Source organism: Collinsella sp. TF09-1AT, assembly GCF_003436895.1.
Taxonomy (GTDB): Bacteria; Actinomycetota; Coriobacteriia; order Coriobacteriales; family Coriobacteriaceae; genus Collinsella.
Window position 1 is genome coordinate 1 of record NZ_QSRC01000010.1, and the last position, 55,279, is coordinate 55,279.

A 55,279-nucleotide genomic window follows, 5' to 3' on the forward strand; every position below is an offset into this window, starting at 1 on the left:
AAGCTGGTCAAGACGGGCGACCCGTTCAGCCCGATGATCCCCGGCGTGGTCGCCGCCACGGGCGCTCTCTGCGTCATCGCGGCGTTGGTGCTCCGAAAAAAGCGTCGTTAAGACGGGATACGCGGGGCCGAACGCGGCGCCACATGAACGGTGTTGCGCATGCCATCGTGTCCGCAGATTGTGATAGATAACGGCCCGGGCCTCCCTCGTACCTGCAGGGAGGCCCGGGTTCTGCTATAGTTCTGAGCATTGTATATCTTAGGAGAACGAACCAAGCACATGCCCGATTCGAGTGACAGTTCCACGCCGCGACCTGGCATCGCGGCTGCCCCTGTTCCCATAGCGCGTGCCGACGCATCTTCGCGGGCGCAGCGCATCGCTCGGGCTGCCGGCTCAACGGCGCGCGAGGCCGCGAGCGCGGTCAAGCGCCATGCCCTCCCGCACTACACTCTCGGCGAGGAGATCGCCAACTCCGTCACGCACGGCATCGGCGCGGCGCTCTCAATCGCGGCGCTCGTCATCATGATCGTCAAGGCGGTCGTGGCCGGACAGCACCCCGCGTCCCTTGCATGTGCTCTGGTTTTCGGCATCACACTCATCCTCGAGTACCTCGCTTCCATGCTCTACCACGCCATCGCCCCGCAGGCCGCCAAGCGCGTCTTCCGCGTGATCGACCATTGCGGCATCTACGTGCTCATCGCGGGCAGCTACACCCCGTTTTGCCTCATCACGCTCGCAAACGACGGCGGCCCCGCGCTGTTCTTTGCCGTGTGGGCCATCGCCATCATCGGCATCGCCCTCGAGTGCTTTATGCGCGAACGTCAACCGCACTGGGTATGCGGCCTGGTCTACCTGCTGATGGGCTGGCTCGTCGTCTTTAAGTTGCCCGAGCTTGTGGCGCTGCTGAATCCCGTGGCGCTTGCCCTGCTCGCCGTCGGCGGCGTGTGCTACACCGTGGGCGTGCCGTTCTATATCGCCAAAAACGTGCGCTATCTGCACAGCGTGTTTCACCTGTGGGTGCTCGCCGGCAGCATCTTCCAGTTCATGGCGGTGATTCTCTTCGTAATCTAGCGATCGCGTCTGTGCCCGCGGACCCATCCAGGCGGCCACCGGGCGCAACTGCCCTATCCGTCACCAACGTTTTAACCTGACGTCCCGAATCTTGGAGGTTCGAGAAACTCCCGATGGACATAACCATCTCCCTTATCACCACCCTCGTTTTAACCCTCATCAACGGCTACTTCTCCATGTCGGAGATGGCGCTCACCACGGCCAAGCGCGCCGTGCTGGAGCACGAGGCCGAGGAAGGCGACAGGCGCGCCGAGCGTGCCATTAAGCTGGCTGCCGACTCCGACCAGCTGCTCGCCACCATCCAGGTCGCCATCACGCTCGTGGGATTCGCCTCGTCCGCCGTCGCCTCGACGAGTCTGTCCGACCCGCTCGCCACGTGGCTCATGAGTTTTGGCATCGCGCCGCTCTCCGCCATCGCGCGCGGCCTGGCGCCGGTCATCATCACCGTCGCGGTCGCCTTCGTGTCCATCGTGATTGGCGAGCTTGTGCCCAAGCGCATCGGCCTAGCCAATGCCGAGGGCGTGTCCAAGCAGGTCGTGGGGCCGTTGTCGTTTTTCCAAAAGATCGCCCGTCCGCTCGTGTGGCTGACTGGCGCTTGCTCCGATGGCCTAGCCCGCATCCTGCGCATCAAGAGTGCCGACGACCGTCAGAACGTCTCGGAAGAAGAGATCAAGTACATGGTCTCGGAGCAGGACGACCTGCTCGACGAGGAAAAGCGTATGATCCACGAGATCTTTGACTTGGGCGACACCGTTGCCCGCGAGGTCATGGTGCCGCGCGTGGACACCACCATGTGCGAGGATGACGAGACGGTCGCCGACGTGCTGTCCACCATGCGCCAGACCGGCTTTAGCCGCATCCCCGTCTATCACGAGGATCCCGACAACGTCGCCGGCATCGCGCATATCAAGGACCTGATTCAGCCCGCGCTCGACGGCGAGGGCGACCAGCCCATCGCCGGCTTTTTGCGCGACGCCACCTTTGTGCCCGACACTAAGGACATCCTGCCGCTGCTGTCCGAGATGCAGACCTCGCACGACCAGATCGTAGTGGTCGTGGACGAGTACGGCGGCACGGCCGGCATCATCACCATCGAGGACATCGTCGAGGAGATCGTGGGCGAGATCGAAGACGAGTTCGACCCCGACAACAAGTACCTCACGCGCCTTTCGCGCCGCGAGTGGCTTGTCGATGGGCGTTTTTCGTGCGATGACGCGATTGAGCTTGGTTGGCCGCTCGAGGAAAGCGATGATTATGAGACCATCGCCGGCTGGATTTTGGAGCTTTGCGACTCGGTGCCCGACATCGGAGAGGTGTTTGAGGTCGCGGGGTACAAGTTTAAGGTGCAGTCGATGCGTGGCCAGCGCATCTCGCTCATTCGCGTGATCGCTCCGGCCGAAACCGATAAGAAGGATTCCGAGTCTTCGGTAGACGAGCCGACGACGTCGGGTGCGGGTTCTGCGAATCCGCACGACGGCGACGAGTAGGACAAGGAAGAGTAGGGGAGAGTTATGGCAGGCCTGTTCAACATCCTTAAGGTCACCGTCAGCGAGGACAAGATCTGCGCGCATGTGCTGGTGAACCCCGGCATGCCGCTGATGACCTCGGAGGATATCGAGGCCACGGCGCGCGTGTACTACCTGGTGCCGGCGATTGCCAAGCACCTGTGCCTGGGCGATTCCGGCCGCGAGTTCCAGGATTGCATGGGTCAGACCGAGCTTTGCCACCTGCTGGAGCACGTGACGGTCGAGCTCATGAACGAGACCGGTCTTGCCGGCAGCATCTCGTGCGGTCGCACGCGCGTAAGCGAGCACGACGAGCGCGTCTTTGAGGTTGAGCTTTCGTGTCCCGACGACGCGCTGGCCATTGGCGCGCTGTCTTCGGCCACCTTTATGATGGATTGGGCCTATCTGCACGCCGACCAGCCGGCTCCCGATGTGGACGGTACGGTCGCGGGCCTGCGCAACCTGGTGCTGGGGATGCGCGCCGAGGCCGAGGGCAAGGATCCCCACGAGGCCGTCGCCGCTGCGAACGGCGAAGATGCTGCCGAGGACGAGGGCGCTGACGAGGGCGATGTGCCGGTCGACGCCGAGCCTGTTGCCGATGCGACCGCCGAGCCCGTTCCCACCGAGCCCCAGGGCGTCCCCAACTTTGACGACGAGCCCCAGGTGGCGATTGATACCGAGGGCGCGGTTGCCGAAAACCACGAGGCTTCCGCTGCCGTCTTTGGCGGTGCGGCGACGGTTCCGGCGGGACCTGCGCATGAGGGCGGCCTGCCGCTCGTGGACGGCGCCGGCGAGGACCCGGGTGCCACAGTGGCCATGCCGGCTATGCCTCAGGAGTAGGCCTACGCGTTTATTACCATCACGGACCTGCGCCTTTGCCGTACGCAGATGAGCGGAGCGGCAAGTGATGCGCTGCGGGTATAATGGACAGCATTCAAACGGTGGGCACCGACGTGCCCGCAGGAGAGGAATGATCATGGGTAAGACTTTCAGCTTTGTCTCCGGCGCACTTTTTGGTGCCGCTGCCGGCGCTATTATCGGCGTTGCTCTGGCTCCGCGCCCGGGCGCCGAGACCCGCGCCATGGCTGCCGATATCGCCAACGACGCCTGGGACAATATGCGCGACACCTACGAGCACGGCGCCGAGGAGGCCCGTGCTGCGGTCAACGATTTTGGCCCGATGGTCGACGCCAAGACCGACGACCTGCGCGCCAAGGTCGACCTGGCCCGCGAGCGCATGGACCAGCTGCGCGAGCAGCTCAACGACGCCATTTCGGGCGGCAACGTGACGCCTGCCGCCGACGTCGTGGTCGAGAACGCCGTCGAGGCTGATACCGAGGCTGCGGAGCCCTCGACCGAGGCATAATGCGCGCCGGGGATTTTGTCGGCGCCAAGATCTATCGCAAGCCTACCGAGGACAAGCGCATCAAAAAGGACGGCACGCCGCGCAGCCCTAAAAAGCTCGGAAAGATTCACTTTCCGGTTTTTACCCCGGGCGGTACGCGCGTGGTCGGCTTTATGGTCCGCCAGTCCGATATCGCGGGCATGATCGAGCGTCCCGACCGATTCGTAGCGCTCGACGCCATTGGTGTCTACGAGGGCGCCATTGCGGTCGATGACGTCAAGGACACGTACGATGCCGCCGCCGCCAAGCGCCTCGACATCAACCTGGACGATTGCATCATCTGGGTCGGTATGGACGTGCGCACGGAATCGGGCGACGTCGTGGGCTATTGCTCGGACGTTGAGTTCAAGCCACGCTCGGGTATCGTGCAGGCATTCTATGTGACCGCCGGTGCTGCTTCGAGTGTTTTGGTTGGTGACACGCAGGTGCCGCCGACGATGCTGCGGGGCTACGAGAACGGCGCGATGGTCGTCTCGGACGAGGTCAAGTCGCTCGGGTATTCGGGCGGTGCGGCTGCCAAGGCCGCTGAGGCCAGCGTCGTGGTGGGTGACAAGGTCAAGAAGGGCGCCAAGGTGCTCGATGACAAGGGATCGGTCGCCGTGGACAAGGGCAGCCGCGCACTGGGCAAGCAGCTCGGCAAGACGCGCGGTATGTTCAAGGCGTTTAAGGACGAATATCAAAAGGCGAGCGGGGGCTCGTCAAAAGCTAGCAAATAGCGACGTACCAAATGATGGGAGGCGAGCCGGAGACCTGTTGCTCCGGCTTGCTGCGTTTATGGGGGAGGGCACATGCGCCAAAACGGATCTAACTTAAACGGGCGCTCGGGTGCGCGTCCGACGGCGCGACGCGACCTGGGGCAGCTGCCCAGCGGCCAGCGCCGTCGCCGCCGTAAGCCCGGCGCGATGTACCTCAACCATAGCCGTGGATTTAGCGATCGCAGCGCGCGCATCGGCAGCGGGCGCTCACCGCGCCGACCGTCCCGCCTGCCCTATGCGCTCATCGCCGTGGGTTGCGCGCTCGTACTGTTTATCGCTGCCGTCGTGGGCTACGTAAACCGCAGCGTGGACGTGGAACTCAACGGGCAAAAGACCGCGGTGCGCGTGGGCTCTACGTTGCAGAATCTTATCGACGACCAGGAGTTGGCTGACACCTACGACGCAGGCGACCTGTTGGCCGTCGATGACAGCGTGCTCAAGCGCCATGGGGGCGAAAAGCTGTCGGTGAAGGTCGACGGCAAGCGCGTGAAGCAGGGCAAATGGGATAGCCGCGAACTTGAGGGCGGCGAGAAGGTGACGGTCAAGGATGGCCGTAACACCTACGAGAAGCATGAGGTTCAGGCTACGGTTATCGATCCCAAGCTCAAGGTCGAGGGCACGGGTGCCATCGAGTACGTCAAGACGTGGGGCATCCAGGGCCGCTCCGAGGTGTGGGTCGGCGAGCAGTCGGGCAAGACGCAGGACCGCGGCGAGGTCGTGAACGCTACCGATTGCGTGGTCGAGTGCGCGAGCGTGGCGCCCAAGGGCAACGAAAAGTACGTGGCGCTGACGTTTGACGAGGGCCCGAGCGGCGCCACCAAACAGATCTTGCAGGTGCTCAAGGAAAAGGGCGTCACCGCGACGTTCTTCCTTTCGGGCGATGCGGCCGAGGCCTCGCCTGCCACGGCCAAGGCGATTGTCGATGCCGGGTGCGAGATTGGCTCCAACAGCTACAGCGATGATTCGCTCAAGGGCGAGGATCGCGAGACAGTACGCGAACAGATCACGAAAGGTACCGATGCGATTAAGTCGGCGACCGGCGTGAAGACGATGCTGCTGCGCGCTCCCTATGCTGCCTTTGACGAGCAAAACTGGATCGACTCGATGGACCTGGTCTCCGCCGTGGTCTCGTGGAATATCGATTCGGGTGACTGGCTGCTCAAAGGTGCCGACGAGCAGGTCTCGACGGTGCTCGATTCGGTGACGCCAGGCAATATCGTGCTGCTCACCGATAGAGACGAATGCGCCGAGCAGACGCTCGAGGCGCTGCCGCAGATTATCGACGGGCTTATTGCCGACGGCTACAAGATCGTGACGCTCAGCGATCTGGTCAAGACGGACACAGCGCTGAGCAAAAAGCTCACGTCACTGACGAAGGTCACCATGCCCAAGAACGCCGTATTTCCCCAACTTGCCGAGGACGACGACGCCACGGAGTAGCTCAAACGAGTGGCACGGTGGGACAAAATTATCAGTAGTGTTTGTCCCACCACTTCGCTGCGGACGACTATGTCACGGATACGTCAGCGTTTGGTATGCCTGCAATGTGCAGCGCATAAATTCGGTGCCGCAGCGCGATGCTGATGCTATAGTTACTGCGGTTAATAAGGGTCAAGAGAAAGGTTACAGGTGAAATCCAAACCTCGACCATACAGTCGATGACCCCATGCAGGTGCTTTCTGCGCATGCACGGGGTGTAAGCGTCGAGCGGCGTGCCGCCCGCGCATGCGTATACATATCAAACAGTCCACGGATAGCGTGCCCGTCCGGCCGCGGTCCGCAGGGATAATGATGGGGAGCACCATTGAATTATCTGAGTGAGATGCTCAAATTGCCGGTCTTGGACGTCGACGGCGAAAAGCTCGGCGTTGTGAACGATTTTGGCATTGCAACCGGCGAAGTTTTTCCGCACGTGACGTCGCTCGCGTTTCGCGGCCCCGGCAAGACGCCGTTTATGATCAGCTGGCGCAAATGGGTCGACCGTATCGACGAGACGGGCGTGTATCTCAATACGTCTGCCACCAACATTCGCTTTTCGTACCTGCAGCCGACCGAGCTCCTGCTGGCGCGCGATGTGCTCAATAAGCAAATCGTCGATACGCAAGGCATGAAGGTCGTGCGTGTCAACGACATCAAGTTCTCCATGTCGGGCGAAAATCAGCTGCGTCTGCTGGGTGCCGAGGTCGGCGCCCGCGGTCTGCTGCGTGCAATCAGTCCCGCGCTCGAGCATATCGTCGAGGGCTTTATGAAGCACTTGGGCAAGCCGCTCAGCGAGGAAATTATCGCCTGGTCTTACATGGACCTGCTCGACCGCTCGACTAAGAACATCCAGCTCTCGGTGTCGCACAAGACGCTTGGCGAGCTGCATCCTGCCGACATCGCTGACATCATCGAGCAGCTCGACCCGCGCCTACGCGCGCAGGTGTTCGCGCAGCTCGATACGGCACAGGCCGCCGAGGCCATCTCGGAGTTCGATGATGACGAGCTCATGACCGAGATGCTCGAGGGCCTGTCCGATACCGACGCATCGTCGATGCTGGCCATGATGGACCCGGACGACGCTGCCGACCTGATCGACGAGCTCGATTATGAGAAGGCCGAGAAGCTCCTGCGCCTGATGGGCGTCAAGGAGGAGAAGGCGATTCGTAACCTGCTAGGGTATGAAGACAACACCGCCGGCCGCATCATGACCTCGGAGTTTGTCTCCCTGCCCGCCACGGCAACGGTCGGCGATGCCATCGAGGCAATTCGCAAACTCGACGAGGACTTCGAGAGCGTCTACTACGTCTATACCGAGGATCCGAGTGGCATGCTGACGGGCGTGCTTTCGCTGCGCACGCTGATCGTGGCCGACCGCGACGCCACGCTAGGCCAGCTTGCTTATCGCGATCTGGTCTATGTGTCGCCCGACGAGGACCAGGAAGACGTGACAGATGAGATGACCAAGTATGACCTGGTAGCTATCCCCGTCTGTGACGAGAACCGCCACATCCTGGGTATCGTGACCTTCGACGACGCCATGGACGTTATTGCCGAGGAGCACCAGGAGGACCTGCAGATCGCCGGTGTCGGTTCGGGCGATAGCGCATCGGACGACTCGACGAACGTGCTCAGCTGGTTTGTGCATCGCCAGTACTGGGTCGTCGTGTGGGGCATTGCCTCGTGCATCATGGCGACGGTGCTGGGGACGGCGCTGGGCTCCGCGTATCTGGTGGTGTTCCCCATGTGCGCCATGCCGCTCGTGCTGCTGGCTGCCTCGCGCATGGTGTCGTTCGTCAAGAACTACTTCCTGGAGTACGACGGCCATGACGATGAGCCCAAGCCGTATCTGGGGTTCTTCTTCCAGAGCACGGGTATGGGCCTGATCCTTTCGCTTGTTACTTACCTGTGTGCGCAGCTGGTGCGCACCGCCGCGTTCCCCGATGCCCCTATGTTTGAGGAGCAGCTCTTTACCGGCTGCTTTAACATTGCTGCCATCATCTGCCTGGTGGGCAACATGAGCGCCGTGATTTATCTGATGGTGCTGTTCTGGCGCGATGAGCACGACCTCAACACGTCGGGTACCGCTATGAACGTCATCGCCGTCATGATCTCGTGTGTGGCGTACTGCATCGCCGCGGTGCTGCTCACCATGTCAGTCATGGGTTAGGTGGTCTCGTGGAAAACACGAAACAAAAGGCGAGCGCCAAGCAAAAGCTGACCATCGCCGCCATCTTTGGCGCTATGGGTCCCGGCCTGCTGGCGGCGCTTTCGGGCAATGACGCCGGCGGCATTGCAACGTATTCCAGTGCGGGCGCCAGCTATGGCTATAAGATGCTCTGGATGCTTCCCGTCATGACCGTGCTGCTTATCGTGACGCAGGAGACCGCGGCGCGCTGCGGCTGCGTCACGGGCAAGGGCCTGGCATCGCTTATTCGCGAGCGCTTTGGCGTGCGCAAGAGCGTGCTGGCCATGGCGGCGCTGTTGATCGCCAACACGGCTGTGACCATTTCGGAGTTTGCGGGTATCGCGAGCGGCCTTGCCCTCTTTGGCGTGCCGGCGAGCATCTCGGTGCCGTTGGTGGCGCTGCTGGTGTGGATGCTTACCATGTCGGGTAGCTTCCAGCGCATCGAGAAGATTCTGCTGCTGGTAAGCTGCGTCTTCGTGACCTATATTGTCGCCGCGTTTATGGCCGGTCCCAACTGGGGTGAGGTCGCGGTCGACTTGGTCGTCCCCAATATTCAGAACGATCCCAGCTACGTGTCGCTCGTGGTCGCAACGATCGGTACCACCATCGCGCCGTGGATGATTTTCTTGGCGCAGAATAACGTGGTCGATAAGAATGCGGGCGAGGACGATATCGTGCTGCAGCGTATTGATACCGTGAGCGGCTCGATCGCTGCTGATATCATTGCGGGCTTCATTATCATCACGACCGGTACGGTGCTGTTCCCGGCGGGTATTCAGATTAGCGATGCCGCCGATGCCGCCCGCGCGCTGGAGCCCATCGCGGGTCAGTGGTCCACGGTGCTGTTTGCCTCGGGCCTGGTCGCAGCGAGCTTTTTGGCTGCCTGCGTGCTGCCGGGCGTTACGTCGAGTGCCATCTGCGAGGCTTTTGGTTGGGAGCGCGGCGCCGATCGCAGCTGGGACGAGGCCCCGGTATATCGCGGCATCATTACGGCCATCATCGGTATCTCTGCCGTACTGGTGCTTATGCCTGGTGTCGATCTGTTCCAGATTATGATGACCTCGCAGGTCATCAACGGCGTGCTGTTGCCCGTGGTTTTGGTGTTTCAGGTGGTTATTGCCGCCGATCGTCACATTATGGGCGCCAACCGCAACGGCCGCGTGTGGAATGTGCTTACGTGGGCGACTATCGGCGTGATCACGGTGCTGACGGTTGTCATGTTTGTCCTGCAGGCGATGGGTTACAGCGCTTAGCGCCTCTTTTGGACTCCAAACAGGCCGCCGCCATGGGTTGCGGCCTGTATTTTGCCTGTTATAGGGGGTTAGTAATATGCGGGTGGACAAAAAATGCCAAATATGAGTACTGTTGCCTGGCCGATAGCATTTACAACTAAGAAAATAATAAACATATCTAAAAATCTGTTCATTAAAAGCGGAGCTCCAAGTCCTAAGCCGGCCATTCTGGTCAACTGGAAGGGTCGCGCGCTACCGCATGGGCGCCATTTTGGGTGGTTTTGCCTGCTACTTAAATTGTAACAGTACTCATATTTGCCTCTTTTTGTCCACGACCTCTTGGAGCCGGCTCGAAAAGAGTAATTTTGGGTTGCTTGCTGCGGGTGTGGGCTTGGAAACAACGCTCGGGGTGGCGAGGCGTCCAGAATTCGGTCGCAAGGAGGGCGTTCCTCGGCTGTGTCAGGAGTGTCCCTAGGTGCCGGCACATAAGGAACGTCCCTAACTGCCGGAGGGGGGAGTTTGCGCTGCAGGTTACTTGTCGGTGCCCAGCTTGTGCGGCTTGAGAGCGAGCGCATTGACGAGCGCGTCGGCGGCGGACTTGACGGCTGCCGGCTGCGGATCGTTGACGTGGTCCTCGGGGTGCACGGGCAGGTCTTTCTTGACCGCATCGTGGATCAGGTTGAGGTACTCGGTCACGCCGGTAGTCGACAGGTGCGTGCCGTCGCCATCGAACAGGTCGTTGCGGTTGGCACTGTGCCCGTACCAGTCGATAACGCGTACATTCTTGTAGCGCGTGGCGGCGTTGGCGATGGCCTGGTTCGTGGACCCGACCCACGGCTGCGGGCTGCGAGTGTTCACAAACACCACAATACGCTTATCTCCCGCAACGGCCATGATCGCGTCGACCTGGGCGTCCGTTACCAAACCGTTAGTGCCCAGGGCAAAGACCACGATCTTGCCGGCAAGGTTCTGCTGGATATAGCCCTCAAATGTCGCGCGGCCCGCATCAAACTGGCGGCCCTTTTCGGCATCGATATGGCTGTGAGGAAACATGCTGTCAAAGGAATCAACGGCGCGCAGCGACACGGAGTCACCGATCATCAACAGGTCGTAGGAGCCATCGGGGAAGCCGTCGTTGTCCTTGTCGGTGTCGTCGGCCGCCTGCTGGTCGGTGGGCGCGGTGTTTTTGGCTTCCTTGTTGAGGACTTCGGCGCCCTCACCGCTCAGCGCGGAGGTCTCCGGCACAAAGATCAGGCCGCCCAGCGCGATAACAAGCACGATCCCGCAAGTGGCGCACACAGGAATATGCGCGCGCACCCAGTTGGCGGGTGTGGTGGTGCCGTCGCGGAACTCGGCGACGGTACGGCCGAAGGCGCCCTTCCTAAACGGCGTCTCGATAAAGCGATACGAACATTCGGCCACGGCGATCACCAACAACACCTGCAAGATGTACTGCCACCAGGGCGTGTCGTTGATGTTGGCGACCGGGTTCATGAGCAACAGCAGCGGATAGTGCCACAGGTAGATGCTGTACGAGCGCTTGCCAACCCACACGAGCGGCTCGGTGGACAGCGCGCGGGCAACCATTCCCTGGGGCTGCACGCAGGCCGCGATGACCATGAGCGTGAGGATGGAACATAACAGCGTGCCGCCGCGATACTGGAACGCGGTGTAGCCGTTGGTGAGCGCGACCATGGCGGCAAGGCCAACCAGACCCACGACGCCCAACACATCGATGGATGCGGGCGAGGACCAAAAGCGCACGAGGGCGCTCGGCTGTGCCGGGGCGGTCTCGGCTGCTTCGTCGGCCTTCTCGCCAGACTTGCCCTCGGCGTTCTTGCCGTGCTTGGCGGCGCCAGCCAGGCGATTGAGCCCCAAACGATGAGCGAGACGCACCGGCGCCAGGTCGCGATCGGGGATAAAGGCCATCCAGGCACCCAGCAGCAGCGAGAACACGCGGGTGTCGGTGCCGTAGTACACGCGGCTGGGGTCGGCGGCAGGGTTATAGAGCAGCATCATGGCGAGGGCAGATACCGCGGCAAGGCCCAGAACCACGCGGCGCGTGTTGGGCTTGCTCACATGCATGGATACCATGGCAAACAGCAGTGGCGGCCAAATCAGGTAGAACTGTTCCTCGATGGCAAGCGACCAAAAGTGCGTGAGCGGCGAGGGGTCGCCCAGAGCATTGAAGTACGAGACGTTTTGGGCAATCTGCCACCAGTTGTTGAAGAACAGCAGCGACGGCAGGATGTCGGGGCGCATCTTGGTGAGCATCACGTGGTTAAAGATGGTGCACAGCGCGCAGGTCACGAACACTACCGTTACCACGGCGGGGACCAGGCGACGGATACGGCGGATCCAGAAGCTTTTGAGGTCGATGCGGCCGGTCTTAGCGACTTCGTTGAGTAGCAGGCGTGTGATCAGATAGCCCGAAAGCACAAAGAAGATCGTGACGCCGAGCAGACCGCCCTGCGCCCACGTGAGGTTGAGGTGATAGAGCACCACCGCGACGACGGCAAGCGTGCGCAAACCGTCGAGCGCAGGGATATAGCGGGACTTGGGGCGAGCAGGCGTCTGCTCCGCGGCGGGAGTGTTGGCGCGGCCCTCGTTGTTGGCGGAAGCGCGATGGGGGCTCGCGGTGCGTCGCGGCTCGTTGGCACGGCGTTCGCCCTTCACGCGTTCGTGCGGCGCCGGCTCGTTGCCCGTGCGGCGTCGACCGCGCGAGCCCGATTGCGAGAATTGTTCCATAAAACATCATCCAATGACGAGAATAATCAGCACATATTCATTGTAGCTGCCTGCCCCTGTGAATGCTTGCTGCTGGCGCAAGCTCAAGCGCGCGTCCACATCAAAGTGGACTAAAGTTATAGGGGGTGCGAGAGTGCACAATCGTTGGTCGACGGTGGGCGCAAAGCCTGAAGGCGAGGAGGTTTCCATGGCGGATCACAGCATCGTTGCGGTGTTCGGCAGCATGAACATGGACCTTTCGGTGGCGTGCGAGCGCATGCCGCGCGCGGGCGAGACCGTTGGCGGTAGCGGTTTTATCACCAACGCCGGTGGCAAGGGCGCTAACCAGGCCGTTGCCGCTGCGCGCATGGGTGCGCGCACGTGCATGATCGGCGCTGTTGGGCGCGATACCTTTGGCGATGCGCTCGTGGCAGGGCTCCAGGATGCCGGCGTGGGCGTTGAGTTTGTGGCGCGTCGCGATGACGTGGAGACCGGTACCGCGACTATCATTCGCTGCGAGAGCGACAACCGCATCGTGCTGTCGCCGGGCGCCAACCATGCGCTTGCGGGCGAGGACGTTGCCCGCGCACTGAGGCGCTTGGTGGCCGACGAGCTCGACGGCGATGCCAGCGAGATTGCCCCGGCTGCCGGAAGCGTCTTTATTGCCCAGGGCGAATGTGACCTTGCGGCAACGGCCGCGGCACTCTCTTGCGCTCACGAGCTGGGGTTCTATACGATCTTTAACCCGGCGCCCGCCTGCGACCTGCCGGCAGGAGCGTGGCCAGCGGTCGACCTGGTCTGCCCCAACGAGACCGAGTGCCAGGTGCTGACGGGCGTTCTGCCTACGGATGATGCGAGTTGCGTCGCCGCGCTCAATGCGCTGCTCGACAAGGGCGCCGGGGCTGCGGTCATCACGTTGGGCGGCGCCGGCTCGGTTACGCTCGGCGATGGCGGTGAGCCGCTGCGCATGCCGGCGCTTTCGAGCGCGGTGGTCGATACGACGGCCGCGGGCGATACGTTTATCGGCGCGTTGGCGGCAGCTCGTCTGGAGGGCCTGCCGCTCTTTGAGTGCATGGCGGCGGGCGCTCGCGCCTCGGCGGTGACGGTGTCGCGCCTGGGCGCTCAGCAATCAATTCCCACGCGTGCGGAAGTCGAGCACAAGTTTGGTTTAGACGGTTTGGATGTAGACGGAGAAGCGGAGTAGAACAATGGCAACCAAGAAGCTGATCCTTGATCTGGATATGGGTGTGGATGATGCGATGGCGCTTGCCTATGCCATCGCGAGCCCCGAGGTGGAGCTCGTCGGCATCACCACGTGCTTTGGCAACGTGCGCGTCGAGCAGTCGGCGCACAACTGCTTGGCGGTGCTCGACCTGTTGGGCCGTCCCGAGGTGCCGGTGTACCTGGGCGCCGATCGTCCCATGAAGGCGACCGAACCCTACACGCCGCCGGCGTCCACCACGCTTATCCACGGCAAGAACGGCATTGGCGGCGCAAGCGTGCCCGCCTCGCCGTATGAGCCGGTGGGCGCGACGTCGACCGATGGCAATGCGGCGGTCGATTACCTGATTGATGCCGCGCGTACTTATGGTCCCGATCTGGTCTACGTTGCGACCGGCCCGCTCTCCAACCTGGCACTTGCCTTGGAGCGCGATGCGGCGGCGATGATGTCCATCGGCCGCGTGGTCGTGATGGGCGGCGCCCTTACCGTGCCCGGCAACGTGAGCGCGGGCGCCGAGGCCAACATGGCGGGCGACCCCGAGGCTGCCGACGCCGTGCTGCGCTCGGGCCGCAAGCTCACCATGGTGGGCCTGGATGTGACGCATCGCGTGGTGCTCACGCGCCGCGACGTTGCCGGCTGGACGGGCTCGGGCACTATGGCTGGCTGCGCGTTTGCGAGCATGGTCGAGCACTATATCGGTTCGTACGAAATGAACGCGCCCTACCTGGGCGGCTGCGCGCTGCACGATCCGCTGGCGGTTGCCGTGGCGATTGATCCCACGCTCGTGGGTGCGCTCGGCTGTAACCTGCGCGTTGACTTGCTGGGCGAGTACCGCGGCCGCACCATCTGCGATGAGCGCCGTGTGGCCGACCCCGACAAGAGCGCGCTCGTGGCGCTCACCGTGGACGCCCCACGTTTCCTCGCGGAGTTTAAGGCGCGCATGGCCCGCGTCCTGGGCTAAACGGTTTCTGTGCCCCGTTCCAGATTAGCTACCGAGTAAATGCGCCCGTTGGGGGAATAGTTGTGCCGCTTCGCTTGACAACAGGCTAAACTAGCTATTAAACATTTACTATTCTGTTTAGATTGAATTTGCGGTCGTTTAGTTGTCGAGTCACAGGGCGGTCAGGCCACGATGCTCGACCGCGACCGTTACTAGGGGGAACAATGGCCAAAGCAAGTGTCCGCGAAATCAGCCGCATCACCGGTTTTTCGCCTGCGACCGTGTCCAACGCGCTCAACCGCAAGCGCAGCGTGAGCGAGGAGACCGCCAAGGTCATCCTGGAGTGCGCGCAGTCGCTCGGCTATCAGCAGTCGACGCAGCTCGAGAGCATCCAGTTTGTGCTCGCGCGCAAGACGGGCGCCATTCTGGACGAGAGCACCTTTCATCCCGCAGTCATCGAGGGCGTGGAGCGCCAGGCGCGTCGCCACGGCATGAGCACGAGCTTTGTCTCGCTCGACTTTAGCGACCTGGACGCCGTGCGCCCGCAGGTCGAGGGCCTGATTGCCGATCCGTCTGCCGCCATCGTGCTGATGGGCACCGAGCTGGGCGAAGAAGACTACGCCCTGTTCGCTAACGCCGCTGCCCACCTGATTGTGCTCGATGGCTGGAGCGACCGCCAGTACTTTGATGCCGTGGTCATTGCCAATACCGATTCGGTGCTGCGCGCCGTGGACTACCTTATCGAGAAAGGCCACAAGCAAATCGGCTATCTGGCGGGCGACCTTCGTATCCGCAACTTTAAGGATCGCGAGCGCGGCTATCGTCAAGCGCTTGAGGATGCGGACCTCGAGGCCAACCCGGCATGGCGTGTCACGCTGGGCACCACACTCGAAGGCGCCTATCGCGACATGGGTGTGTGGCTCGACAACGCCTCGCACGAAGATCTGCCGACGGCTTTCTTTGCCGAGAACGACGTGCTCGCTGTGGGTGCCATGCGCGCGCTCAACGAGCACGGCATTCGCGTGCCCGAGGATGTCTCGATCATCGGCTTTGACGATCTGTCTTTGGGCGCCTTCTCCAACCCGCCGCTCACCACGGTGCATGTTCCCAAGCACGAGGTGGGCGAGATCGCGGTGCGTCGTCTGGTGGGCAACATCCGCAATCCCAAGAGCTATACCTGCAAGACGGCCGTATCGACGTATTTTGTCGAGCGCCAGAGCGTGCGCGAAATCTAGGCGAAGGCAGCATCGCTCGCGGCGCGTCAAAGCGCGCGAGGGCAGTAAGTGCAACACCGTTCAAAAGGGGGTCCTTCGGGACCCTTTTTTGTTCTCCTTGTATGTTCAGTTTGTTTACATACCGTTTAGGCTGATTTCTCTACCGCCTGCGGGTATTTCGCGCTAAACTTCTAAACAGAATAGTAAAACATTTAGTAAACAAAACAAAACGAAACAATCGTCTGTTTACTGAACATGTGACTAGGGGAGGACGTACATGGATAAGATCAAACTCGGCTTTGTGCCCACGCGCCGAAGCATTTTTAGCGCGCCGGACGCGATCAAGTATCGCGGCCTGACGGCTGATCGCCTGCGCGAGATCGGCGTCGACATTGTGGACATCGACGACATCAACGACGAGGGCCTGCTGTTTGACGACAGCCATATCGAGCCTATCGTCAAGAAGTTCCGCGCCGAGGGCGTTGACGGCATCATGCTGTGCCACGCCAACTTTGGCACCGAGTACGTTTGCGCCCGCCTTGCCCGTGAGCTCGGCCTGCCCGTGCTGCTGTGGGGCCCGCGCGACGAGCGCCCCGAGCCCGACGGCACCCGCCTGCGCGACAGCCAGTGTGGCCTGTTCGCGACCGGCAAGGTCCTGCGCCGCTTCCAGGTTCCCTTCACCTACATGACCAACTGCCGCCTGACCGATCCCGAGTTCGAGCGCGGCGTCTGGGACTTTTTGGCCGTGTGCAACGTGGTCAAGACCTTCAAGCACACTCGCATCCTGCAGATGGCCACCCGTCCGTTCGACTTCTGGTCCACTATGTGCAACGAGGGCGAGCTGCTCGAGAAGTTCAATATTCAGCTTTCGCCCATCCCCATGACCGAACTTGTTCAGGCCGTGCGCGACGCCCAGGCCGACGAGCAGGCCATGGCCGCCATGCTTGCCCACATTCGCGACAGCTTTGAGATCTGCATCCCCGAGGACAAGGTCCCCGCGGTTGCAGGGCTCGCTATCGCCATGAAGCGTCTGGTCGATAAGTACGGCTGCAACGCCGGCGCCATCCAGTGCTGGAACGCTCTGCAGGACGAGCTGGGCATTATGCCCTGCGCCGCCAACGCCATCCTCAATGAGATGGGTATCCCGGTCGTCTGCGAGACCGATATCCACGGCGCCATTACCGCGCTGATGGTCGAGGCCGCCGACCTGGGCCGTCACCGTGGCATGTTCGCCGACTGGACCGTGCGCCATCCCGACAACGAGAACGGCGAGCTGCTGCAACACTGCGGTCCCTGGCCCTGCAGCTGCGCGGCTGTCAAGCCCAAGCTCACCTACCCGCTGGCTTTCGATCACCCTGGTGCGCTGACGGCCGAGGCCAAGCACGGCAACCTCACCCTTGCCCGCTTTGATGGCGACAACGGCGAGTATTCGCTGCTGCTCGGCAACGCCCGCGGCATCGACGGGCCGGCCGGCATGGGCACCTACCTGTGGGTCGAGGTCGACAACCTCAAGCGCCTCGAGGCCAAGATCGTCGAGGGCCCCTACATTCACCACTGCGTCGCCATTCACGCCAACGTGGTACCGGTGCTCTACGAGGCGTGCAAGTACATTGGCATCCAGCCCGACCTATACGACCCGATTGAAGAAGACGTCAAAGCCTACCTGCGAGGAGAGTAGAAATGGCAACTATCGAAGAGCTTGAGTCCCTGCGTTGGGATCTTCGCCGCGATTGCGTCGATATCATCATGGCTGGCGCCGGCGGCCACATCGGCGGCGACATGTCGGTGATCGACGCCGTCATGACCCTCTATGCCAACCACCTCAACATTTCGCCCGAGACCGTCGACGACCCCAACCGTGACCGCTTTGTGCTCTCTAAGGGCCACGCCATGGAGGCCTACTACGCGGTGCTGTGCCACGAGGGCTATCTGGACCTCGACGACGTCAAGGCCCGCTTCTCCAAGTTCGGCAGCCCCTACATCGGCCACCCCAACAACAAGCTCAAGGGCATCGAGATGAACTCCGGCTCGTTGGGTCACGGTCTGCCCGTGGCCGTGGGCATGGCGCTTGCCGGCAAGATGGACGGCCGCGACTACCGCGTCTACACCATCATGGGCGACGGCGAGCTTGCCGAGGGCTCGGTCTGGGAAGGCGCCATGAGCGGCGGCAACTACCAGCTCGATAACCTGTGCGCGCTCGTGGACCGCAACCGCCTGCAGATCAGTGGCAGCACCGAGGACGTCATGAAGCAGGATTCGCAGGAGGAGCGCTGGGCCGCCTTCGGCTGGAACGTGCTGTCCATTCCGGGCAACGACGTCCAAGCCATCGATGCCGCGCTGACGTTGGCCACCGAGACCAAGGGCAAGCCCACGGTCATCATCCTCAACACGGTGAAGGGCTATGGCTCGCCCGTTATGGAGGACAAGGCCGCCTGGCATCATCACCTGCCCAACGATGAGGAATATGCCCAGATCATCGCCGATTTCGCTGCTCATAAGGAGGCCATCAATGGCTAACAAGATCGCCAACCGCAAGGTTATCTGCGACACGCTGCTCGAGGCCGCGAAGACCGATAAGGACATCGTCGTCCTGTGCTCCGACTCCCGCGGCTCCGCATCGCTCACGCCGTTCTTTGATCAGTATCCCCAGCAGTCCGTCGAGGTCGGCATCGCCGAGCAGGACCTGGTGAGCATCGCCGCCGGCATGGCTTCGTGCGGCAAGAAGGCCTGGGCCGCCTCGCCGGCGTCCTTTGTGACCACGCGTTCGTATGAGCAGTGCAAGGTCGATGTCTCGTACTCCAACACCAACGTTAAGCTCATCGGTATCTCGGGCGGCGTGTCCTACGGCGCCTTGGGCATGAGCCATCACTCCGCGCAGGATATCGCTGCCATGAGCGCGATTCCCAACATGCGCGTATATCTGCCGAGCGATCGTTTCCAGACTGCCGAGCTCGTGCGCGCCCTGGTTGCCGACAACAAGCCGGCCTACATCCGCGTGGGCCGCAACCCGGTCGAGGACGTGTATACCGAGGACGAGTGCCCGTTCCAGATGGATCGCGCCACCTGGGTGCGTCGTGGCACCGATGTGACGATTGTCGCCACCGGTGAGATGGTCCGCCATGCCGTGGACGCCGCCGACCTGCTGGCCGAGCAGGGTATCTCCGCTACCGTGCTCGACATGTACTGCGTCAAGCCGCTCGACGCCGAGGCCGTAATTGAGGCCGCCGGTGCCACGCGCGCCGTCGTGACCGTCGAGGAGCACAGCCCCTTTGGCGGCTTGGGCTCCATGGTCGCGCAGGTCGTGGGCGAGCATTGCCCTCGTCCGGTTAAGTGTCTGAGCCTGCCCGACGCGCCGGTCATCACCGGCACGAGTCCCGAGGTCTTTGCGCACTATGGCCTGACGGGTGCCGGAATCGCGCAGACCGTCGCCGAGTTCCTTCCCGCAGAGTAATTGGAATGTGACAAAGGGACAGTCCCTTTGTCACATTCATTTTGAAAGGGGTGGCCATGGGCCGCTACATCATCGGAATCGATCAATCCACGCAGGGCACCAAGGCGCTGCTGGTGGACGAGGGCGGCCATCTGATTCATCGTGCCGACCGCGCGCATCGCCAGATCGTCAACGAGGCCGGCTGGGTGAGCCATGATCCGGCCGAGATCGCGGCCAACGTTCTGGCCGTGGCGCGCGCCGTGGTGGAGGAGACCGGGGTCGACCCGGCCGACGTCGCCGGCATTGGCATTTCCAACCAGCGTGAGACCACCGTTGCCTGGAACCGTGCGACGGGCGAGCCGCTGTGCGACGCCGTGGTGTGGCAGTGCGCCCGCGCCCGTGAACTGTGTGACGAGCTGGCCGCCCGCGAGGGCGTGACCGAGCTGGTGCGCGACACGACAGGTCTGGTGCTCTCGCCCTACTATCCGGCGGGCAAGATGGCTTGGATCCTCGCGAACGTTCCGGCGGCTGCCGAGGCCGCGGCGGCGGGCGAGCTGTGTCTGGGCACCATCGATACTTGGGTGGTCTGGACGCTCACGGGCGGCGCGGAGTTCCGCTGCGACTGGTCCAATGCCAGCCGCACGCAGCTCTTCGACCTGCGCCGTGGCTGTTGGAGCGAGCCGGTGTGCGAGGCCTTTGGCATTGATCCGGCGTGCTTGCCGCAGGTGACCGATTCCGACGGCCTGTTCGGCACAACGGACCTGGGCGGCTTTTTGCCGGCCCCCGTGCCGGTGCACGGCGTGCTGGGCGACAGCCATGCGGCCCTGTTTGCGCAAGGCTGCCACAGCCGCGGCATGGCCAAGGCGACCTATGGCACCGGCAGCTCGGTCATGATGAACGTCGGCGACGAGTTTGTCGCGAGCTCGCAGGGGCTTTCGAGCTCGCTTGCATGGCGTATGAACGGCGTGACCGAGTATGTGCTCGAGGGCAACGTGAGCTACGCCGGCGCCGTCAAGACCTGGCTGCGCGACGATTTGGAGCTCATCAACAACCCCGAGGAGGTCACCGACCTGTGCTACGCCGCCAATCCGGCGAGCCGCGTCTACTTTGTGCCGGCGTTTACCGGCCTGGGCGCGCCGCACTGGGCAAGTGATGCCGAGGGCTGCGTCTTTGGCATGACGCGCACCACGGGTCGCGCGGAGTTCGTAAAGGCCGCCGATGAGTCGATCGCCTATCAGATCTTCGACGTCATTGATGCGATGGTCGAGGATTCGGGCGCCGCACTGGCCGAGCTTCGTGTTGACGGCGGCCCCACGCGTGACGCGTACCTGATGCAGTTTGAGAGCGACTTGGTCGGCTCGCCCATCCGCATTGCGAGCAATGACGAGATGAGCGGTCTGGGCGCAGCTTGGGCCTGCGGCATTGCGCTGGGCATGTACGCGCGCGATGTCGTTGACGTCTATGGCGCCCGCGGCATCGTGGAGCCCACCATGTCCGTCGACGAGCGCGCCAAAAAGATCGCCGGCTGGCGCCACGCGGTGAAGGCCACAATTTCCTACACTGCCTAGAATGATTTTTCTGGGACGGGGATTAAAAACTCATTGGTCCTCGTCCCAGGTAGCTAATTTGGGACGGGGCTTTTTTGACTGGTATGATTGGTGCGACCATTCGAACCAGCTAAAAGAGCCCCGTCCCAAATTGACTACCGAGAGGATCTGCCATGGAGCGCATCGCCAGCTTTTCCGTTGACCATCTGCTGCTTGAGCCCGGCGTGTATGTGAGCCGCATCGACCGCGATCCGGCGACCGGTGCTGCCGTCACCACGTTTGACCTGCGCCTGACCACGCCCAACAAAGAGCCGGTCATGAACACGGCCGAGTGCCATACCATCGAGCACCTGGGCGCGACGTTCCTTCGCAATCATGCCGAGTGGTCGAGCCGCATTGTCTACTTTGGCCCCATGGGCTGCCGCACGGGCTTTTACCTCGTCGTATTTGGCGAAGTGACGAGCGAGGAGATCCTGCCGATCGTGCGTGAGCTGTTCGAGTTTGTCGCCGACTTTGAGGGCGATGTCCCCGGTGCCGCTCCCGAGGAGTGCGGTAACTACCTGGACCAGAACCTCCCCATGGCAAACTGGCTTGCGCGCCGTTATCTCGACCGTGACCTGGCCGATATCGACGAGAAGCATCTGCACTATCAACAGGCATAAAGCTGCTCGCAAAATATCGTTTGCACCAGAAGCGCCTCCGCTGTCAGCGGTGGCGCTTTTTCATACTGAGCGCTCAAAACGCGAAGAAATTGTTCTAGAATGTTCGTACTGTCACATAAACGAACAGGAGTGAACATGCATATCTACTCTGTCAACGATCCCGAGTTCAAATCCTATGGCAACGTTTGGGATGACGTTCCGTCCGTGCTCACGTCGCCCGTGCTCGAGGCGCTCTCTGCCACGCCCATCCCCGAGGGCAGCAAGTACGTAGCAAGCGCGCCGGAGCTCGAGGGCGTCAAGGATGCCGATAAGCTGGGCTTTCTCATGTACGGCGGCCGTCCCTTCCAGCTGGGCTGGTGCAACGGCCACAACACGCAGCTCAACTGCCTGGAGTATCACCGCGCCAGCGAGTTTAACCTGGGCGCCCGCGACTTTATCCTGCTCGTGGCGCATCGCTGGGAGATTGAGGGCGGCAAGCTCGACACCGCGTGCGTCAAGGCGTTCCGCGTGCCGGCGGGTACGGTCGTCGAAGTCTTCAACACCACGCTCCACTACACGCCGTGCATGGTCGACGACGGCGGCTTCCAGGTAATGGTTGCGTTGCCCGCCGGCACCAATGGTCCGCGCCCCGAGGCCGCAGCCGACATGCCCGCGGTCGGCGACAGCTACTGCTACTGGAAGGCCGACAAGTGGGTCCTCTGCCACGCCGACAGCCCCAAGGCAGCCGAAGGCGGCTACGTGGGCCTCATCGGCAAAAACCTCGACATCAACGTGGACTAAATCCAAAAACCACCACGAAGGGGACAGGCATCTTTGTGGTGGTTTTTTCCTATATAGAACACCTGTACGACTCCTTTCCTTTCTTTCCTATTTTTTCCTTTTTTTCCTATTGAGGCGGCGGTCTGATTTCCGTTTGTCTCGTTCTGTAACATCTAGCAGGCAAAATCGTCTCTACCTATTACAGATCGAGACAAACTGCAGGGGCGGTCCGAAAATCTTGATCTGTAACAATAAGCCCGGTTTTGACGGCCTAACTGTTACAGAGCGAGACAAACCGACCAAAACCACCACAAAGGTGCCTGTCCCCTTTGTGGTGGTTGGGGCCGGCGGATATCAAAAAGTGTCAGACGTGGGCGGCTGCCGAGCGTCTGCGCGCGAAAAGAAGTGTCGGCCTGCGCCGCTGCCGTTGAGTAGCGCGCTGCTTGCGGGGATACTGAAGCCACGACAAACAGCGTGTGAAAGGATCGATGTATGGCTTTCCGTAAAGACTTCCTGTGGGGCGGCGCGACGGCTGCCAACCAGTGCGAGGGTGCCTACGACGTGGACGGGCGCGGCCTGGCCAATGTGGACGTGGCCCCGCACGGCCCCGAGCGCTATGCGGTGGTCTCCGGCCAGCGCAAAATGCTCGACTTCGAGGACGGCTATTACTACCCCGCACAGACCGGCATCGATTTCTACCACCACTACAAGGAGGACATTGCCCTCTTTGCCGAGATGGGCTTTAAGACCTTCCGCATGAGCCTGGCCTGGACCCGTATCTTCCCCAACGGTGACGAGGCCGAGCCCAACGAGGCCGGCCTGGCCTTCTACGAGGACGTGTTCCGCGAGTGCCAAGCGCACGGCATCGAGCCGCTCGTGACCATCACGCACTTCGACTGCCCGATCCACCTCATCAAGGAGTACGGCGGCTGGCGCAACCGCAAGCTCATCGACTTCTACAAGAACCTCGCGACCACGATCTTCACCCGCTACAAGGGTCTGGTGAAGTACTGGCTCACCTTCAACGAGATCAACATGATCCTGCACCTGCCGTTTATGGGTGCCGGCCTGGTTTTTGAGGAGGGCGAGAACAAGGAGGCCGTCGAGTACCTGGCCGCCCACAACGAGCTCGTCGCCAGCGCCTGGGCAACCAAGATTGCCCACGAGATCGACCCCGAGGTCAAGATCGGCTGCATGCTCGCTGCCGGCACCTACTACCCCTACAGCTGCCGTCCGGGCGATGTGCGCCAGGCGCAGCTCGACAACCAGGACAACTACTTCTTTGTCGACGTCCAGAGCCGCGGCTACTACCCGGCCTATGCCGTCAAGAAGCTCGAGCGTCTGGGCATCGACGTCGGCATGACTGACGAGGACCGCGAGATCCTGGCCGAAAACACCGTCGACTTCATCAGCTTTAGCTACTACAGCACCCGCTGCTCTGCCGGTGCCGACAACCCCGATGTCGAGAAGACCCAGGGCAACGCCTTCGCCGGCGCCAAGAACCCCTATCTGCAGGAGAGCCAGTGGGGCTGGGCTATCGATCCGCTGGGCTTCCGCATCACCCTCAACGACCTGTACGACCGCTATCAGAAGCCGCTGTTTGTGGTTGAGAACGGTCTGGGCGCCAAGGATGTTGTCGAGGAGGATGGCTCTATCAACGACGACTACCGTATCGACTACCTGCGCCAGCATATCGCCGCCATGCGCGATGCCGTGACCGAGGACGGCGTGGACCTTTTGGGCTACACCACCTGGGGCCCGATCGACCTCGTCTCTGCCGGCACCGGCGAGATGTCCAAGCGCTACGGCTTTATCTACGTCGACCGCGACGACGCGGGCAACGGCACCCTCAAGCGCTCCAAGAAGAAGAGCTTTGATTGGTATAAGAAGGTTATCGCCACCAACGGCGAAGACCTGGCCTAAGGGCACTGAGGCACTCAACCTTGGGGCTCCAACCCTCCTCGCGTACCTAAGTACGCTTCGTCGGGCTTGTCGCCCCCAATCTTGAGCACCTCAGGCCCTTAGGAGGTGGACCTGACCGCCGCATTTCGAAAGGCATGCTTTATAGCTTCCTAACCAAGGCGCCCGGCGAGCAGCTTATGCCCGCCGGGCGCTTTGTTAAAAGAAGTGAAAGAAAGCCAAAGAAGTTAAGGCTTGCAAAAGAAGTTAAAACTTGCAAAATTAGTGAAAGCAGGATAGAGCTGACGGGGGAGTGTTCCATGGATGTGCCCATTAATCCGTTTACGCCGACATTTGGCATCGTCCCGCCAATTATGGCCGGCCGCACGTATCTTATTAATGATGTTGTGCGAGCGCTCGACCGCGGCCCCGGCGATCCCAACTTGGCAACAATCTATGTTGGCGCACGAGGAACAGGTAAAACGGCCCTGCTCTCATACCTTAGCTCCGAGGCGCAAAGGCATGGTTGGATTTCGGTTGGCGTGGCTGCTGCTCCTGGAATGCTGGAAGACATTTACGAGCAAACGCGTGAAGTTGCGGCTGAGTATATCGATAGCGGCTTAAATCCTAGGCTCAGAGGTTTGAGTGTGGGCCAGCTATTTAGCGTGGAATGGGAGCCGGAGCAGGCACCTTCGGCAAACTGGCGCACGCGGATGACTCGCCTTATAAAAGCTTTGGACAAATATGACATCGGTTTGCTGTTCACGATCGATGAGGTGTCGGCTTCGTTCGATGAAATGATTAGTTTTGCCTCTACGTACCAGATGTTTGTGCGCGAAGGCCGACGTGTGGGAGTGCTGATGGCGGGGCTGCCGCATCAGGTGTCAATGCTGCTGCGCAACCAGTCCGTTTCATTTTTGCGTCGATCAGTTCAGCACCACTTGGGGAATATTAGTGACAAGGAAATTGCCGTTGCATTGAAGGAGACCATCGAGGGCGGTGGCAGGCGCGTGAGTGCTGACGGCCTTCAGAAGATGGTAGATGCCATCGGCGGTTTTCCGTTTCTTATGCAGCTCGTCGGTTTCCGCTCTTGGGATATACGGCCTCAGGCAGAAGAGATAACCGCCCAAGATGCTGCAAGGGGCATTGCGCTTGCGCGTTCTGACATGGAACAGCGCGTGTTGGCGCCGACGTATTACGAACTGTCCGAAGGCGATAAAGCGTTCTTGGAGGCAATGCTTGCAGACGGGGGCGAGAGCAAGATTGCGGACGTTGCAGAGCGAATGGGCGTAAAGAGCAATTATGCGTCGCAATACCGCGCTCGCCTGATTGAGCAAGGGATTATTGGTGAGCGCGGCCGAGGAAGGGTTGGCTTTGACCTTCCGTATTTTAAGGAATACCTAGAGGAGACCCTCGCTGTCGATTAGTCATTGGGGGACGTTCTTGTTTGACTGGTCGTTTAAGAACACCCAATGACTACTTGCCTAATTATCACCATTGTTTACCAGTACGTTTAACCAAATATACAGTTACTATTTAACCAAATATCAATTCTTTGGTTAACCATATTTACGCATTTCAATTAACGAAACAGATTAAACATGTACTGTTTGAGTTGGCACTTGGGAAATCTCTCGCTGGGCAATCCGTTGCTACGGCTGAGGCCTCTTCGTCGAACCGATACCCCCGGCGAGCAGCTTATGCCCGCCGGGCGCCTTGCCGTCTGCGGATTTTGGGACATGCGGCCCGATTTTTGGGCCCATCTGTCGGTACACTAAAAGCACTATGGGTACCCGCGAGCGACATATCGGTCACGCGGCCGCCCGATCCGCACCCGCGGCGGATCCCAGGGGCGGCAAGCTCTTTGCCATGCCGCGATTCCTTGTTGACATATCGCATCGTGTATACCGCCGCCGCGTCTTTGCTATCGCCGGCGCCATCACCGCGTTGTTCCTTATGCTTTTAGCGGTCTTGCCGGCGCTGTTCGCCTCGGACCCCAAGCTTTCCAACACCGTGCCCGTCTATGGTGAGGTGTCCAAAGAGGTCGCGGACGAGCTTGCCCATACGAGCTCCTTTCCGCTACTTGTCGCCGCAGTCACGTTTTCAATCTGGGGCGTTCTCGCTTACCTGCGCTGCCTGGACTATATGTTGCGCCGCCGCCTTGTTGCTATCGCTGCCATCTGCCCCCTGTGGATGATCGAGGTCATCTTTAAGTACAACTCATTCACGCCAACTTACGCCACGCTGCTTTGGTACCTGTACTACGTGCCCATGACGCTCATCCCGCTGCTCTTTCAGCTATGCGGCATGCGCCTCGTGGGCGTGGAGCAACATCGCGCGGGCCGCCGCTACCGCACGGCCTTGTGGATTGCGGCAGCCCTGCTTATCGCGTTTGTGCTCACCAACGATGCGCACCGGCAGATATTCCACTTTGACCGCGCAAGCGAAACCTGGAGCAACGACTACACGTATGGCTGGGGTTACTTTCTCTTTCTGGCGTGGACGGCTTTTAACGTCGTTGCCTTTTTTGTCCTGGTGGGACGGTCCTCGTCTTATAGAATCCAGCGCTTTTCAGGCACGGCAGCACTCGTGTTGCTGGGCGGCGCGTTCTTTGCCGCTTCGTATGCCCTGCGTGTGCCCTGGGCGTGGAAACTCAACTTTTCGCTGGTCTATTGCGTGCTGTGCGTGGTAACACTCGAGATTTGCCTCGATTGCGGCGTTATCCCGTCGTATCACGATATCGCCGGCATCTTCGATACCCTGCCGCTCGATCTCAAGGTTCTGACGCGCGACTTGCAGGTGGCATATGCCACGCCGATGTCGGGACCAATCACGCCAGATGTGCGCGAAGAGCTTCGTGCGCAGGAGTACGGGCGTGCCCACGCCTTTACCGTGGCGTCTGCCCCCGATGTGATGTATCGAGCTTTTCCGCTGCTGGGCGGGTCGGCTCTCCTTGCCCAGGAGGTCTCGGAACTCAACGAGCTCAATCGCGAGCTGGCGTATCGGCGTATGGAACTGCAACGTCAAAACGAACTGCTCGCGGCCGACTATGACCTTAAGGCGCATTTGGCAGACCAGGAGGCCGAGGCGCTGCTGGTTCAAGATGTGGACCGGGCGCTTGCCCGCGCGCTCGATGAGATGTACAGCCTGCTGAGCTCGCTGCCTCCGCTTACCGACGAGGCATCCTCGCATGAGCGTTACCGCATGCTGCAGTGCGCCAAAATGCTCGTTGCCTATTGCAAGCGCAAAGGGTCGCTCACGTTGGCGCAACACGAGGAGAGCGGCTTTGACCGCGACCGTATTCAGCTGATTGCCAACGAGCTCGCAAGCGATCTGCGCACCATCGATGTCGACTGCGCCTCGATTGTCGCCATACGCCGCCCACTGCACGCCAGTACGGTAAGCGCCCTGTACGACTGCGTGTATGACTTTGCGTTTTTTGCCTACACCACCGACCATCCGGCGCTTATGTATCACTTGGGCGACCATGACCGGTGCAGTGTCGAGCTGCGCGCCACGCTTTTTTCCAACGATGATGAAGATCTTTCGCAGACGCCCGCTGCACAAGAGCTCGAAAGCGCTCTGCAAGGGCGCAACGTGGCATACCGCCTTGAGGGCGAGCCCGGCCAGCTGCGCATGATCGTCTTGATGCCGCGGACGGGTGAGTGACCATGCAGATTCCGCTTATCCTTCCTCAGATTGTTGCGCTCGACGTTGTCTTTGCCCTGGCTGCGTGTCTGCAGACGATCCACGTCCCGCTCATCGCGTCGCGGCGCTCGTCCTATAACCGCAAGGTGATTTGCGCCTACGAGGCGAGCCTTGTGCTTCACCTGATGATTTCGGCGCTCATCTTATTCGCGTCGTCTGGCTCGTATCTGGTGGCGCCGCTTGACGTTTGCGCCAGGGCAATGGGCGGAGTGCTGTGGCTCAATGCCGCGATCTTTGCCTATGGCGTGGTCCTTATGGTGCACTATCGTCGCCCTGTCATGCTGGCCGAGCTGCTGCTTGTTGTCGCCGTTACACCGCCGGTGGTTTTTGCCATGGGCTCGGCGTGGGCCGTTGTCCTTATCGCAGAGGGAGCGTTCTTCCTGTTCCGCTCCATCGCAGCGCTTTTGATGGACGTCCGTAACCGCCAGGAGGACATCACCGCGTTCTCGACGATTGAAACCATCAACGTGATTCCCGTGGGCATTCTGTATCTAGACCCGAGGGGCCATCCGCTGCTCATGAACCGCTGCATGCGCAAAAACCTGGTGGAGCTTCATATGCCCACCGACCTAGGCGATATGAGCGGTACATGGAACGACCTGCGCAAACTCAGTATGCAAATGCCCGAAAGCAGCCAGAGCCGCGTGCGCATCAATTTAGACCGCTTTGGTGAGGCGCGCGTTGTGGTCGAGGTTTCTCCCGCCGAGATTCGCCTGTTTGTGTGCGATGACGTTATGGTCTCGGGCCGTTCGTTCGAGCGCATAATCGGTCTGGATGTGACAGAGTATGCGCATGCGCATGACCGCCTGGCGCAGGCCAACCACCTGCTTGAGCTTGCGGGCAAAGAGCTCCAGGCTCAGATCGAAGAAGTCAAAAAAGTTGCCGACAACGCGGCTTATCTGCGCATGCGTGCCCGCGTTCACGATGTGATCGGCCAGCGCCTGTCTATCCTCCATCGCTATCTGGAGGAGGGGCGTTTGGACGACGAGTCGCTCGAGCAGATTGACCCGTTGCTGCGCTCAATCGCCGCCGATCTGCGCCGTGGCGGTGCCGGCGAGCCTTCGGAGCAGCTGGGCGATATCGTCCACGCCTTCGGCCTGGTGAGCGTGCAGATCGATGTCGAGGGTGCACTGCCCCAGGATGCACGTGTCGCCGCAGCATTCTTGCAGATTATCCGCGAAGCCTCGACCAATGCTACCAAGCATGCGCAGGCACATCAGGTCCACGTGCGCCTGTGGCAGGAGGGGACGGATGCTGGTGCCGTCTCGCACATGACTATTTCTAACGACGGGTCCCCAGCCCCCGTATCGTATCGCGAAGGAACGGGTATCCCAAGTATGAGGCGTGTCGCGCAAGATCTGGGCGGCAGCTTGGAAGTCCGCTCCGCCCCGCCCTTTACGCTTGCGGTATCCATTCCGCTGCACTCCAACGCCACGGTCCAAAGGAGAAGCTCATGATCCGCGTGCTCATCGTCGAAGACCAGGCCATCTTGCGCGAGAGTCTCGCACGCTCCGTTGGCGACCAGTCCGATATGACCGTTGTCGCCGCGATAGCCGATGCTTCCGAAGCCCTCGATGTCGTGCTCAAGGAGCGCCCGGACATGATACTGATGGACGTGTGCACCGAGCACGATTCCAATGGCATCGTGGCGGCAGCGCGTATTAAAGAGGAACTGCCCGAGTGCCGTGTCATCATTATGACGGGTATGCCCGAGATCACCTTTGTCGATCAGGCGCGCGAGGCGGGCGTCGATAGCTTTGTGTACAAGAATGTCGGTATCGACGAGCTGTTTGGCGTGATGCGCTCCACGCTGGCGGGCTACTGCACGTTTCCCAAACCGCCCGAGAGCATTTTCTCGGGCACGGCGGCCCTCGATGATATTGAGCTGTCGATTTTGCGCCTTGCCTGCGAGGGCAAGAGCCGTCGCGAGATTGCGGGCGAGCTGTTTATGAGTGAGGGCACCGTCAAGCGCCGCATCTCGGAGATTCTGAGCAAGACCGGCTACGACAATATCATGCGCCTGGCCGTGCATGCGGTGACCGAGGGCAGCATCGTCCCCAATATGGAGCGTCCGTAATCGATGCTCTCGACCGCGCTTCGACGCTAAAAAGCAGGCCGCCCGCCGCATCGCACCTGGAAGCGGCGGGCGGCCTGTTTGCGTGGGCAGAGCGTTGCTGGCGCAAAGCGACGGGGCCGCAGGATCATTTCCTGCGGCCCCGTCTGGTACGCGCGCGGGTTTGTCCGCCAATCCGCGGCTGTCGATGTCTGTCGCTACGCGATGGTTGCGCTGTAGGAAGCGACGTCCTCGTAGGAATCGGTCAGGTAGGCGTCGATGCCGATGGTCGTGTTGACTAGGCTGTCGAAGCTGTCAAGCGTGCCGTTCGAGAAGGTGAACTCTTCGGTGGCGTTGGTGCCGGGCATCAGGTGGGCCGAGAACCAGGCTTCCTTCATGGTGCCGTTGACGTTTGTCTTGCCGGTGGGGGCGTAGAAGGTCAGGTCCTTGTCGCTCTTGTTGACGATGTTGACGACAAAGCCGATGTCGCCCCAGTCGTCCTGGAACTTCTCGGTGATGGTGATGGTGCACAGGTCGTCATCGGCGACAGTGACGGCGGGGGAGATTTCGACGCTCTGGACATCGCCGTCTTCGACGGCCTCCTCGACTTCCTCTTCCTTCTCGGCGGCATCGCGATCCTTCTTCACGGTACCGGACAGGTCCTTATCGGACTTGCTAAAGATGAGCTTGTCCTCGTCGTCCTCAAGGACAAGCTTGCCGTCCTCGAGCTTCACGTCGGTCGTCTCCTTGTCGACGGTGATACTCGCGGTGGTAGCGTCCTTGGCCTCCCACTTTAGGTCGGAAACTTCGGAGAACAAATCGAGGCTGCCTGTGCCGTCTTCGTCCAGGACCAAGATGCAGCTGATGCCCCATTCCTCGAACATATCCATATACTCATCGGTCAGCTCTTCGCCCTCCGTGGTTCCACCCGAGAGCTTCCAGCTGCCGACAAAGTTGGCCTTGGGGTCTTTGCCGCCGCTGCAGCCCGTGAGGGCAAAGGCGAGCGCCAAGACGCATGTCAGAAATGCGAGTGCGGACTTTTTGAACGTTGTCTTCATGGTGTCCTCCTTCTTGTGTGAAAACCCATAGAAGCAAATGCGGGGGTGGCGGATCCCCCGCCAATTACCAGATAAAGGGGTTAGGGCCTAGGTGTTCCGCAGTTGCTGCAGAACTTGCCGCCGTTTTCGCTGCCGCAGTTGGGGCAGAACCACTTGGCCGGTGCCGGGGCGGGTGCGGGACTGCCACACTCGGGGCAGAACTTACCGGTGTTGGTGGCGCCGCAGCTGCAGGTCCACGTGCCGGCCGCAGGTGCGGCGGGAGCCGGTGCGGGAGCGGGTGCCGGAGCCGGCTGCGGGGCGGTCTGCTGCTGCGCCTGGCCGGCGGCGAACAGCTGGCTGGCGTTCATGCCGCCCATGCCACCTGCCATGCCCATGCCCATAAAGCCTGCCATCGCGCCGTTGGGGTTGGCCGCCGCGGCACGCATCGCGTCGCTCTGGGCGCTGGCGATGTTGGCGGCCGCCATGGTGGGGTCGCGCATGACTGCTGCCTTCTGCAGATCCTTGATCATCTGCTCGTCTTCTTGCGAGGCGGCGATGGAGTTAACGCCAAAGCTCACGATCTCGACGCCGCGCAGGTCACGCCAGTCGGCAGAGAGAACCTCGTTGAGCGCGCGGGCGAGCTCGGTGGTGTGGCCGGGGATGGCGCTGTAGCGGATGCCCATCTCCGAGATCTTGGCAAAGGCGGGCTGCAAGGCGGTGAGCAGCTCGGACTTAAGCTGGCTGTCGATCTTGTCGCGCGTGTAACTATCGGTCACGTTGCCGCATACGTTGGTGTAGAACAGCAGCGGGTTGGTGATGCGGTACGAATACTCGCCGTTGCAGCGCACGGAGATGTCGACGTCCAGGCCAATGTTGTTATCGACCACGCGGAAGGGTACGGGCGAGGCGGTGCCGTACTTGTTGCCGATGATCTCCTTGGTGTTGATGAAGTAGACGCGCTGGTCCTTGCCCGCGTCGCCGCCAAAGGTAAAGCGGCTGCCGATATTGGCGAAGGTCTCCTTGATGGAATCGCCCAGGTTGCCGCTAAAGACGCTCGGCTCGCTGCCGGTATCGAAGACGAACTCACCGGGCTCCAGCGCGACTTCGATGATCTTGCCGTTTTGCACCACGAGCATGCCCTGGCCGTCGTTGACGGCGATGACCGAGCCGTTGGAGATGACGTTGTCCTCGCCGCGCGTGTTGGAGCTGCGGCCACCGGTACGTTTGCTGCCCTTGCAGGCCAAGACGTCAGCAGGCATCGATTCGCAGTAGATAAATTCCTTCCACTGATCGGCCATGACGCCGCCGGCAGCTCCCAATCCAGCTTTCAAGAGTCCCATGGTGATCTTCCTTTCTCGTCAAAGGCCGGGTGGTATTGGTTGGATTGCTTAGTCGTCCTTGTCGTCTTTCATGACAACGGTGGTCTCGGTGTGGCTGAAGGTGTCGTGCTTCTCGGTCAGGTCGAGCTCGCCGCAGTACTCGTCGGCGTGGGTGGCCTCGTTGGCCGTCTTGAGCTGGCCTACCAGTAGCACGTCTCCGATAATCACGATGATCAGCGGCGCGATGATGTTGATGAGGATGCCTTCGATGTCAAAGGTGAGGTAATTCGGATTGAAGGCGTTCTCACCCATAAAGAGAATCTGGGAGAGGATAAATCCGATCACAAAGAACAGCACCGAGGCAACAGCGAGCTTGGGCTTGGAGCAGGGAAGCTCGCCGACCATGCGGCCGGTCTGGCCGTTCATGGCAAACAGGTAGCGCTTGCCGTTCCATGAGGTGGAAAGCATCCAGACGGGGAACAGAGCGTAGTCGCTGTCTTCCCAGGTGTAATCGAGCTGCTTGCTTTCGACCGTGGCATCGTCGTATTCGTCGACGACAGTCTCACGCAGGGCCGAGACCGTGCTTTCTTCCATACGGCGCTCGGCGCGCGCCTTACAGGCCTCGCAATCCTCGTCGTAGCGGTTGGCGATGTAACCGGGCATGTAGGCGACCGAGAACGGACGCAGAGCCTCGTAATCAAACGGCTCGATGGCATCCATATGGCCGTCGGGCATCTTGGTCGATCCATCAACGGGCACGCGCTCAAACGAGATATTGCCCTTGCGGTATGCGTCGTAGTGGTCGATGGTCGTCACCGTGCGGTCGGATTCCTCGCGCACGGTCTCATTGGTCGCATCAAAGCGCACTTCGCCGTCCACGCGGGCGCCGTAGAGCCAAAACGGCACGTAGACGCCTTGAACCTCGTCGATGTGGTTGCCGGTGATAAAGCTCTTGGGTAGCAAGATCTTGCCCTTGTAATGCTCCTTGAGCGCCGCCAGCGCGTCGTCGCGCTCGAGCTTAAACGGAATCACCAGGTCGGGGGAGAAGTCTCCCGAGAGCTGGCCGGGTGCCACGGCGGAGTTGCCGCAGTAGGGACAGGTGGTAACGGCGACCGTGCCGTCCGAGACCAGCTCGGCGCCGCACGACGAGCAGATATAGCCGGCGTTTTGGGCAAGCTCCTGTACCGCGTCGTCGACAGCGGGCTTGGACGCCGTGGCCGCGGCGTCGGCTTTGGCATCCGCCTTGCCCTGGCGCTCGCGATAGAGAGCCTCGACCTCTTCGACTTCAAAGCGCGAATCGCAGTAGTCGCAGACGAGCTTTTGCTCGGCGCTGGCAAAGTGAAGGGGGCCGCCACACGCAGGGCACTGATAGTTGACGCTCTCGAAGGCCATGATCGGTCCTTTCTGCGCCGGGGACTATGCGCCGATGGCGCCGCCGCAGTATTCGCAGCGCCCACTGGCATCGGGAATCGTGGTTGCACCACAGAAGGGACAGGTGACTGCAGTCTTGGGAGCCTTGGCGGCCGCGACGCTATCGCGCGTCTCCTGGCGCAGCTGCACCAGCGCGTCGCGGACTTCGGTTGCCTGGCGCTTGGCCTCGCGGTACTCAACGGATCCGCGCTGCTCGATGGTGGAGTCGTTCACGCGCAGGCCGATCTCGGTAAAGTACGGCGTGTTGACGTGGATGGTCAGGTTAAAGTCGTAATCCAAGTCGTAGCGCGGCGGATCATAGCTCTTGCGCTCGCCGTCCTTGGTCTCGCGATAGACCTCGGTCCGATGCTCGTCGATGTCCATGTCGCAGCCGAGTACCTGCGAAAACTCGATGATGTCGGGGTTGGCGTCGCGCCAGCGGCTCTGCGAGGTAATGATCAGCTTGCCCGCGTCCTCGTCGAGCATGATGTTGGTGCGTCCGGCAGAAAGCGTGCGCGTGGGGTTGAACGACGCCAGGCGTTCGGCGTTGGCCTCGCGGTAGGCGAGCTGCTCGCGGATGTCGTCTGCGGTGCTGGAGCGCCAGCCGCTAAAGAAGGGGGAGAGCTTGCCGGCGCACTCTTTGCACAGGTAGCCTTCGTTGATCTTGGTCTTTCCCAAAAGACCCAGCTCGGTACCGCAAATCGCGCACTCTTTCTTCTCGAACATCTTGTCAAAGAAGCCCATGGCTGCCTCCCATCAACTGGTAGCGTGTGTCACTTTTGATGATGGGTGAGTGCGCAGCCTTTCACGATACCCAAGCGGCTCAAGAAGTCTCCACAACTGGGACACATGGCCCATTTTGGGCAGTCATCGGGGACGTTCTTAAACGACTAGTCGCCGGGGACACTCTTTGCCAAAGGGTGGCACTTGGGGACGTTCCTTTCTGCCGGCACCTGGGGACACTCCTTGTGGGGGGGGGGCTCTTCTCGAGAGACAGGTTGGTTATGGCCCCACCCGCTGTCGGAAATTCGATCAACGCTTTCTAAAAATGTTCAATAGAGGTCAATTCCAATTGAGATTATGTTGAAATATATAAATACTCAATTGGAATTTTGCAGTTATCCCAGTTAAAATAGGAAAAGGGAGGCAAGTTATGCTCAAGCGTAAAATAATCGAGAAAATTGAAAGCTGGAAACAGACTAAAACCGGGCAGGGACTGCTTATTACCGGTGCTCGACAAGTTGGCAAAACAAGCGCTGTCGAGCAGTTCGCCCGTGACAACTATAGAAGCTTCCTGAAAATCGACTTCGTGGAGAGACCCGACGCGGTCGAGCTCATAGGGGAGGCAAGGAGCCTCGATGACCTCATTGTGAGAATCACCGCACTGGCTTCATCGCCCATCGCTTCGGATACAAAGACGCTTCTGTTTTTTGATGAGGTGCAGCGTTGCGGAGACGCCATCACCTGGATGCGTTATCTTGCGCAAGACGATCGTTTCGATGTCATTTACTCCGGCTCCATGCTCGGGATTGAGGCGTTCCATTTTCGGTCGTTGCCGGTAGGTACTATCGATATCCTCGAGATGTTTCCCATGGATTTCGAGGAATTCTCCTGGGCTCTGGGAGTCGACGAATCATTATGGGATGTCGTTCGTGCCTGTTATCGCAAACGGGAACAAGTGCCTCCGTTTATTCATGAACGGTTGATCGAGACGTATTATCGGTATGTCCTTGTGGGTGGCATGCCTGAGGCCGTTCAGCTGTTCGTCTCAACTCATGATACACAGGCGATGCGCGCTCGTCAGCAGGGCATTCTCGAAGCATATCGCGCAGATATCGCACGGTACGCCGAAGCCCCCGCGCATGCTCAACGGATCAGGACGATCTACGATGCCATGCCCGCGCAGCTCAATAAAGAGAACAAGCGCTTTCTCGTTACCGGGATAGACAAGCGGAAACGATTTTTGGATTTGCAGCCTGATTTTGACTGGCTTGTTAATGCGGGCGTTGCGATCCCGGTTAAGAGGGTGAGCGAGCCCATGTTCCCCTTGGGTCTCTCGCGGGAAGACAGTTTTTTCAAGTTCTACCTGAGCGATGTGGGGCTGCTGTTCTCTACTTTTTCTCCCGCTGATGTCGAGGCCATTGTTGCGCAGCGGGAATCGATCAACTTTGGGCAGGCTTTTGAGAATGCGGTCGCCCAGGAGCTGCGCGCATGCGGCTACTCTTCGTTGTTCTACTTTAACGCGGCCAAGGTTGGAGAAGTCGATTTTATTATCGAGGATAAGCGGAGTCCCGTCGTTTTGCCTATCGAGGTCAAATCGGGTAGGTACAGCACAAAGCACGTTGCCCTCGATCGCCTGATGAGCGTTGAAAACTATGGATTGGCTCGGGCGGTCGTGCTTCACCGGGACAACGTGGTGGATGGAAAGGCGATATTGTATTTGCCCCTATATATGGCGGGCCTGCTAAAAGAAATGCCATAGATGAAGGGTTGAGAGCTCTAGGGTAGTCATTGGGGACGTTCTTAAACGACTAGTCGACGGGGACACTCTTTGCCGAGCAAGCAGTCCACGTCGTGCTCCTTCTGGGACAGACGGCTCAAAAACGCTGCACGCCGTGGACTACTGGGGTCAAATTCGCGGCATTTCGAGCTTGGCTTCGTTATCGGGACTGATTCTTTATTAAAATTGAAATCCAAACAGTTGAGCGGCGGGGGGGGGGATTCATGAGAGGCATGGGAGACACAGCCGCATACTTACGTCGGGGCATTCGGGAGATTATATGCCTAGCGCTGTTCTATTTTACGTATTTGGCTGGCGAGTATCTTTTTGACGTGCGCGTTGCCGAGTTTGTGCCGCCGAGCGAGGTCGTTGTCTACGAGAGCTTCATCGTCGGCGCGAGCGCAATCGGCTTTCTTGTGCGTCCCCTTCTGTACTACCGCCGTCCCCGTGCGATCGATACGACAAGCGACATCGCGGGCGTGTTGCTGGCATCGGCGTTGCTGCTGTTGATGATGGCGGCTCAATTTGAGATGCTCATTGCCGGCGGGTTGCTGACGTTCTGCACACTGGGCTACTGCGGATCGACCGCCCATGCCAACTTTGCGCGACGCTTTGCACGGACGCCGTATTTGGCGCGCGTGTTGGCACTTTCGTATGCTTTGGGCGTTTTGCTGCAGGTGCTCAACCATATGGTGATGCCTGCGGGGATTCCGCAGCAGTTTGTTCTTGTTGCCTGTGCGGTTGCGCAGGTGGTACTGCTCCACAACGTCCGTCGCGCCAAGCTACACGGTGAGCCTGAGGTTGGGCGCGAGTCCGATATCGCCGAGCTTTCGGTGGATGCGTCGGAATTTGGCGCCAAGTGGCAAGACGATTCTGAATCAACGGCGGCTTTTCGGCGCGCCGTGGTGCGTCTGACGGTCGCAACCGCCTGCCTTACCGGTGTGTTTGCCGCCCTCAATGCAGGGCTCACGACCTCGCATGCCGCCGGGGCCATCGATTTGGGCGATTGGCCGCGCCTGTTGATGGCGGCGAGCGCTCTAGCTGCCGGCGCCTTGTTTGACCTGCACGGTCGTTCGTATATGAACATCACCATGACTTGCACTGCCATGTTGTCCACGCTTTCGTTCTTTGTCTTGCTCGTCGACGGCAATGGCGGCAATGTGCTTGCGGCCATGGCGATTTTCTATCTGGGTTCGGGCTTCTTCGTGGTGTTTTTTACGACGAAATTTGCTGCCATTTCGGTTTATGCGCACTGGTCGTATCTGTGGCCGTGCATGGGTCGTGTCATCAGCAACATTTGCGCGATGCTCGTGACGGCGCCGGCGGTGGCGATTATCTCGAGCCAGAACGTGCTGCTGGCGGTGGGTGCGGTGCTCGTACTGTTTGTGGGCATTGCGATTTCGCTGCTGGGACAGTTTGGGCATCGGGCAGATGACGCTGCGGTGCCCGGCGAGCTGGCGTTTGCTGCCGATGATCTTGGCGCGGATCGCGCGTCTGCTCAGAGCGAGCCCGCTTCCGCGGAGGTGCCGGAGCTCACGCTCGACGAACGTCTCCATGCCTTTGTCGCCGCCTTTGAGCTTACAGAGCGCGAGCGCGATATTTTGGAGGCCTTGGTCGCATCGCACGAGAGCGTTCAGGATATCGCTGCAACGCTCTTCCTTTCGCGCTCTACGCTCTACCGTCATATCGCCTCAATCAACAAAAAGACCGGTGCCGCCTCGCGCGTGGCCCTCATTAACTTCTTCTGGTCCTGGACGCCTCAAGACTAGCTAATTTGGGACGGGGCTTTTTTAGCTGTTTTGGGCCGCTGCGGCCAGCAGGGGTGGGTCGCGACGGCCCAGACATTCTTGACGATGGTGCCGGCAACGCTACAGCAGCTCGCCGTGGCGGGCGATGTAGCGGCGCTTGGCCAGCTGGGTGAGCGCGATGTAGGAGCCGACGATGCCGATGAGCAGCGCGAAGAAGCTCGTTGGCAGCGGCATGAGCCCCAGTGCATCGGCGATGGGGCTTGCCGGCAGCCAAGTGACGAGCGCCAGGCCCAGCACGGTGAGAACGCACAGCGCGGGCGCGGCGTGGTCGCGCGGGCTCGGCAGGCGCGGGGAGCGCAGCATGTGGATCACGAGCGTCTGCGACCACATGGACTCGACAAACCAGCCACTCTGGAAGAGCGCCGCAAAGGTCGCCATACCCGCGACGTCGCCCGCGGCGGCAAGCTCGGACCAGCTTGCGCCCACGGCGGCGGGGCACACCACAAAGAAGAGCGCGGCGAAGGTCACGATGTCAAACAGCGAGCTCACGGGGCCCAGCTCGAGCATAAAGCCCTTGATGGACGCAGCGTCCCAAGCGCGCGGGCGGGCAGTCCAGGCGTTGTCGACGGTGTCCCACGGCAGTGCGATGCACACGATCTCGTAGACCAGCGACAGCAGCACCAGCTGCAGAGCGCTCATGGGCAAAAACGGCAAGAACAGGCTCGCAGCGGTTACGGACAGCACGTTGCCAAAGTTGGAGCTCACCGTGGTCTTGAGGTACTTGAGCAGGTTGCCGTAGGTGCGGCGGCCTTCGATGATGCCGCGCTCGAGCACGCCCAGGTCCTTTTGGAGCAAGATGATATCGGCGGATTCCTTGGCGATATCGACGGCGGAGTCGACCGAGATGCCGCAGTCGCTCGCACGCATCGCGGCGGCGTCGTTGATGCCGTCGCCCATAAAGCCCACGGTGTGGCCGAGCAACTCGCGCATGACGCGCACCAGGCGCGCCTTCTGCAGCGGCGAGAGCTTGGCGAAGAGGTGGGTGTTCTCGGCGCGCTCGGCAAGCTCGGCGTCGTCGAGCGCATCGATCTCGGAGCCCAGCAAGACGTTGCTCGCGTCGATGCCGATCTGCTCGCAGACGGTGGCGGCGACACGGTCATTGTCGCCGGTCAGGACCTTAACGGCGACGCCCTTGGCCTCGAGGGTGGCGACGGCGCCCGCGGCACTTGCTTTGGGCGGATCGAGGAAGGCCAAAAAGCCCATCAGCACCATGTCGCACTCGTCGGCGATGCCAAACTCGCCCACGCAGCGCGGATCGGTCTTCTGCGCCACAGCAATCACGCGCAGGCCCTCGGCGTTAAGCCCAGCGACCTGCTTGCGAATCTGGGCGAGCTTCTCGTCGGTGAGCGGCTGAGCGATGCCATCGACCTCGACAAAGGAGCAGATCTCGAGCATCTCCTCGGCAGCTCCCTTGGTAACCATCTGGGTTTTGCCTTGGGCGTCGGCTACAACTACGCTCAGGCGACGGCGCGAGAAATCGAAGGGCACCTCGTCGACCTTGGCATAGCGGTCACGCAGGCTCTGGCCCAGCATGGAATCGGGCGCGACGGTCGAGGGCGTCACGTCGGCGCGGTCGATGACGGCCAGGTCGATAAGGTTCTTGAGGCCAGTCTGGAAGAAGCTGTTCAAAAACGCATGGCGCAGCACGCGTGCGTCCTCGTTGCCGTCGGTGTTGAGGTAGCGCTCGAGCACGATGCGGTCTTCGGTGAGGGTGCCGGTCTTGTCGCAGCACAGGACGTCCATCGCGCCGAGGTTTTGGATCGCCGGCAGTTCCTTGACGATAACCTGACGACGGGCGAGGTCCTTGGCGCCCTGCGACAGGCTCGTGGTCACGATGACGGGAAGCATCTGCGGCGTGATGCCCACGGCCACGCTCGTGGCGAACAGCAGCGCGTCGATGACGTTGCCCTTGGTGGCGGCGTTGATGGCAAAGACGGCCGGCGCCATAACGAGCATGAGGCGTACGAGCAGCATGGAGACGCTCGAGACGCCGCGGTCAAACGCGCTCTTCTCGACGCGCCCGTTGAGCATCTTGGCGATGCCGCCCAGGTAAGTGTCCGAGCCGGTGGCAACGACAAGCGCCATGGCGGTGCCGTTTTGCACGGAGGTGCCGGTAAAGACGATGTTCTTGCAGGCAGAGAGTGGCAGCGCAGAGCCGTCGGCGCCCTCGACGACGGTGATGGCAGCGGTCTTCTCGACGGCCTCGCTCTCGCCGGTGAGCGCGGACTCGATCACAAATAGGTCGCGCGCGGTGATGACGCGGGCATCGGCCGGCACCATATCTCCGGCAGAGAGGCGGATCACATCACCGGGGACGAGCTCGTCGAAGGGGATCTCGACGCGCTCACCGTCGCGCAGGGCACAGCAGGTGTTGGAGACCAGGTCCTTGAGGGCCTCGGCCGCATTGCCGCTGCGGGCTTCTTGGATAAACTTCATACCGCCCGATACCAGCAACATGATGCCGATGACGATGACCGTGGAGGGGTCACGCTGCAGCTCGGGCACGGCGAGCACGTCGATGTAGAGCGAGACCAGTGCGAGGGCGGCGAGGATGCCAGCGAAGGGATCGACGAACGCGTCGGCGATGCGGCGGGCGAGCGTCTTGGTCGGCGCTTCGATGGTGTTGGGGCCGACGGCGCTCAGGCGCTCGGCGGCGTGCTCGGCGGTGAGGCCGTTTGCCGTGGCGTCAAGCAGTACGAGAGTGTCCTCAGCACAATGGGTGGCGGCGAATATGGTGTTCTTGGACAGGCCGGCGTGGGCGGCAGGGCGCGCCGTGCGGCGGCGCTTGGAGATAGCTTCGAGTACCGTAGCGGTTTTGAGCATCAGCATAGGGTCCTCCTTGTTGAAGGGAGTTAGCGTACGTGTCGAATTTGCTTTAAAAAACCTAGATGTCGCTCACGTCATACTCGCGAACCACCACAAAGGGGACAGGCACCTTTGTGGCGGTTTTGACGATCGGTTCGTGGCGCTTATGCGAATACGGAATCCTCGCGGCGTGCCGAGGGCGACATGCAGGTTTTTCGACTATGACTGCCTTCCATGGCACACCTCCTTATGGACGGGCGCAGCGCGCTTTGGGTATCTCGTACCCGTTTTAATCCGCCCGTATTCTTGATGAGGGGGTTTGACATGTCAACCCCCATTGTTCGGAAAACCGTTGCCCCTGACAAAGCCTTTACAGAATGCCGTGGCCTCAAAGCGCGCCCGCATCGACGCTTCGCCTGCGCTAAACTGGAAGGCACGTACGCGATTACGAGAGGAGCCCGCATGGAGGCTTACAAGCAAGAGTTCATCAAGTTCATGGTCGAGTCCGACGTTCTTAAGTTTGGCAGCTTTACGCTCAAGAGTGGCCGTCAGTCCCCGTTCTTTATGAACGCCGGCGCTTACGTGACGGGCTATCAGCTCAAGAAGCTGGGCGAGTATTACGCCCAGGCCATCCACGATAATTTTGGCGACGACTTTGATGTGCTGTTTGGACCGGCCTACAAGGGTATTCCGCTGGCCGTCGTGACCGCCATTGCCTACCACGAGCTGTACGGCAAGGAGGTCAAGTACTGCTGCGACCGCAAGGAGGCCAAGGACCACGGTGCCGATAAGGGCAACCTGCTGGGTTATGAGCCCCAGGACGGCGACCGCGTGGTGATGGTCGAGGACGTTACTACCAGCGGCAAGTCCATCGACGAGACCTATCCCAAGGTCATGGCTGCGGCCGATGTCGAGATCAAGGGCCTTATCGTCTCGCTCAACCGCATGGAGGTCGGCAAGGGTGGCGTGACCACCGCTCAGAAGGAGATCGAGGCCAAGTACGGTTTCCCCGTCGCGAGCATCGTCTCTATGGACGAGGTCGTCGAGACCCTCTACAACCACGAGATCGACGGCAAGGTCGTCATCGACGACGAGCTCAAGGCCGCCATCGACGCCTACTACGAGCAGTACGGAGTTCGTTAGTTACGCGGGTTTACCAACCCGCGTAACCACTTGACGCTGCAAACCCGCCAGAGCGGCAATCTGCCTTTCAACTTCGGCGGCATGACCAGAAGGTCAATGCCGCCTCGTTTCAAGGCACCTTGCTCGCTCTGGCGGGTTTTCGCTGTCGTTGCCAAAACATCGGCGGTGCCGTTGCCGTGGGGGTACTCATTGGGAACGTACTTAAATGAGTGCCCGCAGAGTGAGAGTGGATAATCGCCCGTTTTTGGTCTGTTTGCGGGCTCAAAGTGGGAGATTATCCACTCTCGTCATTTTGGCACTTGGGGACGTTCCTTTTGTGCCGGCACCTGGGGACACTCCTTGTCGAATGTGGACCGCCGGTTGCTACGCGACGGTGATGGCGACCTGGGCGTAGCGGGTGCAGGGGCGCTCGGCGTGCGTCTGCATGGTGAGGGTGAGCACGAAGCGGTCGCCGGGTCGTGCGTCGGCGGGTACGACGAAAACGGCGTCCACCGTGCATTCCTGCCACAGCGACAGATTTTGGGAACCTGCATAGCTCGACGGGTCCACGGCGACATCCCAATGTGCGTCGAAGCCCCGGCCGTCGGGGTCGACGATGGTCGCCGCCAGGGCGACGCGCTCGCCGGTTGCGGCGCTGCGGTCGGCCGTGACCTCGACAACGTGTGCCGGATGCGAGCAGGCCGCCGGATCGTGGGCGCACCATTGCGCGCGGGCGGCAAAGTCCTCCTGATAGGCACGCAGATAGGGATTGGGATTGTCGTCTGCGGGTGTGCTGATGTCGGCAAGGCCGGCGGGCGCGTTCGCGTCTGCATCGGGATGTCCATCAAGAAACATGCGGCCGAGCAGCGTGTCGAAGTCGCGGTCGTCGATGCCGCGCAGGCCAAACGGCAGCAGCGGAATATAGGTCATACTGTCGCCTTCGGCCATAAAGTCGCCGCGCTCAAACTGCATCGCGGGCATGCCTTCCAGGCCCCAATCCAGACGGGCATGCTTGCCAAACTGAAAGCGCTCGGGCTCGTTTTCGTAAACCTTGCCATCGCCATAGAGCATATAGCGCGCCATGAGGGGGCCGTTGCCCTGCGTGAGATTTTGCTCAGGCCAAGGAGCCTTAAACAGCGGCAGTGTATCGGGCTGAGCGATCTTGGCGTCGACATAGCCGCCATACATATAGGGAACACGCCAAAAGATGAGGTCGGGAAAGAGCTCGCGTCCATGGTCGAGCCATGAGTTGTCCTGCCCCACGCCATCGGCCACGCCCAGCACGCGCACCTTCTGATAGACCCGCTGCTGCACGGCGGGCCACTCGGGCGTGCTCTGCCACTGCTCGACGATGGACATGAGCGCACGAACGATGGTGTTCATACCACCCCAGGAAAGGAGCCACAGCGTGCGCGGGTCGTCGTCCATAATGGCGCGGGCGATGACGCGCGAACCAGGCGTCTCCTCGCGAACGTCGCCCTCAAAGGCAACGTTGCCCACATAGGTACGCTCGATCATTTCCGCTGGCGTGGGGAAGGACGGCTCGTCGGCGGCCTGCGCGTTGGCGTTCAGCGTGGGCCAAGCGTCCGAATACTCATTGCTCCAAAGGCTTTCGATCCAGCCCTCGGGGAAGGGACGGTACTCCATGAGCGAGCCGGCCTCGGGATCGGGCTCATGCGGAACGACATCCCAGGTATAAGAGCGCACACCTTTGGTGCGCCAATGCGCATTCACCTCGCCCAGCGTATGGACGCCGTCGCCAAGAAAGTGATACTGCGAAGCCGTGTACACCACAGCCTGCACATCGAGCACATTGAGATACAGAGCCAAATGAACCAAAGAGTTCATATCATCGACTTCCATATCGGTAGTAACAATCACCCGAGTCAAATCATGAGACATAAGAACAGCTCCAACCAAGAATCTTTCAGCCAGTTACGCGCAAGGCAAGACGGGACCCACGCCCCCATCGCCACCGACCCGGCGGCCCACCGGAAGCGCCCGGCCAGCGTTTCGAACAACGTAAACTTAGGGGGTCCTGACCTTTAGTTTTGTAAACATTCCGCAGCGCGGGCCCGTTTATCCGATGCTCCGGAGGAGCAGGATGAACGGGCCCATGCGCGAGGACGTCTACAAAACTAAAGGTCAGGACCCCCGATGGGATGGCTATCTCGAAACCCTGGCCGACCACTCCCAGCAGCCCACCGGCTCGCCGTCGATGAGTACGTTGCCCCCGTCGAAGTCTTGATAACACAGGTCGTTGAACTGGTGGATCCACACGCCGTGATTGAACGTCTTCTTGGGCGAGCCGTCGGCCTCGCGGTACACGCCGGTCAGGTCCTCGACATGGCTAAAGTAGGTGAGGTGCACGTTGGCGTCGGCATCACGCAGGCGCGCCGTGAGCGGCAGCACAGTCTGCTGCGGGAACACGAGCTCGTCGCCCTTGGAGTGCGTAAACCACAGCGGCGTCTTGGAGAGTGCGGCCACGTCCTCGTCCGTGGCGTTGTACCACGGCGCGCAGCAGGGAAGGCCCGCGGCGAAGAAATCGGGGTAGTCGGCGCACAGGCGCAGGGTCATAAAGCCGCCGTTGGAAAGGCCGGCGACCACGATGCGATCGGTGTCGATGCGGTCGGCATGCTCGGCGACAAACTCGTCGATGAGCGCCTTGAGCACGGGGGAGTAGATGCTCTGGTTGGAGCGACCGAGCTGCTCGACGCTGTTGTCCATCCAAAACGTGGGCGACTGCGGCACAAGAACCCAGGCAAAGCCGCCAAAGTAGCGCTGGATCTGCTTTTGCGAGAGCGCTGTCACGCGGTTGCCGGTGTAGGCACGCGTTGCGCCCTCGCCCTGTGTGGCGCCCTTGCCCTCGCCGGCGCCGTGCAGGTACACGATCAGCGGCGCCTTCTCGACGGCGGGCGTGTCCTTGGGCGCAAACGGGTTGAAAAGCGCGGAGTCAGCGGGCTCAAAGCTCGGCTCAAAATAGCCGTACTCGAGCGCGAAGCCGTCGACGGGCGTCTGCTGCACGGCGTTATGCCAGCCCTTGAGCGCGGGGCAGATGTCGCCGCGGCTGCGATCGAAGACGAGGCCCGCGGTGGGGTCATCGCCGTCTTCGCCCGGGAGGGCCACAAGCTGCGTCACGCGCAGGTGGTTCTCTATATAGCGCGAACCCAGCACGCCACCCTCGATCTCTTTGGTGAGACGCACCTCGGGCGTCTCGAGCGCTACGTGTGTGCCCTTGGGTAGGGGCTGACCGTTCTCATCGCAGGGGTAGGCGGCGAGGACCGGCACGTAGCCCACGGAGGGCGCTGCGTGATCGGTGCCGTGCTCCTTGCGCATCAGGACCTCGCCCGTGCGCTCATGGCGGGCACAGTAGATATTGAACGTGTGCTCGTTCACGTCGTTGGCGCGCACGGTACAGGGCAGGTCGAGTACGACCTTGCTGATCCAGGGGCCAAAATCGCCCAGCGTGGTGACGGTTGCGTAGGTACACGATTTGAGTTCCATGAGCTACTCCTTTGTGCCGCAAGTACTAAACAAAAGCGGCAATACAGACTAAACATGTTTAGTTTAATGCAGAATTGTAGAATGAGCAGATGAACTCGGTAAACGGTAAAACTGAACACGCAATGAACTACTAAACAGACGTTTACTATTAACTAGCAGGACTTTTGTTGAGGATCTAGCTCGTTACAAAGGTGTTTATCAAAATAAAAGCCCACATAAATAGCCATATATCAATATCTGGTCAAATAGACGATCTTCTACCGTCTAAATACGCTTATCCCCGATTTCCTACCGTTCACCGGACTCCAGACGGCAAAATCGCCACAAATCAGGCACTCCGTGTAAACTAAAGCCCGTAAACGTTCAGTAAACAAATTGTTTACCGCAACGTTAAAGCCCGGGCCGCCGTAAGGGGTTATAGCGGTAAGGGTCCATGCAAGTCGCGGCGTTAGGTACGCCGCATAATTATTGAGGAGGGGTCCCATGGCAGTAGATAACAAGCAGATTGCCACCGATGTCCTCGAGCTCGTGGGCGGTGCGGAGAATGTTACCGTCGCCACCAACTGCATGACGCGCTTGCGTCTGACGCTCAAGGATAACAGCAAGGCCGACGTGGAGAAGATCAAGAAGGTCAAGGGTGTTCTGGGTTGCCAGTTCGCCGGCAGCCAGCTCCAGGTCATCATCGGCCAGAACGTGCCCAAGGTGCTCACCGAGTTCGTCGCCATCTCCGGCGTCAAGCAGGGTGCCGCCGTTGACGAGAATCTCGATGCTCCCAAGGAGAAGTTCGAGCTCAAGAACCTGCCCAACATCATCCTCGACTATCTGTCGGGCTCCATGACCCAGCTGATCCCGCTGCTCATGGCCGGCGGTCTGTTCCGCACCATCGCGGCTGTCCTTGGCCCCACCATGCTGGGCGTTATTTCGGACACGGACCCGACTTATACGTTCCTCTACACCACACTGTATGAGGCCACGTTTACGTTTATCCCGATCTACCTGGGTTATGCTGCGGCTAAGAAGCTCGGCGCCAGCCCCGTTCTCGGCATGCTTCTCGGCGGTGCCCTTATGGCCCCGTCCGTGGTGAGCGTCGCCACCCAGGAGGGCGGCGGAATCATCTCGGTCTACGGCATCCAGATCGCCGCTGCCAACTATCAGCAGTCCGTCCTGCCGATCATCCTTTCGGTGCCGGTCCTCTACTTCATCGAGAAGTTCTTTAAGAAGGTCATGCCCGACGTGCTCTCCACGGTCTTCACGCCGTTCTGCACCATGATCGTCACGATTCCCATCGCTTTTATCGTCCTCGCTCCGATCGGCAACGAGCTCGGCAGCCTCATCGCCAACATTCTTTTCGGGCTTGCTGACCTTGGCGGCGTCGGTATCCTGATCGTGATGGCCATCCTCGGCGCCTTCTGGCAGCTCTTCGTGGTCTGCGGTATGCACATGCCCGTTATCCTGCTCGCTCAGGTGCAGATCATCGCTGCTGGCTACGATCCCTTCGTCTTCGTTTCCACTAACTGCGCTATGGCCGCTGTCTGGGGCTGCGCCTTCGGTGCCTTCCTCAAGATGAAGAACGCTGACGAGAAGAGTCTTGCCCTGGGCTACGTCATCTCCGCCATCGCCGGCGGCGTCACCGAGCCCGCGCTCTTCGGTATCCTCATGCGCTTCCGCCGCACCATGCTCGGCATGTTCATCGGCGGTGCCATCGGCGCTGTGTTCTCGGGCCTCATGGGCGTCACCTATTACCTCGCAGGCGGTGCCTCCAACTTCCTGGTCTTCACCAACTACCTGCAGGGTGGCCAGATGAACACCGTCTGGGCTATCGTCGGTATGGCAATCTCCTTTGCTATTGCCGCTGCCGTCGTCTTTGTCACCGGCTTCTCCAAGGAGGAGCTCGCCGAGATGGAGGCCTAGTCGCCCCGGCCTTGGTCTAAATAAGACCCCCTACACGACAGGCCCCGCTTGGCATAAGCCCGGCGGGGCCTTCCTGTAGACTTTTTAGGAGAGACGTAAGGGCCCTGTGCTTCGCGTGCGTTCAATTTGAGCTGAGCAACTGCAGCCGCAGACCCTACTGTGATAATGCGGCAGGCGACTTCTTTACCTCCCTCCTAGCAAGTCTCCCCAAGAGAAAGGTGCCATATGAGCTTGGGAAAACTGACCGTCAATACCCGTGAGGACGGGTTCCTCTGCGACGGCAAACCATTCTTTTGGTTTGCCGATACGTGCTGGAGTGCCTTTACGAGCATCACCGAGAACGATTGGGACTACTACCTCACCCGCCGTGCCGAGCAGGGTATGAACGTACTGCAGATCAATACCCTTCCGCAGTGGGACCGCTGCCTGCCCGACCTGGGCATTTGGCCCTATGCGAGCGAGGACGGCGTGCACTTTGATTGGAGTGCACCCAACCAGGAGTACTGGGACCGCGCCCGCCGCATGTGCCAGGCAGCCGTGGAGCACGGCATTCGCCCGGCGCTCGTGCTCATGTGGTGCAACTACGTGCCCGGTACCTGGGGCTCCGTGATCGCCGAGCGCCTGGGTGCCGAGGTCATGCCGCGCGAGGAGGTTCGCGCCCACGTTGCCCGCGTCGTCGAGAACCTGGGCGAGTTCGACCCCGTCTACGTGGTGACAGGCGACACCGACTTTAAGACCGACGAGGCTATCGCCTATTACGGGGATGCACTCGACGAGGTCACCAAGCTGGCTCCCGAGTCCTTGCACACCATGCATATCAACCGTGGCAACCGCGCCCTGCCCGAGCAGTTTGCCGATCGCTTGGACTTCTACATGTTCCAGCCCGGCCACAACTATAGCGGTCAGGAGGAAGCTTGGAAGCTGCCCGAGGATTTTCGCGCGCAGTATCCCAAAAAGCCGATGGTCAATTCCGAGCCCTGCTACGAGCAAATGGGCGCGAGCCGCAACGTGTACTGGCGTTTTACCGCGCAGGATTGTCGCGCGAGTGTTTGGTCGAGCATTCTGGCCGGTGCCAGTGCCGGCATTACCTACGGTGCGCACGGCGTGTGGAACTGGCAGACCTCTCAGAGCCGTGGCAGCGTCCTTGGCGAGGGCTTTGACATGCCGTTCCGCTGGCAAGAGTGCCTGCAGTTTGCGGGCGTGTGGGACTTTGGCCTGATCGAGCACGTGCTGCGCGGCCTGGGTGCCACGAGCGCGGATGGGGCGGTAGCTGTTGAACCCGCGCAGGAGCTGCTCGACGATGCACGCGAAGCCATCCGTGTGGCGCGCGTGGGCGAACGCGTGGTGGTCTATCTGCCGAGGACCACGGCCGTCAAGCTCAAGCTCGAGGGCGGCACCACCGCCTGGAATGCTGTGGCGTTTGACCTAGAGAATAAACGCGTGGCCAACCTGCCGGTTATGTCCGTCGACGATGCCGTGCGCGTGGCCCAGCATCCCTTCGAGCACGATGCACTCCTGGTGGTCTCGCCCGCTCAGTAGCGCGCGGTTCCAACGCGACCAGCGGCAAAAGGGCTCGAGTAACGACTACAGAATGAGGGTGGATAATCTCCCGTTTTTGGCCTGTGCGCAGGCTCAAAGTGGGAGATTATCCACCCCCGTCATTTAAGTGTCCAAAAATCCTCTCTCGTTTTATTTGAGCCCGGGCAGCTTGGTAAAGGGGAAGGACTGCTCGAGGAACTCGGAGCAGCGGGCGTAATCTTTGGCAAAGTAGCTGCTGTAGAGCGAATCGAGCACGTATTGCACGGCGATGTGACTGGCAAACTGCGTGATGCGGTGGCTCAGGCTCTCGATATCGCTCACGGTGAGATAGGCGGCAAAGCCGGGGTGAATGCGGGCACAGTATGGCGTGCCGATGACGATGACCGGGACATGTCGACTGCAGAGGATCGGCAAGATCTCCTTGAGGTTGGGGGCAAGGCCGCTGTAGGAGATGACGATTGCCGTATGGTCGGGGCCCGAGGCGAGCGCCGTGCGCACTTGGGCCTCGATATTGTCGTAGCACGTCGAGCTCTTACCGGCGGAAAGCAGGCGATCGCGGAACATTCCCGCCGGATACAGGTTATGTGAGCCCGTGTAGATGTCCACGGTGTCGGCGCGTAAGACGAGCTTGGCGGCGTAGTCGAGCTGTGCCGGGTCGAGGATCTCGCGCGTTTCGGAAAGCGTGGTCTCGTACAGTCGCGCCATGCGCTCGGAGATCTCCTGGGCGCTGGAGGTCGCATCAAAGGGAAAGTTGATATCCACCTCGGGGGCGGAGTCTGCGCGCGAGGCTGCGCGCATCAGCTCGACCTTGAGTTCTTTGAAGCCCTCGAGGCCGAGCTTTTTGCAAAAGCGGTGGATGCTCGCAACGGAGACATTGGCTTGGCGCGCAAATTCCTTAATGGAGAGCCCGCGGACGTCCTCGCCCATGGCAAGAACCGTCTGCCCGAGCTGCTGCTCGGTGGGGGTGAGCTCCTTGCCCTGCGTGATTTTGCGCTTGATGTCCATATGACTCCTATGCGTTCGTATTGCGATGTATCAATCATAGCGGTAAACAAAACGCCCGGCTTGGCTGGGGAGAGCAAGCCGGGCGTCCCGTAAAGGACCGTTACCCGAGCAAGCGGACGGGGCCGAGCAGGCCACTGGGCTCGGAGGGTTCGGTGAGGGCGAAGATGTCGGTGATGGCGTGGTCGAGGGTGTTGATCACATCGATTGTGAGCGCATGCTCGCCGGCGGCAAGGGTGCCGAGCTCAAAGCGGTAGGGCGGACAGATACGGCAGCCCAGATCCGCGCCGTCAAGCGTGACCGTGGCGGTCTCAAAGACCTCGCCCAGGTCGAGCGCGGCGCCGGCGAGGTTCTCAGCAACGGCAAAGCTTGCCTGGTAGCGGAAAGTGCCTGCCTTGCCGGGGAATTCGGCGCAGGAAAGATCGTGCAGGTCGCCAAGCTCGACGGCCTCGCCAAAGACCAGGTGCGTGGCATCGGCGCCGGGCGCGGCAAAGGAGACGTTCCAGGGGCCGTCAACGCGCGTGACCTCACGCTCGGCATCGGAGCCTCCGCGCTCGTCGGCAGCGGGCGCCTCGGTCCCGAGCACCACAATGCAGCTCTCGTAGGGCGCGAGCTCAAGCGTGCCGTCAAAGGCGACGGGTGCGCTGCCGTTGAGCAAATCGAGGCGCACGCCGTGCACGGGCGCGCCGTCAGCGAGCTCAACATGCGTGTGAATGCCCTGCTTGGGATGCTCGTTTACCAGCATGAGGTAGCTCTCGTCGGCGCGGTCGTAGCGAAGCGCGCGCAGCCACGGCTGCGGATCGGTGCACGCCACGGTCTGCATGCCGGCTGCGGCGAGCACGCTCGCAAGCTCAGAAGTGGCAACAACGCGCACGCCTGCAAGCTCGTTGGCCTCCACAGGGGCAAAGCCCGCGCGGCTGGCAGCTTCGCCGTCATAGCGCTTGCTCGGCAGCTTATCCAGGGCATATACGCCAACGCCTGCGGCCGCAGCGCGCGCGGCAAAGTTGAGTACGGCCCCGCCGGCATATTCGGCGCCGGGCATCACCAGGCAGCGGTACGCCTGGCCGTTCACGCTAAAGCCGCTGCCGTCTGCGGCGAACTCCACGACGTAGCGCTCGGTATCTTCAAACGCCTCGGCCGGCACGATATCGAAATCGATCTGCGCACGCACAAGCTCGGCGGCGGAATGCTGCATAAACGAGGCCTCGCCCGCCCACTCGGCGTCGGCGTGGTACAGAAGCGCCACCGGCGTGACGGCTCGTCCACCCGAAAGCAGGCTCGAGGTGCGGTTCATGTAGCTCATGAGCTTGCCAAGGTGCGCAAACTGGGGGTTCTGACCGTGCGCGTAGAAGTGCGGCGGGCAGTCGAAGTCGGGGAAGGCGGCCATGCTAAAGGCGTGCGGCACAAACCAGTTGACGCCGCGCACCATAACGTGGTCGGCGATCCATTTCATCTCGCGCAGGCCCTCGTGCCAGCCAAAAGCGCCAAACACCTCGGCCATGCAGCGGCCCTGCTTTTTGGGGTCGAGATGCGCTGCCGAGGAGCCCAGCTTGGGCAGCGCGTAGTTGTAGAACTCCAGGTCCCACACGCCGCGGCCGTAGGAGTGGGGCCCTTGGTCCATGCCGGGGATGAGCTGGTTGATCACGATGTCCACGCCCGCCATGTCCTGGCCGCCCACGGCGCGGAAGTAGTGGCCGGCGCCCACACCCAGGCGCGCGTGGCAATCCTTGTCTTCGATCACGTGGCCGATATACTGCACGCCGTGCGCGCGGCACCAGTCGCCGAGCTGGTCGCAGAAGCACTCCTTGTAGAGCGTGCTCGCAATGTCCATGTACACGTGGCGCACGTGCGCGCCGGCGTCCTTGCGATCCCACAGATGCGGGAGCTCGTCCAGGTAGCGCTCGCCCAGCGCCGCGCGCAGGCGGCGCTCGAGCTCAGCCGACCAGGGCAGGGGCGCGGTGGCCTTACCGATGAGTGTGTCGGAGATACCATCGGCGCCGGTGACGCCCTTCTCGTTGGCAAAGCCGGGTTCATCGGAGAAAAAGCCCAGGATGGTCTTGCCAAACTCATCGCCCAGATGCGCAAAGTGCGGCTCGTACACGGCATCGATGAGCTGCGCCACCGAGGCACGGTCGACCATGTTGATGTAGTCCTCGTTGTAGGAGGTCTTGCCGCTCGTGAACATCACGCACGCCTGCGTGATGCCGGCGGGCGCGTCAAAGACCAAGCGGCAGGGCGTGCCGTGCTCGTCCTCGATTATGCGGTGCTCGACCTCGATGGTGCGCCCTGCCTGCATAAACGTAACGCCATAGAAGCGCTCCGTCTTGTCGAACATGTTGGTGAGCACGGTGCTCGCCTGCGGCGTGGGGCCCACCACGTCGATGGTGCGGTGGGTGAGAACGACCTTGCGGAGCTCGGGCGCCGCCTCCTTGACGGCGCCGTTGGCGTATCCGGTGGGAAAGTGTGCGTCGTCCAAGATCCAGATCTTGAGGCCCAGCTGCTTACACGTGTCAATCACAAAGCGCAGGTCACGCCACCAGCCCTCACCGCAAAAATCGGGATGCGGGCGACTCTCGAGGCAGACCTCGTGGATATCGGCGCCGGCAATCTTCTCCAGATACTCGGCAATGGTCTGTTGGCTCTCGCCCTTCATCCACAAAAACGGGAGCACGTGGTTGTCGTAGGTACCGTTGAGCACCTGCTGGTAGTACGCGGTCATGGATCCTCCTTGCAAACCGATGGTGGGCAGCGTATGTTGCATGACTCCATTCTGGCGTGCGGGCGGCGGCGTGCTAATATCCAAATCACGGCAGAATATGACCGAATCAACGATTGGCGGGGACATGGAGATCTTGGAGCTCGAGCGCCGGCTGAGCGAGCTGAGCGCCAGCGAGAGACGATATAGGGACGAGGCTCCCTTTGACTGGTCGATCATGACCGAGCGCGTTGAGGTCGATGGACGGTCGGTGCGAAAGATCGGACAGATGGGGGCGGAATATGCTCAGGCCGGAATGCCAGCTGGCCTGATGATTAGGAGAAACTCGCGCTTTAACGCGGTACCCGAGCATGTGCACGACTACGTTGAGATCAGCTATGTGTACCGGGGGCGCTGTCCGCAGACGGTTGCGGGGGAGGAACTCGTGCTCGAGCGCAACGAGGTGCTGCTGCTCGATGCCGCCTGCCCGCATGCCGTGGCGGCGCTTGGTGAGGACGACATCATGCTGAGCATGACCGTTTCACGCTCTTTTTTGCGCCGGAGCCTCGAGTCGAGCCTCTCGCGCGAGAGCGCGGTCTCGCGGTTTTTGTTCAACGCGCTCAACAGCGAGACGGACCATCGGGGCCATGTCCGTTTTCATTGCGGCGAGAGCCGTCGGATTCGGCGCTACATGCAGGAGACGCTCTGTGAGCTGTACGACCCGAGCCCTAATGGTCCCGAGATCGTCCTGCGTCTGTTTCAGCTGTTTTTGGCCGAGCTCATGGACTGCTACGAGCGCGAGCTGGTGCGCGGCGCGGCGGACGGCGCGGCGGGGCCCACTGCCCTGGTGACGGGAATGCTCGGCTATATCGATCGCGAATTCGCTGCATGCTCCCTCGAGGGGATGGCGGCGGAGTTTGGCTTGAGCCCTAATTATGCGACGGCGCTCCTCAAGCGGCATGTGGGCAAGACCTTTAGGCAGCTTGTGCAGGAGCGACGCCTGGTACGTGCGGCCGAGCTTCTGCGCGGCGGCGCAACGGCCGGGGCGGCTGCGCATGCGGTGGGCTATGAAAACATGAGCTTCTTCTACCGTAAGTTTCACGACAAGTATGGCTGCACCCCCGCGGCATACCGCCGGTAAGCGCGGGGCGGATCGTCTTCGCTCCTTCGGTGTCAAAAAGTTTCAGCTGCAGCGCTGTTGCAGCGCGCGTCTGCGAAAAGAAGTGTCCAAATCGGCGCCTTCGCCCTGGCCTGGAGCGACTCGGCGGCATACTCGTTTCATCAGCAACACGCATGAGCGAGGAGGCACTTATGGGATTCCCCGAGGGTTTCTATTGGGGCGGCGCCACGGCCGCCAATCAGTTTGAGGGCGCTTGGAACGTGGACGGCCGCGGTCCTTCCGTCGACGACCATTTCTTGGGCGGCAGCTACAAGGAGCCGCGTCAGATTACGATCGACATCGACCCCAACCGCTTCTACCCCAACCATGACGGCATCGATTTCTACCATCACTACGAGGAGGACATCGCGCTGTTCGCCGAGATGGGCTTCAACATGTTCCGCATGTCCATCTCCTGGAGCCGCATCTTTCCCAACGGCGACGACGCCGAGCCCAACGAGGCCGGCCTCGCCTTCTACGATCGCGTCTTCGACTGCCTGCGCGCTCACAATATCGAGCCGCTCGTGACCCTGTCGCACTACGAGATGCCTTATCACCTGGTCGAGAAGTACAACGGCTGGGCGAGCCGCGAGCTCATCGGCTTTTTTGAGAAGTACTGCCAGACCGTCTTCGACCGCTACCAGGACAAGGTCAAGTTTTGGCTCACCTTCAACGAGATCAACTGCGGTACTCAGGACATGGGCAACCTCTTTGAGACCAGCATGATTCAGGGCTTTGAGGGTCCGGCTTCGGCGGTCCATACTACGCCGCAGGCTCGTATGCAGGCGCTGCATCACCAGTTTGTCGCCAGCGGCCGCGTCGTGCGCTATGCCCACGAGCATTATCCGCAGTTTAAGATGGGCAACATGGACTGCTTCATCCTCTCCTATGCCGCCACGTGCGATCCGGCCGACGTGTTCGCCACGCAGCAGGAGATGAATACCATGAACTGGTACTGCTCCGACGTGCAGGTGCGCGGTAAGTACCCGTTCTATGCCAAGCGCTTCTGGGCCGAGAACGATGTTGAGCTCGTGATGGAGGACGGCGACCTGCAGGATATCGCCGACGGCAAGGTCGATTTCTACACCTTTAGCTACTACATGTCCGGCACCGTGGGCACCCACAAGGACCACGAGATGACCGAGGGCAACATGACCTTTGGCGGCAAGAACCCCTATCTGGAGTCCACCGACTGGGGCTGGCAGATCGATCCGCTGGGCCTGCGCATCGCCCTCAACGAGATTTACGCTCGCTACGAGATTCCGCTGATGGTGGTCGAGAACGGCATGGGCGCCTACGACGAGGTCGAGGAGGACGGCTCCATCCACGACCCGTACCGCATCGACTACCTGCGCAGCCACGTCAAGGCCATGGGCGAGGCCATTGCCGACGGCGTCGACCTGATCGCCTACACCTGGTGGGGCCCCATCGACCTGGTTTCCGCCGGCACGGGCGAGATGCGCAAGCGCTACGGCTTTATCCACGTCGATAAGTACGACGACGGCACCGGTACCTACGAGCGCCGCCGCAAGGACAGCTTCTACGCCTACCAGAAGATCATCAAGTCCAACGGTACCGAGGGCCTGGCTTAATCGACAAGATGAGTGCCACCGTGGAAAAGCCTCGGGATGGGGTTGATTTCCGATCTCAGCCGAACACATTGAGCAAATAG

At 61.0% G+C, this 55,279-nt stretch carries 39 protein-coding genes; 29 read left to right on the forward strand and 10 right to left on the reverse strand.

The genetic code is table 11. From position 1 onward, the window contains the following. Positions 1-279 precede the first annotated feature (279 nt). The 8 genes from DXC90_RS08720 to DXC90_RS08755 all read left to right on the forward strand — a co-directional run bounded on the left by DXC90_RS08720 (position 280) and on the right by DXC90_RS08755 (position 9,656). Positions 280-1,071: a hemolysin III family protein gene (locus tag DXC90_RS08720; RefSeq protein ID WP_117735634.1), complete on the forward strand. Its 792-nt coding sequence runs from the start codon at positions 280-282 to the stop codon at positions 1,069-1,071. Between the two features lie 113 nt (positions 1,072-1,184). Continuing rightward, positions 1,185-2,558, forward strand: a complete 1,374-nt coding sequence (locus DXC90_RS08725) for a hemolysin family protein (protein WP_117735635.1) — start codon at positions 1,185-1,187, stop codon at positions 2,556-2,558. Between the two features lie 24 nt (positions 2,559-2,582). Next, complete coding sequence (locus DXC90_RS09790; RefSeq protein WP_233502267.1) at positions 2,583-3,416, forward strand: hypothetical protein; 834 nt, start codon at positions 2,583-2,585, stop codon at positions 3,414-3,416. 136 nt (positions 3,417-3,552) lie between these two features. After that, positions 3,553-3,942 (forward strand): YtxH domain-containing protein, encoded by a 390-nt coding sequence (locus DXC90_RS08735; RefSeq protein ID WP_117735667.1) that lies wholly within the window; start codon positions 3,553-3,555, stop codon positions 3,940-3,942. Then, positions 3,942-4,697 carry a PRC-barrel domain containing protein gene (locus tag DXC90_RS08740; protein WP_117735636.1) on the forward strand — a complete coding sequence of 252 codons (756 nt, stop codon included), beginning with the start codon at positions 3,942-3,944 and terminating at the stop codon, positions 4,695-4,697. Before DXC90_RS08735 ends, DXC90_RS08740 begins: the two co-directional genes overlap by 1 nt. Positions 4,698-4,769: 72 nt before the next feature. After that, on the forward strand, positions 4,770-6,176 hold the full coding sequence (locus DXC90_RS08745; protein WP_233502268.1) for a polysaccharide deacetylase family protein: 1,407 nt from the start codon (positions 4,770-4,772) through the stop codon (positions 6,174-6,176). A gap of 364 nt (positions 6,177-6,540) precedes the next feature. Continuing rightward, entirely contained in the window at positions 6,541-8,385 is a 1,845-nt protein-coding gene (locus DXC90_RS08750) for a magnesium transporter (protein WP_117735637.1), read from the forward strand. A gap of 74 nt (positions 8,386-8,459) precedes the next feature. Beyond that, a complete protein-coding gene (locus DXC90_RS08755; protein ID WP_055252163.1) occupies positions 8,460-9,656 on the forward strand; it encodes an Nramp family divalent metal transporter in 1,197 nt (398 codons plus the stop codon). A 510-nt stretch (positions 9,657-10,166) separates the two neighbouring features. On the opposite strand, the gene DXC90_RS08760 is transcribed toward DXC90_RS08755, so the two are convergent. After that, positions 10,167-12,383 (reverse strand): acyltransferase family protein, encoded by a 2,217-nt coding sequence (locus DXC90_RS08760; RefSeq protein ID WP_117735638.1) that lies wholly within the window; start codon positions 12,381-12,383, stop codon positions 10,167-10,169. A gap of 187 nt (positions 12,384-12,570) precedes the next feature. On the opposite strand from DXC90_RS08760, the gene DXC90_RS08765 reads away from it, so the two are divergent. From DXC90_RS08765 to DXC90_RS08830, 14 genes are all read left to right on the forward strand, one after another. Next, entirely contained in the window at positions 12,571-13,566 is a 996-nt protein-coding gene (locus DXC90_RS08765; protein ID WP_117735639.1) for a ribokinase, read from the forward strand. A gap of 4 nt (positions 13,567-13,570) precedes the next feature. Beyond that, the gene (locus DXC90_RS08770) at positions 13,571-14,545 is read left to right on the forward strand and encodes a nucleoside hydrolase (RefSeq protein WP_117735640.1); all 975 of its coding nucleotides are present in this window, start codon (positions 13,571-13,573) and stop codon (positions 14,543-14,545) included. Between the two features lie 203 nt (positions 14,546-14,748). Further along, on the forward strand, positions 14,749-15,759 hold the full coding sequence (locus DXC90_RS08775) for a LacI family DNA-binding transcriptional regulator (protein ID WP_117735641.1): 1,011 nt from the start codon (positions 14,749-14,751) through the stop codon (positions 15,757-15,759). A gap of 256 nt (positions 15,760-16,015) precedes the next feature. Further along, the gene (locus tag DXC90_RS08780; protein WP_117735642.1) at positions 16,016-17,416 is read left to right on the forward strand and encodes an L-fucose/L-arabinose isomerase family protein; all 1,401 of its coding nucleotides are present in this window, start codon (positions 16,016-16,018) and stop codon (positions 17,414-17,416) included. Positions 17,417-17,418: 2 nt separating this feature from the next. Next, the gene (locus DXC90_RS08785; RefSeq protein ID WP_199406664.1) at positions 17,419-18,255 is read left to right on the forward strand and encodes a transketolase; all 837 of its coding nucleotides are present in this window, start codon (positions 17,419-17,421) and stop codon (positions 18,253-18,255) included. Next, positions 18,248-19,189, forward strand: coding sequence for a transketolase family protein (locus tag DXC90_RS08790; protein ID WP_117735643.1), 942 nt, complete (start codon positions 18,248-18,250; stop codon positions 19,187-19,189). Before DXC90_RS08785 ends, DXC90_RS08790 begins: the two co-directional genes overlap by 8 nt. Positions 19,190-19,245: 56 nt before the next feature. Then, entirely contained in the window at positions 19,246-20,736 is a 1,491-nt protein-coding gene (locus DXC90_RS08795) for a glycerol kinase GlpK (RefSeq protein WP_199406665.1), read from the forward strand. A gap of 152 nt (positions 20,737-20,888) precedes the next feature. Next, positions 20,889-21,377 (forward strand): S-ribosylhomocysteine lyase, encoded by a 489-nt coding sequence (locus DXC90_RS08800; RefSeq protein WP_117735645.1) that lies wholly within the window; start codon positions 20,889-20,891, stop codon positions 21,375-21,377. 135 nt (positions 21,378-21,512) lie between these two features. Continuing rightward, positions 21,513-22,157 carry a DUF4867 family protein gene (locus DXC90_RS08805; protein WP_117735646.1) on the forward strand — a complete coding sequence of 215 codons (645 nt, stop codon included), beginning with the start codon at positions 21,513-21,515 and terminating at the stop codon, positions 22,155-22,157. Positions 22,158-22,628: 471 nt separating this feature from the next. Beyond that, the gene (locus tag DXC90_RS08810) at positions 22,629-24,059 is read left to right on the forward strand and encodes a 6-phospho-beta-glucosidase (protein WP_117735647.1); all 1,431 of its coding nucleotides are present in this window, start codon (positions 22,629-22,631) and stop codon (positions 24,057-24,059) included. Positions 24,060-24,355: 296 nt separating this feature from the next. Next, a complete protein-coding gene (locus DXC90_RS08815; RefSeq protein WP_117735670.1) occupies positions 24,356-25,462 on the forward strand; it encodes an ATP-binding protein in 1,107 nt (368 codons plus the stop codon). 442 nt (positions 25,463-25,904) lie between these two features. Continuing rightward, on the forward strand, positions 25,905-27,704 hold the full coding sequence (locus DXC90_RS08820; protein WP_158550256.1) for a histidine kinase N-terminal 7TM domain-containing protein: 1,800 nt from the start codon (positions 25,905-25,907) through the stop codon (positions 27,702-27,704). Positions 27,705-27,706: 2 nt separating this feature from the next. Beyond that, positions 27,707-29,200: a sensor histidine kinase gene (locus DXC90_RS08825; RefSeq protein WP_117735649.1), complete on the forward strand. Its 1,494-nt coding sequence runs from the start codon at positions 27,707-27,709 to the stop codon at positions 29,198-29,200. Further along, a complete protein-coding gene (locus DXC90_RS08830) occupies positions 29,197-29,820 on the forward strand; it encodes a response regulator transcription factor (protein ID WP_117735650.1) in 624 nt (207 codons plus the stop codon). The genes DXC90_RS08825 and DXC90_RS08830 overlap by 4 nt, the downstream gene beginning before the upstream one ends. A 194-nt stretch (positions 29,821-30,014) precedes the next feature. Here the strand turns inward: DXC90_RS08830 and DXC90_RS08835 are convergent, their stop codons facing one another. The 4 genes from DXC90_RS08835 to DXC90_RS08850 form a co-directional block, all read right to left on the reverse strand. Further along, on the reverse strand, positions 30,015-30,854 hold the full coding sequence (locus DXC90_RS08835; RefSeq protein ID WP_117735651.1) for a hypothetical protein: 840 nt from the start codon (positions 30,852-30,854) through the stop codon (positions 30,015-30,017). Positions 30,855-30,934: 80 nt separating this feature from the next. After that, positions 30,935-32,173 carry an SPFH domain-containing protein gene (locus DXC90_RS08840; protein ID WP_117735652.1) on the reverse strand — a complete coding sequence of 413 codons (1,239 nt, stop codon included), beginning with the start codon at positions 32,171-32,173 and terminating at the stop codon, positions 30,935-30,937. A gap of 48 nt (positions 32,174-32,221) precedes the next feature. Continuing rightward, entirely contained in the window at positions 32,222-33,544 is a 1,323-nt protein-coding gene (locus DXC90_RS08845; RefSeq protein WP_117735653.1) for a hypothetical protein, read from the reverse strand. 24 nt (positions 33,545-33,568) lie between these two features. Continuing rightward, positions 33,569-34,306 (reverse strand): DUF4428 domain-containing protein, encoded by a 738-nt coding sequence (locus DXC90_RS08850; RefSeq protein ID WP_117735654.1) that lies wholly within the window; start codon positions 34,304-34,306, stop codon positions 33,569-33,571. Positions 34,307-34,715: 409 nt separating this feature from the next. On the opposite strand from DXC90_RS08850, the gene DXC90_RS08855 reads away from it, so the two are divergent. Together DXC90_RS08855 and DXC90_RS08860 are read left to right on the forward strand one after the other, a co-directional pair. Further along, complete coding sequence (locus DXC90_RS08855; RefSeq protein WP_117735655.1) at positions 34,716-36,044, forward strand: ATP-binding protein; 1,329 nt, start codon at positions 34,716-34,718, stop codon at positions 36,042-36,044. A gap of 251 nt (positions 36,045-36,295) precedes the next feature. Next, positions 36,296-37,831, forward strand: a complete 1,536-nt coding sequence (locus DXC90_RS08860) for a helix-turn-helix domain-containing protein (RefSeq protein ID WP_158550257.1) — start codon at positions 36,296-36,298, stop codon at positions 37,829-37,831. A gap of 99 nt (positions 37,832-37,930) precedes the next feature. On the opposite strand, the gene mgtA is transcribed toward DXC90_RS08860, so the two are convergent. Further along, entirely contained in the window at positions 37,931-40,699 is a 2,769-nt protein-coding gene (gene mgtA, locus DXC90_RS08865; RefSeq protein WP_117735657.1) for a magnesium-translocating P-type ATPase, read from the reverse strand. Positions 40,700-41,137: 438 nt separating this feature from the next. Here mgtA and pyrE point away from each other — a divergent pair, with 438 nt between their 5' ends. Beyond that, on the forward strand, positions 41,138-41,818 hold the full coding sequence (gene pyrE / locus DXC90_RS08870; RefSeq protein WP_117735658.1) for an orotate phosphoribosyltransferase: 681 nt from the start codon (positions 41,138-41,140) through the stop codon (positions 41,816-41,818). A gap of 363 nt (positions 41,819-42,181) precedes the next feature. Here the strand turns inward: pyrE and DXC90_RS08875 are convergent, their stop codons facing one another. Together DXC90_RS08875 and DXC90_RS08880 are read right to left on the reverse strand one after the other, a co-directional pair. Continuing rightward, positions 42,182-43,699 carry a nucleoside hydrolase-like domain-containing protein gene (locus DXC90_RS08875; RefSeq protein ID WP_117735659.1) on the reverse strand — a complete coding sequence of 506 codons (1,518 nt, stop codon included), beginning with the start codon at positions 43,697-43,699 and terminating at the stop codon, positions 42,182-42,184. A 264-nt stretch (positions 43,700-43,963) separates the two neighbouring features. After that, entirely contained in the window at positions 43,964-45,301 is a 1,338-nt protein-coding gene (locus tag DXC90_RS08880) for a PHB depolymerase family esterase (RefSeq protein WP_117735660.1), read from the reverse strand. Between the two features lie 483 nt (positions 45,302-45,784). Here DXC90_RS08880 and DXC90_RS08885 point away from each other — a divergent pair, with 483 nt between their 5' ends. Continuing rightward, a complete protein-coding gene (locus DXC90_RS08885; RefSeq protein WP_117735661.1) occupies positions 45,785-47,212 on the forward strand; it encodes a PTS transporter subunit EIIC in 1,428 nt (475 codons plus the stop codon). A gap of 225 nt (positions 47,213-47,437) precedes the next feature. Beyond that, positions 47,438-48,751, forward strand: coding sequence for a DUF4038 domain-containing protein (locus DXC90_RS08890; protein WP_117735662.1), 1,314 nt, complete (start codon positions 47,438-47,440; stop codon positions 48,749-48,751). A gap of 150 nt (positions 48,752-48,901) precedes the next feature. Here DXC90_RS08890 and DXC90_RS08895 read toward each other — a convergent pair whose 3' ends face one another. Together DXC90_RS08895 and DXC90_RS08900 are read right to left on the reverse strand one after the other, a co-directional pair. Further along, positions 48,902-49,756 carry a MurR/RpiR family transcriptional regulator gene (locus DXC90_RS08895; protein ID WP_117735663.1) on the reverse strand — a complete coding sequence of 285 codons (855 nt, stop codon included), beginning with the start codon at positions 49,754-49,756 and terminating at the stop codon, positions 48,902-48,904. A 100-nt stretch (positions 49,757-49,856) separates the two neighbouring features. Continuing rightward, a complete protein-coding gene (locus tag DXC90_RS08900) occupies positions 49,857-52,472 on the reverse strand; it encodes a glycosyl hydrolase (RefSeq protein WP_158550259.1) in 2,616 nt (871 codons plus the stop codon). A 97-nt stretch (positions 52,473-52,569) separates the two neighbouring features. Here DXC90_RS08900 and DXC90_RS09465 point away from each other — a divergent pair, with 97 nt between their 5' ends. Continuing rightward, positions 52,570-53,589, forward strand: coding sequence for a helix-turn-helix domain-containing protein (locus DXC90_RS09465; protein WP_158550260.1), 1,020 nt, complete (start codon positions 52,570-52,572; stop codon positions 53,587-53,589). A gap of 170 nt (positions 53,590-53,759) precedes the next feature. Then, positions 53,760-55,199: a glycoside hydrolase family 1 protein gene (locus tag DXC90_RS08915; protein WP_117735666.1), complete on the forward strand. Its 1,440-nt coding sequence runs from the start codon at positions 53,760-53,762 to the stop codon at positions 55,197-55,199. The last annotated feature ends 80 nt before the right edge of the window (positions 55,200-55,279 follow it).

Excerpts from the sequence above, each read along its gene's own strand:
- DXC90_RS09465 (WP_158550260.1), top strand. The coding sequence starts at position 52,570 with ATGACCGAATCAACGATTGGCGGGGACATGGAGATCTTGGAGCTCGAG.
- DXC90_RS08875 (WP_117735659.1), bottom strand. The coding sequence starts at position 43,699 with ATGTCTCATGATTTGACTCGGGTGATTGTTACTACCGATATGGAAGTC.
- DXC90_RS08885 (WP_117735661.1), top strand. The coding sequence starts at position 45,785 with ATGGCAGTAGATAACAAGCAGATTGCCACCGATGTCCTCGAGCTCGTG.
- DXC90_RS08850 (WP_117735654.1), bottom strand. The coding sequence starts at position 34,306 with ATGGGCTTCTTTGACAAGATGTTCGAGAAGAAAGAGTGCGCGATTTGC.
- DXC90_RS08770 (WP_117735640.1), top strand. The coding sequence starts at position 13,571 with ATGGCAACCAAGAAGCTGATCCTTGATCTGGATATGGGTGTGGATGAT.
- DXC90_RS08805 (WP_117735646.1), top strand. The coding sequence starts at position 21,513 with ATGCATATCTACTCTGTCAACGATCCCGAGTTCAAATCCTATGGCAAC.
- DXC90_RS08800 (WP_117735645.1), top strand. The coding sequence starts at position 20,889 with ATGGAGCGCATCGCCAGCTTTTCCGTTGACCATCTGCTGCTTGAGCCC.
- DXC90_RS08795 (WP_199406665.1), top strand. The coding sequence starts at position 19,246 with ATGGGCCGCTACATCATCGGAATCGATCAATCCACGCAGGGCACCAAG.
- DXC90_RS08755 (WP_055252163.1), top strand. The coding sequence starts at position 8,460 with ATGGGTCCCGGCCTGCTGGCGGCGCTTTCGGGCAATGACGCCGGCGGC.
- DXC90_RS08765 (WP_117735639.1), top strand. The coding sequence starts at position 12,571 with ATGGCGGATCACAGCATCGTTGCGGTGTTCGGCAGCATGAACATGGAC.
- DXC90_RS08840 (WP_117735652.1), bottom strand. The coding sequence starts at position 32,173 with ATGGGACTCTTGAAAGCTGGATTGGGAGCTGCCGGCGGCGTCATGGCC.
- DXC90_RS09790 (WP_233502267.1), top strand. The coding sequence starts at position 2,583 with ATGGCAGGCCTGTTCAACATCCTTAAGGTCACCGTCAGCGAGGACAAG.
- DXC90_RS08880 (WP_117735660.1), bottom strand. The coding sequence starts at position 45,301 with ATGGAACTCAAATCGTGTACCTACGCAACCGTCACCACGCTGGGCGAT.
- DXC90_RS08790 (WP_117735643.1), top strand. The coding sequence starts at position 18,248 with ATGGCTAACAAGATCGCCAACCGCAAGGTTATCTGCGACACGCTGCTC.
- DXC90_RS08835 (WP_117735651.1), bottom strand. The coding sequence starts at position 30,854 with ATGAAGACAACGTTCAAAAAGTCCGCACTCGCATTTCTGACATGCGTC.
- DXC90_RS08825 (WP_117735649.1), top strand. The coding sequence starts at position 27,707 with ATGCAGATTCCGCTTATCCTTCCTCAGATTGTTGCGCTCGACGTTGTC.
- DXC90_RS08845 (WP_117735653.1), bottom strand. The coding sequence starts at position 33,544 with ATGGCCTTCGAGAGCGTCAACTATCAGTGCCCTGCGTGTGGCGGCCCC.
- DXC90_RS08890 (WP_117735662.1), top strand. The coding sequence starts at position 47,438 with ATGAGCTTGGGAAAACTGACCGTCAATACCCGTGAGGACGGGTTCCTC.
- DXC90_RS08900 (WP_158550259.1), bottom strand. The coding sequence starts at position 52,472 with ATGACCGCGTACTACCAGCAGGTGCTCAACGGTACCTACGACAACCAC.
- DXC90_RS08725 (WP_117735635.1), top strand. The coding sequence starts at position 1,185 with ATGGACATAACCATCTCCCTTATCACCACCCTCGTTTTAACCCTCATC.
- DXC90_RS08830 (WP_117735650.1), top strand. The coding sequence starts at position 29,197 with ATGATCCGCGTGCTCATCGTCGAAGACCAGGCCATCTTGCGCGAGAGT.
- DXC90_RS08895 (WP_117735663.1), bottom strand. The coding sequence starts at position 49,756 with ATGGACATCAAGCGCAAAATCACGCAGGGCAAGGAGCTCACCCCCACC.
- pyrE (WP_117735658.1), top strand. The coding sequence starts at position 41,138 with ATGGAGGCTTACAAGCAAGAGTTCATCAAGTTCATGGTCGAGTCCGAC.
- DXC90_RS08720 (WP_117735634.1), top strand. The coding sequence starts at position 280 with ATGCCCGATTCGAGTGACAGTTCCACGCCGCGACCTGGCATCGCGGCT.
- DXC90_RS08735 (WP_117735667.1), top strand. The coding sequence starts at position 3,553 with ATGGGTAAGACTTTCAGCTTTGTCTCCGGCGCACTTTTTGGTGCCGCT.
- DXC90_RS08815 (WP_117735670.1), top strand. The coding sequence starts at position 24,356 with ATGGATGTGCCCATTAATCCGTTTACGCCGACATTTGGCATCGTCCCG.
- DXC90_RS08775 (WP_117735641.1), top strand. The coding sequence starts at position 14,749 with ATGGCCAAAGCAAGTGTCCGCGAAATCAGCCGCATCACCGGTTTTTCG.
- mgtA (WP_117735657.1), bottom strand. The coding sequence starts at position 40,699 with ATGCTGATGCTCAAAACCGCTACGGTACTCGAAGCTATCTCCAAGCGC.
- DXC90_RS08760 (WP_117735638.1), bottom strand. The coding sequence starts at position 12,383 with ATGGAACAATTCTCGCAATCGGGCTCGCGCGGTCGACGCCGCACGGGC.
- DXC90_RS08780 (WP_117735642.1), top strand. The coding sequence starts at position 16,016 with ATGGATAAGATCAAACTCGGCTTTGTGCCCACGCGCCGAAGCATTTTT.
- DXC90_RS08820 (WP_158550256.1), top strand. The coding sequence starts at position 25,905 with ATGCCGCGATTCCTTGTTGACATATCGCATCGTGTATACCGCCGCCGC.
- DXC90_RS08745 (WP_233502268.1), top strand. The coding sequence starts at position 4,770 with ATGCGCCAAAACGGATCTAACTTAAACGGGCGCTCGGGTGCGCGTCCG.
- DXC90_RS08785 (WP_199406664.1), top strand. The coding sequence starts at position 17,419 with ATGGCAACTATCGAAGAGCTTGAGTCCCTGCGTTGGGATCTTCGCCGC.
- DXC90_RS08860 (WP_158550257.1), top strand. The coding sequence starts at position 36,296 with ATGGGAGACACAGCCGCATACTTACGTCGGGGCATTCGGGAGATTATA.
- DXC90_RS08810 (WP_117735647.1), top strand. The coding sequence starts at position 22,629 with ATGGCTTTCCGTAAAGACTTCCTGTGGGGCGGCGCGACGGCTGCCAAC.
- DXC90_RS08740 (WP_117735636.1), top strand. The coding sequence starts at position 3,942 with ATGCGCGCCGGGGATTTTGTCGGCGCCAAGATCTATCGCAAGCCTACC.
- DXC90_RS08915 (WP_117735666.1), top strand. The coding sequence starts at position 53,760 with ATGGGATTCCCCGAGGGTTTCTATTGGGGCGGCGCCACGGCCGCCAAT.
- DXC90_RS08855 (WP_117735655.1), top strand. The coding sequence starts at position 34,716 with ATGCTCAAGCGTAAAATAATCGAGAAAATTGAAAGCTGGAAACAGACT.